The organism is Marinobacter sp. MBR-105, assembly GCF_053628895.1.
In genome coordinates this window covers 565,346-606,322 of sequence record NZ_JBRJHG010000001.1, presented here as the reverse complement: position 1 = coordinate 606,322, position 40,977 = coordinate 565,346, and the positions used below count along the sequence as shown (strand labels likewise).

The 40,977-nt window shown below is 55.9% G+C and carries 39 protein-coding genes (1 of these 39 running past the window's edge); 29 read left to right on the top strand and 10 right to left on the bottom strand.

Annotated features, from left to right (window positions below; translation table 11 throughout):
- The coding region (locus ACSSVV_RS02925) for an IS1380 family transposase (protein ID WP_454105533.1) at window positions 1-680 on the bottom strand (680 nt) is incomplete at its 3' end.
- Window positions 681-1,265: 585 nt separating this feature from the next.
- Here ACSSVV_RS02925 and ACSSVV_RS02920 point away from each other — a divergent pair.
- The 4 genes from ACSSVV_RS02920 to ACSSVV_RS02905 all read left to right on the top strand — a co-directional run bounded on the left by ACSSVV_RS02920 (window position 1,266) and on the right by ACSSVV_RS02905 (window position 5,005).
- Complete coding sequence (locus ACSSVV_RS02920) at window positions 1,266-2,651, top strand: InlB B-repeat-containing protein (RefSeq protein ID WP_454105532.1); 1,386 nt, start codon at window positions 1,266-1,268, stop codon at window positions 2,649-2,651.
- A 133-nt stretch (window positions 2,652-2,784) separates the two neighbouring features.
- A complete protein-coding gene (locus ACSSVV_RS02915; RefSeq protein ID WP_454105531.1) occupies window positions 2,785-3,114 on the top strand; it encodes a hypothetical protein in 330 nt (109 codons plus the stop codon).
- A gap of 14 nt (window positions 3,115-3,128) precedes the next feature.
- Window positions 3,129-3,896 (top strand): hypothetical protein, encoded by a 768-nt coding sequence (locus ACSSVV_RS02910; protein ID WP_454105530.1) that lies wholly within the window; start codon window positions 3,129-3,131, stop codon window positions 3,894-3,896.
- A complete protein-coding gene (locus ACSSVV_RS02905) occupies window positions 3,896-5,005 on the top strand; it encodes an ADP-ribosylglycohydrolase family protein (protein WP_454105529.1) in 1,110 nt (369 codons plus the stop codon). The genes ACSSVV_RS02910 and ACSSVV_RS02905 overlap by 1 nt, the downstream gene beginning before the upstream one ends.
- Before the next feature lie 16 nt (window positions 5,006-5,021).
- Here the strand turns inward: ACSSVV_RS02905 and ACSSVV_RS02900 are convergent, their stop codons facing one another.
- On the bottom strand, window positions 5,022-5,156 hold the full coding sequence (locus tag ACSSVV_RS02900; protein WP_454105528.1) for a hypothetical protein: 135 nt from the start codon (window positions 5,154-5,156) through the stop codon (window positions 5,022-5,024).
- Between the two features lie 33 nt (window positions 5,157-5,189).
- On the bottom strand, window positions 5,190-5,813 hold the full coding sequence (locus ACSSVV_RS02895; RefSeq protein WP_454105527.1) for a hypothetical protein: 624 nt from the start codon (window positions 5,811-5,813) through the stop codon (window positions 5,190-5,192).
- A gap of 349 nt (window positions 5,814-6,162) precedes the next feature.
- On the opposite strand from ACSSVV_RS02895, the gene ACSSVV_RS02890 reads away from it, so the two are divergent.
- The 9 genes from ACSSVV_RS02890 (at window position 6,163) to ACSSVV_RS02850 (ending at window position 11,295) form a co-directional block, all read left to right on the top strand.
- The gene (locus ACSSVV_RS02890) at window positions 6,163-6,402 is read left to right on the top strand and encodes a hypothetical protein (protein ID WP_454105526.1); all 240 of its coding nucleotides are present in this window, start codon (window positions 6,163-6,165) and stop codon (window positions 6,400-6,402) included.
- A complete protein-coding gene (locus ACSSVV_RS02885; protein ID WP_454105525.1) occupies window positions 6,402-6,779 on the top strand; it encodes an antitoxin Xre-like helix-turn-helix domain-containing protein in 378 nt (125 codons plus the stop codon). The genes ACSSVV_RS02890 and ACSSVV_RS02885 overlap by 1 nt, the downstream gene beginning before the upstream one ends.
- 10 nt (window positions 6,780-6,789) lie before the next feature.
- Entirely contained in the window at window positions 6,790-7,212 is a 423-nt protein-coding gene (locus tag ACSSVV_RS02880; protein WP_454105524.1) for a hypothetical protein, read from the top strand.
- A gap of 131 nt (window positions 7,213-7,343) precedes the next feature.
- Window positions 7,344-8,045 (top strand): metallophosphoesterase, encoded by a 702-nt coding sequence (locus ACSSVV_RS02875; protein WP_454105523.1) that lies wholly within the window; start codon window positions 7,344-7,346, stop codon window positions 8,043-8,045.
- On the top strand, window positions 8,038-8,295 hold the full coding sequence (locus ACSSVV_RS02870; protein WP_454105522.1) for a hypothetical protein: 258 nt from the start codon (window positions 8,038-8,040) through the stop codon (window positions 8,293-8,295). The genes ACSSVV_RS02875 and ACSSVV_RS02870 overlap by 8 nt, the downstream gene beginning before the upstream one ends.
- On the top strand, window positions 8,292-8,924 hold the full coding sequence (locus ACSSVV_RS02865; RefSeq protein WP_454105521.1) for a metallophosphatase domain-containing protein: 633 nt from the start codon (window positions 8,292-8,294) through the stop codon (window positions 8,922-8,924). Before ACSSVV_RS02870 ends, ACSSVV_RS02865 begins: the two co-directional genes overlap by 4 nt.
- Before the next feature lie 28 nt (window positions 8,925-8,952).
- The gene (locus ACSSVV_RS02860; RefSeq protein ID WP_454105520.1) at window positions 8,953-9,192 is read left to right on the top strand and encodes a hypothetical protein; all 240 of its coding nucleotides are present in this window, start codon (window positions 8,953-8,955) and stop codon (window positions 9,190-9,192) included.
- Window positions 9,193-9,196: 4 nt separating this feature from the next.
- Window positions 9,197-9,511 carry an antitoxin Xre/MbcA/ParS toxin-binding domain-containing protein gene (locus ACSSVV_RS02855; protein ID WP_454105519.1) on the top strand — a complete coding sequence of 105 codons (315 nt, stop codon included), beginning with the start codon at window positions 9,197-9,199 and terminating at the stop codon, window positions 9,509-9,511.
- Window positions 9,512-10,431: 920 nt separating this feature from the next.
- Complete coding sequence (locus tag ACSSVV_RS02850) at window positions 10,432-11,295, top strand: hypothetical protein (protein ID WP_454105518.1); 864 nt, start codon at window positions 10,432-10,434, stop codon at window positions 11,293-11,295.
- Here the strand turns inward: ACSSVV_RS02850 and ACSSVV_RS02845 are convergent.
- Window positions 11,283-16,751, bottom strand: coding sequence for a hypothetical protein (locus ACSSVV_RS02845; protein WP_454105517.1), 5,469 nt, complete (start codon window positions 16,749-16,751; stop codon window positions 11,283-11,285). The two genes, ACSSVV_RS02850 and ACSSVV_RS02845, sit on opposite strands and share 13 nt — an antisense overlap.
- Window positions 16,752-17,014: 263 nt before the next feature.
- Between ACSSVV_RS02845 and sstT the strand changes: the two genes are divergently transcribed.
- Together sstT and ACSSVV_RS02835 are read left to right on the top strand one after the other, a co-directional pair.
- Window positions 17,015-18,241: a serine/threonine transporter SstT gene (gene sstT, locus ACSSVV_RS02840; RefSeq protein WP_206851399.1), complete on the top strand. Its 1,227-nt coding sequence runs from the start codon at window positions 17,015-17,017 to the stop codon at window positions 18,239-18,241.
- Complete coding sequence (locus tag ACSSVV_RS02835; protein WP_454105516.1) at window positions 18,238-18,747, top strand: shikimate kinase; 510 nt, start codon at window positions 18,238-18,240, stop codon at window positions 18,745-18,747. Before sstT ends, ACSSVV_RS02835 begins: the two co-directional genes overlap by 4 nt.
- A 13-nt stretch (window positions 18,748-18,760) precedes the next feature.
- On the opposite strand, the gene ACSSVV_RS02830 is transcribed toward ACSSVV_RS02835, so the two are convergent.
- The gene (locus ACSSVV_RS02830) at window positions 18,761-19,765 is read right to left on the bottom strand and encodes a hypothetical protein (protein ID WP_454105515.1); all 1,005 of its coding nucleotides are present in this window, start codon (window positions 19,763-19,765) and stop codon (window positions 18,761-18,763) included.
- A gap of 247 nt (window positions 19,766-20,012) precedes the next feature.
- Between ACSSVV_RS02830 and ACSSVV_RS02825 the strand changes: the two genes are divergently transcribed.
- Together ACSSVV_RS02825 and ACSSVV_RS02820 are read left to right on the top strand one after the other, a co-directional pair.
- Window positions 20,013-21,719 (top strand): autotransporter assembly complex protein TamA, encoded by a 1,707-nt coding sequence (locus ACSSVV_RS02825; protein WP_454105514.1) that lies wholly within the window; start codon window positions 20,013-20,015, stop codon window positions 21,717-21,719.
- Window positions 21,716-25,483 (top strand): translocation/assembly module TamB domain-containing protein, encoded by a 3,768-nt coding sequence (locus ACSSVV_RS02820; RefSeq protein ID WP_454105513.1) that lies wholly within the window; start codon window positions 21,716-21,718, stop codon window positions 25,481-25,483. The genes ACSSVV_RS02825 and ACSSVV_RS02820 overlap by 4 nt, the downstream gene beginning before the upstream one ends.
- A gap of 9 nt (window positions 25,484-25,492) precedes the next feature.
- Here the strand turns inward: ACSSVV_RS02820 and ACSSVV_RS02815 are convergent, their stop codons facing one another.
- Genes ACSSVV_RS02815 through ACSSVV_RS02805 form a run of 3 tightly spaced genes read right to left on the bottom strand, consistent with a single transcriptional unit; the run spans window position 25,493 to window position 27,919 of the window.
- On the bottom strand, window positions 25,493-26,176 hold the full coding sequence (locus tag ACSSVV_RS02815) for an SIMPL domain-containing protein (protein ID WP_454105512.1): 684 nt from the start codon (window positions 26,174-26,176) through the stop codon (window positions 25,493-25,495).
- Between the two features lie 11 nt (window positions 26,177-26,187).
- Window positions 26,188-26,925, bottom strand: coding sequence for a gamma-glutamyl-gamma-aminobutyrate hydrolase family protein (locus ACSSVV_RS02810; RefSeq protein WP_454105511.1), 738 nt, complete (start codon window positions 26,923-26,925; stop codon window positions 26,188-26,190).
- Window positions 26,918-27,919 (bottom strand): amidoligase family protein, encoded by a 1,002-nt coding sequence (locus tag ACSSVV_RS02805; RefSeq protein ID WP_454105510.1) that lies wholly within the window; start codon window positions 27,917-27,919, stop codon window positions 26,918-26,920. Before ACSSVV_RS02805 ends, ACSSVV_RS02810 begins: the two co-directional genes overlap by 8 nt.
- 165 nt (window positions 27,920-28,084) lie before the next feature.
- On the opposite strand from ACSSVV_RS02805, the gene lexA reads away from it, so the two are divergent.
- Together lexA and ACSSVV_RS02795 are read left to right on the top strand one after the other, a co-directional pair.
- A complete protein-coding gene (lexA, locus tag ACSSVV_RS02800; RefSeq protein WP_454105540.1) occupies window positions 28,085-28,696 on the top strand; it encodes a transcriptional repressor LexA in 612 nt (203 codons plus the stop codon).
- Window positions 28,697-28,735: 39 nt separating this feature from the next.
- Window positions 28,736-29,230: a cell division inhibitor SulA gene (locus tag ACSSVV_RS02795; RefSeq protein ID WP_454105509.1), complete on the top strand. Its 495-nt coding sequence runs from the start codon at window positions 28,736-28,738 to the stop codon at window positions 29,228-29,230.
- 6 nt (window positions 29,231-29,236) lie between these two features.
- Here ACSSVV_RS02795 and ACSSVV_RS02790 read toward each other — a convergent pair whose 3' ends face one another.
- Complete coding sequence (locus tag ACSSVV_RS02790) at window positions 29,237-29,497, bottom strand: hypothetical protein (protein WP_454105508.1); 261 nt, start codon at window positions 29,495-29,497, stop codon at window positions 29,237-29,239.
- A gap of 58 nt (window positions 29,498-29,555) precedes the next feature.
- On the bottom strand, window positions 29,556-30,038 hold the full coding sequence (locus tag ACSSVV_RS02785; RefSeq protein ID WP_454105507.1) for a DUF6586 family protein: 483 nt from the start codon (window positions 30,036-30,038) through the stop codon (window positions 29,556-29,558).
- Between the two features lie 218 nt (window positions 30,039-30,256).
- Here ACSSVV_RS02785 and ACSSVV_RS02780 point away from each other — a divergent pair, with 218 nt between their 5' ends.
- The 10 genes from ACSSVV_RS02780 to fliI form a co-directional block, all read left to right on the top strand.
- The gene (locus ACSSVV_RS02780; protein WP_454105506.1) at window positions 30,257-31,615 is read left to right on the top strand and encodes a DUF1329 domain-containing protein; all 1,359 of its coding nucleotides are present in this window, start codon (window positions 30,257-30,259) and stop codon (window positions 31,613-31,615) included.
- A gap of 81 nt (window positions 31,616-31,696) precedes the next feature.
- Complete coding sequence (locus ACSSVV_RS02775; RefSeq protein ID WP_454105505.1) at window positions 31,697-32,026, top strand: SOS cell division inhibitor; 330 nt, start codon at window positions 31,697-31,699, stop codon at window positions 32,024-32,026.
- Window positions 32,027-32,096: 70 nt separating this feature from the next.
- Window positions 32,097-33,545, top strand: coding sequence for a sigma-54 dependent transcriptional regulator (locus tag ACSSVV_RS02770; RefSeq protein WP_226611068.1), 1,449 nt, complete (start codon window positions 32,097-32,099; stop codon window positions 33,543-33,545).
- A 213-nt stretch (window positions 33,546-33,758) separates the two neighbouring features.
- On the top strand, window positions 33,759-34,994 hold the full coding sequence (locus ACSSVV_RS02765) for a sensor histidine kinase (protein ID WP_454105504.1): 1,236 nt from the start codon (window positions 33,759-33,761) through the stop codon (window positions 34,992-34,994).
- A 23-nt stretch (window positions 34,995-35,017) separates the two neighbouring features.
- Window positions 35,018-36,463: a sigma-54-dependent transcriptional regulator gene (locus ACSSVV_RS02760; RefSeq protein WP_222197318.1), complete on the top strand. Its 1,446-nt coding sequence runs from the start codon at window positions 35,018-35,020 to the stop codon at window positions 36,461-36,463.
- A gap of 255 nt (window positions 36,464-36,718) precedes the next feature.
- Window positions 36,719-37,087 (top strand): flagellar hook-basal body complex protein FliE, encoded by a 369-nt coding sequence (gene fliE, locus ACSSVV_RS02755; protein ID WP_011785472.1) that lies wholly within the window; start codon window positions 36,719-36,721, stop codon window positions 37,085-37,087.
- A gap of 15 nt (window positions 37,088-37,102) precedes the next feature.
- Window positions 37,103-38,809, top strand: coding sequence for a flagellar basal-body MS-ring/collar protein FliF (gene fliF / locus ACSSVV_RS02750; protein ID WP_454105503.1), 1,707 nt, complete (start codon window positions 37,103-37,105; stop codon window positions 38,807-38,809).
- On the top strand, window positions 38,802-39,845 hold the full coding sequence (fliG, locus tag ACSSVV_RS02745; protein WP_011785470.1) for a flagellar motor switch protein FliG: 1,044 nt from the start codon (window positions 38,802-38,804) through the stop codon (window positions 39,843-39,845). Before fliF ends, fliG begins: the two co-directional genes overlap by 8 nt.
- A complete protein-coding gene (locus ACSSVV_RS02740; protein ID WP_454105502.1) occupies window positions 39,845-40,735 on the top strand; it encodes a flagellar assembly protein FliH in 891 nt (296 codons plus the stop codon). The genes fliG and ACSSVV_RS02740 overlap by 1 nt, the downstream gene beginning before the upstream one ends.
- Window positions 40,716-40,977: the 5' end (the start) of a flagellar protein export ATPase FliI gene (fliI, locus tag ACSSVV_RS02735; RefSeq protein ID WP_454105501.1), read on the top strand. The gene runs 1,130 nt beyond the window's last position; the window shows 262 of its 1,392 coding nt (coding positions 1-262); its start codon is at window positions 40,716-40,718; the stop codon falls past the right edge of the window. The genes ACSSVV_RS02740 and fliI overlap by 20 nt, the downstream gene beginning before the upstream one ends.

Sequence of the window (40,977 nt, the reverse complement as noted above, 5' to 3'; positions counted from 1 at the left end):
TCGCGCAGGAAATCGCGATTGGCACGGGCATCGTGTGCGCTGTCCAGGCGCAACAAAATGGGCTTATCCGTCAGTGATCGAGCCCGGGGTAACACCCGTTTGAGGGTATCGAGAAATCCCTTGTTGGCGTGCTGGCTGCCAGGGCGCAGCTCGCAACCCAGGCACCAGCCTTCCTGCCCAAGGTAGGCGGCCATCGGCGCATAGCCGTCATAACCCTTGTAGGTGTAGCTGACACCCTCTTTGCGGGTCTGGCTGTTGTCCATGGGAAAGACATCCATATCCAGCGCAACGTGGCCCATCGCCAGAGGTGACACCGGAGCTTCGACGGACTGAAGAAACTCGACGCTGGCATCGTCCAGCAGGGGTGTCAGGCCTTGAGCGTCTTCATCAAATCGCTGGCGCAACCGGGCCGACGATGGCGATTGCTTGATGCCCAGGGCAGACTTGAAAAATGGGTCCGTTCGAACCGGCTCGACCGCCTCGAAGTCACTCTTGCCCAGCGTGATCAGGCCAAGATAGGTCCGGATCAGTTCAATGTTCGGAATACCGTGCCGCTTGGCAATGGTGCGGGCGGTTTTGGTGAGCGATGTATGCTGGTTCAGGCAATGGCCCACCAGGGCCAGCCCGCCATTGGGTGTATAGACTTCGGTCCGGGATTGCTGGAGAGTAAAGGTACGCATGAGCCGAAAGCACTGACTGGGTGAATGGGTGTCAGATGCTATTATATCGCTCTAAGCCTTGTTATTGCAGGCTTTGGGCGTGAGTTCAGCTCGTTGAAGTCACGGATTCAGGGTATTGATAGGTTGCACCGGAGCCTGAGCGGTAATTGTGCTGAGTGCCTTGCTGATCACTGCTTGTACTTGGCGAACCTACATTGGTGCCAAGGCACTGCCCGTTAACGACTGGGCCAACGCATCGAGCGTGGGCAGGACCTGCAACAGACCATACGAGGGCCAGGGTCGCTATTGTAAGAATTCCATTTTTCATCAAATGCTCCATTGTGTGTGTATCTTGCTAAAGATGCTGATACTAATGAATTAGTGTAGCAAAGTTATGCAGGTTAGTGAGTCCTAGGTCGGAAGGTTGTGTCGGTTTTTTTTACAGGTCTAATGTTGAGAGGCTTTACGGGACTGTTATTTATGGTTTTTGGGGTTGGCCCGGGTTTTGCTTCCGGGCTTGGGGTGTGACGATTGCACACTAAACCGTAACCCCTGGGACGGTCTTCACAGTGAGATCGTATTGATAGCCAAGATAATGGAACTTCTATGCAGACATCGGCCAGATCAACCAAAAATAACCAGCACTCCTCAGGAGTTTTTTCCATTCGCTCCCTTAACTTACTGATTATTGGTTGTCTAATATCGTTAATCTCGGCATGCGGTGGAGGTGGCGGATCAGGGGATTCCGAGGGATCGAATTCTCCGGCGGTAGAAGCGACGTATGAGGTAGTTGTATTTGCTAACCCTTTTAATGCCGGGACGTTGACTGGCGGGGGCACTTACAGGGAGGGAGAAGTTGCTGCGATTACCGCGACACCTGCAGCGGGTTATGAGTTTGTAAGCTGGACAGATAGCAACGGCATTTTGGTTTCAGAACAGCCGGATTTCGAGATAATTGTCAGCCAAGGCAACAGGCTGACTGCGAACTACCAGCTCATCCCAACGATAACCGAGGTTGGTATGCCTTCTGACGGCATTGTGATTGGGTTTGAGGCCGTACGCATAGTTTCTGGAAGGATTTATGCCATTACAAAGGAGGCGACTGTTGGTGACGGACACGCGGGCCTATGGTTGTCAAATGATGATGGTATGAACTGGACGCAGGTTCTGACTGGTGAAGTAGCTTTTGTGAGCATCGCCTCCGGGGATCCGTATCTTGTTATGGCCGGTGGGGAGGATGTTTATCATCTGTCTACCGATGGTGGTGTTAACTGGTCTACCGGTGTTATCAGGGATCCGGTATTCGGCAATCCTATGTCATTCAGTGATGGCGCTGCATTCAATGCCAGTGAGGGTATTTTTCTGGCTACCTCCAGTGTGATGGGGCCCGGGCTTTATAGGTCGATCGACCAAGGTGGCAACTGGGATCGTGTGCTCTCAGAGATCTCGGCTGGGAGCGCTACGGATGCGTTGCTTGGCCATGTTCGGGTTTCACCGGAAGACCCCGCAGTGATCTATGCCTCGGCCCCTTTTGAAAACAATCTCTGGAAGTCTCTGGATCAAGGTTCTTCTTTTTTCTCGGTCAAAACTGGACTGTCTAATTCTGACTTTTTGTTCTCAGCGGGGTTGGCCCTGGATCCGGAGTCAGCTGACCGGCTATTTGTCCGCGATAACATCACCGTTAACGGTGGAGCAAACTGGTCCCAGGTAAGCAATCTTATGCCAACCAATAGTTTCTGGCTCGATGGTGATCTTATCCGCTTTAATGATTATGGTTTTGAGGGCTATGCGGAGATTTCAAGAGATTACGGCAGCACTTGGCGTAAGGTGATGATACTTGTGCAGACCGGAGGGGCAAGGTTCAGTGGGGTGAGCGGTGTATACCCAACTGACGAAGCCGTGTATGTCGAGCAAGGAACCGGATCGTCAGTATCTGATCGCATATTCAAAATTGATTTGGAAACGCTGAAAAAGCGCAGTGCGGAATCGTAATGTGATTCCAGGGCCATCACTCCAAGCAGGCTATTGGAATAAAGCGACATTTTTTGTCGGAAGGCTGATGTAGCGTCTAACTTCACTACTACTGCGAAGCTGACGCTTCTGTACTGTTTGATGAGGATTAGCCATGCCCAATTACGATGGAGATTTTGAACAAACCCGCCTCTCGATGATGGCTGAGCAGCATCGAGACATCGTTGGCTCAAAAGGTGAAGTAGTCTTTTGTGCAGATGATGAAAACCGGTTGAGCGGCACGTCATGGACCCTGGAGGATGAGATTTTCGATCAGATCTCAGGCTCTGGTTTCAAAATTCAGCTCATGGAGTTGCTCGATAGCTTCCTAGTTTACCGTGCCGAATGTGACCAATGCCCGCGTAATGAGGGCATCGTTCGGCTTGGCAACGGCGGAATGACTATTGAGTGGTTGCCAGATGGATCGACCCACCTCTCCAGCTAACGGGACGCTGAGCATTGAAAGAACTGATTAGTTACTATGAAAGAATACTCGCAGGAGTGAAGTCTGAGCATTTTGATCTGACACAAGACAAATACTCGGGTGTGTTTCTGCCGGTCCCTTTTGAGGAATATTGGGGAAGCCAGCCGAAGGTGATGCTGGTCGGGCGTGAAACGGCAGGCTGGAACACCAAAAACGGTAAAAACACCATTCGACGCGTAATCAAGGCTAATGAGCGTGGGGCTACGAAGGAGATCGTTACTGAGGCCGTGGAGCGATACTTTGATCATCTCGAACTCAGTGCCAGCAGTCGTGTTGTTACCAAGACGAGCAGCCGTTTCAAGCAATATTATTTCCGGTTGGCAAGAGAGCTGGATCTGGATCCCAAAGCTCTGGTGTACGCCAATCTCTTTGCCTGGGATTACGACGGTCGGTCACCGATAGACCGATCGGACGGTGAGCTTTCAGAGGTGGTCAGGCTCTCAAATCAGTTGCTTGCGGCGCAGATCAAACAGCTCAAACCGCACTTCATCATTTTTGCTGCCGGATACGATCAGATTGATCCGATCATTCGAAGCCTATTCAATGATCATTTCGACGGTTATGAAAACGTTGATCCGGTGATACCCAGGAAACTTTGGGAGTTCCACGGCGGCGGCAGTGTTTGTTTTCGCATTGCTCATCCGCGGGCCACGCATGGGCATGGTGAATACAGAGAGGAAGTTATAGCGAGAGTTAAACGCTACCTTGAGAATGCCTTACCAACGCAGGATGCCGCAAGATAATGGATCAATCGCAAAGGTCACCTCTTATCGACTCTGACGCCAGCCTGAGTGATCACTACACTGCTAGCCTCCTGGGCGGCGCCATAGGCGATGCCCTGGGTTCTGCTGTGGAATTCATGTCTCACGCCCAAATTCTGGATCGCTTCGGCCCGGGTGGCATTACAGACTATGCCGAAGCCTACGGTGGTAAAGGCAAGATTACCGACGACACGCAAATGACTCTGTTTACCGCAGAGGGTTTGCTGCGAGGGCAAATGCGGGGCGTAAGTAAAGGCATTGCAGGGTTCGACCACACGGTTGCCAATGCTTATCTACGCTGGCTGGCGACGCAGGGTTATGAGTGCCGAACGGTAACTGTAGAGAAAGACGGCTGGTTGTTTCAGCAGCCAGAGCTACACAGCCAGCGTGCCCCCGGCATGACGTGCCTGAGTGCACTGCGGGATTACCCAGGATTTCCGGAAATTGCCGGCAATGACAGCAAAGGTTGTGGCGGTGTGATGCGGGTGGCTCCGGTGGGGCTATTCTGGCGCTCTTTCAACGGCAGCTTTGGGTTAGAGAGGGTATTCGAAGATGGCTGCATGTGCGCGGGCCTGACCCACGGCCATCCGAGCGGTTATCTGACCGGTGGTGTGCTGGCAATTGTGATCTTTGAGCTATTGAACGAAAAAACTCTGCTGGATGCACTGGCTACCGCCAAGACATTCCTGGTGGCAGAGCGCGGTCATGAGGAGACATTGGCGGCCCTGGACAAGGCTGTCGAGCTCAGCCATTCCGACAAGCCACATCACACAGCTATCTGTGAACTGGGCGAAGGCTGGGTCGCAGAGGAAGCGCTGGCGATTTCTGTTTATTGCGCCCTGGTGGCGAAGAACTTCGAGCAGGGCATTGTGCTGGCGGTGAATCACGATGGGGATTCAGACTCTACCGGCGCCATTACCGGAAACGTTCTTGGGGCCATGCACGGCACCAATGTGATTCCGCAGCGGTGGCTGGAGCCGCTGGAGCTTCGGGGAGTTATAGAGGCTGTCGCTTCAGATTTGTGGACGTGCCAGGAGTGGCATTCTTATATGGAGGGCGATGGGCTTTGGGAGCGGTATCCTGGATACTAAAGCGCTGAGTCCCCCGTCAGCCCCTGAAGCCTTTAAACCTCCGGGTTGCCCAAGCTTCCAGAGCATCAGCATTCCAATACCCAACAACACCAATGGCCAGTAACGACAAGACAAAGCTTCCATAACCGATGAGGGCTGCTGTCATATTCATGGTGCCTCCGCATTATCTAGTGCTGGGTGTTCATCATATCTGCCCGGAGATATCTCTGGCGAGTATCTCAACTTCCGAGGGATCATGGCCTGAGGCGAGCCAATCCCTTGGGCTTAGGCAACGGTTGCCGAGCAGCAGATCGCCGTTTTCGGTCGTCATAAACCGGTTAAGGGTAAGCAGGTTAACACCCGGGCCAAGGTTCTGCAAAATGATCTGAAGGTGGGGGAGAGTGGTTTCCTCTATAAACTGCCAGCGAGGAAATAACAACACTCCGCTGGGAGACTTAAACGTGTAAAGCCCCGGGGGTGTCCTCGCAAGAAGGCCGCGAACCGCTTCTTTTGACTCGGAAAGACGTTGGGTTACCTCGTCCAGCGTAAGCGCTTGCTGAATGATGTCTCGCACCTCATTCTGGAGCAGCTGGATCTGGCGGCGGGTTATTTCTTGGCTGGTAAGGCCGTCAGTGTCTGTGAACCTCGCTCCGCCGGCTTTGAGAATGTCCCTTTCTTTTGGCGATAGGGGCTGGCACTTCTGACGAGTTTCGTTATTGGGCTGTGAGCTCGAAATGCTGTTCTGGATGTTTTGAGACAGCATGTAGGCCAGATAGTCTTGACTCACCTCGGTGGCAAGCTGATTACGAATTTCGTCGTCTGATTGCACGTCTCAAACCTTCCATTCGGATCAACAACACAAAGCCGGCGCTAAATTGGTAACCGGGGGGGCTCCGAACTCTGCACTGCATTGGTGCGAGTTCCCTTATGAAATTCTGGAGTCAGATAATATCGTAGTCTGGATTTTACGATAATTTACTCAATCACGGTTTATCACGCCGACCACCGCAATCTTCATTAACATTTTTACCAATTGTTTCCACTCACCATCAAGAGGCAACGGCATAAACTAACGTCAGGTTGTTGCGTAATTGCACTTTGACCCTGACTCGACCACGTGATCAAAGCGGGTTATGGTTTCTTGAACTGCCCCGCTAGTGACCATGGAGTACGTTACCATGACGATAAAACGCCCAACCGAAAAAGAGCTCCTAGAAGGCCTCAATCCCCAAACCGCCCATGCCGATGAGTTGGCAGAGCCGTTGCCTCAGGAGCTTACACCTCTGGAACGCCTCAAAGGTTCGGTTAAGCGCTATGATCGGCCGACCGACCCGGTTTGGGACGAGTATTTCGACTCTGAAGGCGTCGGTGACGACTTTATGGAAGATCGAGAGCAGCCCAAGAACGGACGAACATAATGACCCTCGATGACGAAAAAGCCATAGGGCATGTGGCTCTCAAAGGATTCTTTGGTATCTGCCGTGAGTGGGGCTGCACAGAGGAAGAAATGATGCAGATGCTTGGCGGTGTGTCCCAGAGCACGCTGACCAAGTATCAGGCGTTGCCTCACTTAAATCTCTCTCGGGATACCATGGAGCGGATCAGCTACATTCTGGGTATCTACAAATCCTTGAGAATCATGTACCCGACGGCTGAACGTGCTAATCGCCGAATTCGCCTGGAAACCAGTGAAGCTCCTTTTTCCGGGACGTCCGCCCTGGAATTTATGGCGCAAGGCTCCCTGAAGCATCTTATGGAAACTCGACGCTACTTTGATGCAAAGCGGGCAGGGTAGAACGATAACAATGCCGACTCCATACATTACCGGCCTGACGGCACTCTGTACTCTTCACCCGGGGCGCTTAAAACCTTTCTGGCACAACATGGGGGCACCCGATGTCTGGGCTATCGCCGGTCATAACCACCCGGATACCTCTTTGTTGTTCGGAGAACGAGAGATTGTAGATATATCGGAGTTTCTGGCGCTGTCAGGGCTACCGGTGACATTGTCTAGGTGCGCCAGCTACGAACGCGCCGTGTTTGACCTGCTTTACCATCACATTGAACAGAACAATCGGATAGTGCCCAACGTCCAGCCTACCGATATCAATGATGTGGTGGACTTTGACCGCATCATCGCCTGGGTTTGGGAGTGGGAGCGGTCTGGCCAGTTAAAACGTGGGGAAGCCATGCGGAACTGGTTGAGGGCAGAGCCCTGGAGTAGCTGAACTGTTCCAGTACTTTCTCCCTGAGATTTCCGGGCTCGTATCAACGCTGGTGTTTTTTGATCGGCATTGCTAGCCTATAACCATATGTTGTTGTTGGTAAAAGGCAATCTGCCTACATGTGGTATTTGTTGATGAGCATGCGACTGACCCCGCACCGCTTTTTTGCCGCCAATCCGACGGGAGTGGATTGGGTCTGTGGTGACCTTCACGGCGAGTTTAAGGCTCTGCAGGCCGCGTTGTCGGATGCTGGTTTCAACAAAGTGGTTGATCGCCTGTTTCTGCTGGGAGACACCATTGATCGCGGACCCGATTCGCGGGCACTTCTGGAGTGGGTGCTGACAACGGACTGGGTACACAGCGTGATGGGCAACCATGAGTTAATGTTTATCGCTGGCGCTGAAGATAGCCGAAGCCGATACAAGCATTGGGGAATGGGCGGTGACTGGGCCGCGACCCTGGACGAGGTTTCCTATAAGAGCCTGGCAACCCGCTGTCGTTACCAGATGCCACTCACCATCACGTTGGAATGCGAGAACGGCCAACTCGGGTTGGTGCATGCCCAAAGCCCATTCGACGACTGGTGCACCGTTCAGGACAGCCCCTTCTCAGAGCGCTTTGCCATTGAATGCACCTGGCCCTGGAACCGGGCGCAGGGGACGGATCACTCTATTTCGGGCATCTCGGCCGTGGTGTCAGGCCATATTGGGACCGACGAGATGGTTCAGAAGGGCAATCAGCTCTGGATTGATACTCTGGCAAAAACCGGTCGGGTGCCGTTGATGCCGGCGCACCACGTATTAGACCTGGTGGCAATGGTGCCGCGAAATGACTAACGGCAAACTGCTGATCGTAGATCTCGAGGCTACTTGCTGGGAATCCCGGTTAAGCCCGGAGGGCGTGCCGCAAAGCGTCCACAATATGGAAATTATTGAGTTCGGTTGCGCTGTGGCCTATCACAACCTGACCCTTGAGGGGCACCACCACCGCGGTGTGGACGATGCGCGCAACATGGTCCGATTACTTCCTTATATGGATTGGCGCCTGGAGCCAGAACTGTTAACGCCACAGGAGTGGACAGAATGAAGCTGGTCTGTATCTCAGACACCCACAGCATGCACCGTCGTATTCCGGAGATTCCCGATGGCGACGTGCTTGTTCATGCGGGCGATAGTCTGGGACAGGGCACACTGGAGAACATCGAAGAGCTCAATGACTGGCTCGGAACGCTGCCGCATCGCCATAAGATTGTGATTGCAGGCAACCACGACTGGGCCTTCCAGGAAACGCCGGAATTGGCACAGCAGGCATTGACGAATGCTATTTACCTGGAAGACAGTGGGATCGAGATCGAGGGCGTGCGGTTCTGGGGCTCACCTTGGACACCCACCTTTATGGATTGGGCGTTTATGCTGGATCGTGGTGAGCCTCTGCACCGTAAATGGCAACTTATTCCGGACAACGTTGATGTGCTGGTCACCCACGGACCACCGAAAGGCATTGGCGACGAGGCAAACCTCGGATTCAAATGCCAGAATGTCGGATGCGTTGATTTGCTTCACCGAATCCAGCAACTCTCACTCAAAGCGCACATCTTTGGCCATATTCACGAGGGCTACGGGGAATACAGGCGAGGAAGCACGAGACTGATCAATGCCAGCACCTGTACCGCTCGCTACGAACCCAGCAACGAGCCTGTCGTTGTGGAGATATGACAAGGTCATATTTGACCAAGGAGTTTGAATGACAGCGGAAGAACTGATTGAACATCTGAAGTTACTGCCGCCGGAAACGCCTGTCCTGGTTGAGGGTTACGAAACGGGGTTCGACGATATTGTCGAGCTCATCTCAGAACAGGTTGTCCGGTACCGACATGCTCAGGAGTGGGATGGTGAATACCAACCACTCGACAGGTTCTCCAGCCAAGAGACTGGGGCGATGCAAGCCACGGTGATACGCGGCCGAAAAGGAAATAGAAGGTAAGACGATGACAGAGCGCAAACGCTACAGCTTGAGTGATCTGATGGCCCAGTGTGACCTGAGTGCCCCAATGCCAGAGGCATTTCGAGAATGGGATCAGATGGTGCCAGTTGGTATGGAGCAGGAAATCACGCAGAAAGCGGCGGATGTTATTCTCCAGGCGATACGGGTTTTTGAATCCCCGGAGCTTGCATTCAAGTGGCTACAGAGCCCTGTTCCGGTGCTCGATGGTGAGAAACCTTTCGAGCTGCTGGGTACTGATGAGGGCTGTTCCTCAGTAGCTTCTGTGATCCAGAAAATTGCGTGGGGAGACTTCAGTTGATGCATGCTGTCGCCGGTCGCCATATTGCTATTGGATCCTCTCTGGCCGTCAAGGAAACCGTCTTTACCTGCCAGTGTGCTTCCTGACCACTCAATCAAGCCATCAACTGCAACTGCGGAAGATTGCCGTCCGTATTGATCGATTTTCTTACTGACTCTCAGAACGCCGAGGTGTCCGGCACATGATCGGCTTGAAAGTCACTTCAAGACTCGTTTTGGTGGTGTCAGTTTGAATCGGAGGACTCGGATAATTCGTGGATTTCCCGCCAGAGCCTGGCATGTGACCTGAGCACCAAACCGCCAATCAGTGCGGTCGGCGCGGCTAGGATCACCGAGAAGATCAAAAGCCATACGAAAAAGTTGTCCCACATGTTTGGCCTACTGTTCATTTCGGGGATTTGAGTTCAGGAATTCTATCATGGGGTCCGTCAAGAGCATTGCCCCGATGCAGTCTATTCTGCTGCTCCAATTGACCGGCGTCCACTCTCATCGTAGATGCGAAATTTGAGTGAGTAAGTCAATAAAACCTGCCTGATTTTCCGTCCGCTTGCTGAAAGGCGCGCAAAAAACACACCTTTTCGACGACCCCTCGCCTTTTTTCTCTGAAAAAATATGAATGCGTGATGCCCATGGTTTGCCTTGGCACGTCATGGGTGTCGCCTAAATGACCCGACATTGCCATTGTTTAGAGCTGCTCGCCCAATTCGAGCCTGGAGCGTGATAAAAGAATGGTTGAGTGGTAATCGACCGAGCTGGTGCAGGTAGGCAATAACCTCACCCGCAAAACCATGCGGCAGGCAACAAAAGTCCGGCTAACCGGACAAGATGCGGTGAGAACTTAGTCACGGAACAATGGCGGCGATATCGTTTGGGTCACTAGCGAAAAAACACAGATGGGAAAGCATGGGGAAACAAAATCTTATGGGTATTGATGAAGGCTCCGTTTCGTTCGACGGTACAATCGTCGTCTTACATCCAGCAAGCGCACCGCACGTCGTTAATTCCGGCGGAGTTCTTGAGTTTGAGGAAGAGTCCTCAATAGTCCTGCCTGCCCAGAAGCAGCTCAAGGACGCCGTGGTGTCAGCTCTTAACGATTTTCGGGATATGAGGAAAGTGACTTCGATTTTTGTCGAGTGGCGTCTTAGGATTGAACCAACGCACGATGTAGAATTTCCGGCAACCTACGTTGTGAGGCTCGTAGGGCCTGGGGCTACGGCTTCGGAGGTGGATGTATTCAGGGCTGCCGCTCGATGGGTATTTAGCGATTTGATCCCACAGAGGATATTGGGCGAACCGGAGGATGAGCCAATTCTTTCCGAAAAGGAGAAAGAGTTTCTTGGAACCCTTAGCCGAGGGATAGCAGCAAAATTTGCGAGCCGCTCGATCAAGCAAGGCGTCATGGTGAGGTTTGGCTTTGAAGATCTCAGTGGTGCAACGGTACAGGGTGTCATGCCGGCTTTGACGGTCGAGCAAAAAGCTCTTGGCACTGTGCGGGCAACTGGCAGGCCGTTAGGGTTCGACGAGCAAAAAAGTACGGTGACTCTGTGGGTGACACCTAGCTCCAGCGATGATGACACCCCGGAACTCGAGGGAAGAACTGAGATTTTGTGCCATGATCTGGAGTTCCTTCGTGTCTTCGCCAGAGCCTATGCGAATCGCAGTCTGGTGAAGTTTCAAGCGGTGAGCCAGCAAGATGCCAGAAAGCAAAAAACGGTATTGACTCTTCTTGAATTAGCTGAAGTGGCGGTGGACCCTGCGGAGAGCTTCGACCTTCAGTTAGGGTAGGTGGGTAACGGTTTCAGTGGTGCGGGTTTCGGGCAGTAGGCCGATGCAATGGCGATGAAGAGTAATACCAACTCCAGGCGATCATGGATTTGGGTAATCATAGGGCTGGTGAGTACTAATCCCGCGTAAGAGCGGGCCCTGGTGTAGCTTTTATCGTAATCCTCGTTGAAGGTGTCCAGTTGCAGCGAGGCGGCTGCCGGTACAAATTCACCTGCCAGAACCACTCTTTGAGCTCGGGGAGCATAATCCGGTTTGCTCTTTATGACGACTTTGTAGGAATTCTCGGGGATTTTGAAAGTGTCCACCAGAAGCCGCATTAGGTGAGCATCTTCGACCTCGTTCATCAGCAAGTGGCCATTTCTACCAACGAGATTTGATGCCTGGGCGAGAGATGGCAGTGGTCGGTCAGTGTCCAGTTCCTCACAGTTGTGCAGCTCGTCGCACATCTGCAGCAGTCTGGGCCAAACGGCAGCCGGGCGCGATTTCAGTAAATACTTCGGCAGTTTGGTGCCATACACGAATGTCTTCTTCATTTGTTCCGGATCATAGACTTTGAACCGCAGCCCCGCATTTATCCGGTCAACCAGAATTTCCACATCGGCAAGTTCTCCTGGTGGCAGGCGAAGCAACGGTTCGATTCCGCGAGCCGCGTACCCAAGCGCCATCAGCCTAAGAGCTTCCATCACTACAAGGGGCGTGAGTCTGGTTCGCGATGCAAAAATGGTGGGAGCCGCACTCTCCACTTCACTGTCGGATTTAACAGGCAAACGATCAATCTGGAGGGCCTTTGAAATAGTGCCGGCGTAGTGGGTGGTTACCGGAGTGAGCCTGTCTGCCCACTCTGTCATCATACGGTTATAGGAGCGAAATTGCGTTCGAGGCGAGTGGTGCCCGAGCGCCCGGGCGATCGCCATAGAGCCGCGTCTTGACGGCAGCCCGTGGTTGCCGAGCAGTATCTTTCGGAGGCTCTCCCTATCGACCGATTCAGTTAGTTTTTTAGCAAGCGGTGTGTCTATCTCAAACAAGGCACTGCTCAGCACATTACAAAATCCGTGACGGGCCTGGTGCAGGCTCATGCGGGAGTTTCCCGTCACCAATTTAAGCGTCCGGGCAATATCCGATGGAATGGAACCCGCAAATGGCGTGAGATTTCCTTCTATGTCGGCAAGAATCGGCTTATTGTCGGCGTTACCCAGCCTGGTCGTATATCGTGTCAGGATTGATGTAATCAATGACCGCTCGACAGCACTCAGCTGAAATACCAGCGGTACGGCCCGCCGACTATGGACGCTGCTTTTCAAGCCGCGTATGGAGTTGCTTTGAACCAATACCCAAGTCAGCCCAGCGGATTCGCACCAGTCCGATCGGAGTAAGCCGATAGCCTCCTGGGCCCTGAGCCCGAAGCGGAAACCTAACAGAAGTACAAAGGCGGCTTGCATACCCCGTTCGATCTCCTCGGTGTCAGGATGCAGGAGCAGTTGGAGGGCCTGGAGGTACTCGCTTTCTGAAAAGAGCCTGGGGCGAACCGAGCGTCGGGCACTGCCGAGATCAAGTTCGTCCCAGTCGGGAGAGGATACTCCGCGCTCACTCGCCCAGTCGAAGAACTCAATAAGGCGTGCCGAAAAATACGCCAGGTCTTTCAGTTTGTCAGCGCAGTGAGACAGCATTTTGGCGCAAAGCTCAGTGACGTCCTCCTCGGCCATCAACAGCAAATCCGCCTTGTAGGCGAAACCACGAAATGGGCCAGACAGTTCACCTAAGTATCGTTTGACAGACCCCGCCGCGTAGGCTTTGTGGGCATGGTTAGCTCGGCCTTTACCTTTTTGGATTCGGTGTGCGACCCAGTAGCCAAGTAGCAAAATGGCACTGCTGACAGCGTGAGCGTGGGCCCGGCAGTGCTGTTCGACCTGTTTGGCGATCTCTCGTGACTTGGCTTTCGTGTATCGGTTCAGAATGTCCTGAAGCCCTCCAAGAAAAGCTTTCGCCGAGTCGTAAAAAGGTTCGGGATAAGTACCAGAGGCTGATGCTGGAATCGGGGGTAAATTTTCAGTTTCTGGTAGGCTCTGCTCTGGAGCGGACTCCGGTGGCTGATATCGCTGACCTTCTGTCAGACGAAAATAATCGTACAAGCACAGGCTGGTAGGAGGGTTTCTATTGCTGAGAGCGCCTGCCACCATCCCCGGCAGGTCAATCAGATTGGCCTGCTCAATTAACCGGCTCAGTTCTTTTAAAAGGGTGCCCACCGACTGATCTTTTCGTTTATTGTCATCAAGATCTCTGGTTGCTGCCAGTATGTTGGCCAGTGATTGTAACGACTTCGGACAGCGCGCTGTGTCGAGATCCTTGCTGTCTTTGATTCCGAGCCCTTTCGCTAACAGTCGTCCGGTGGTGTGGTCGATCTGATGCCGTTGAACCGGTTGATTGTAATCACTGGGCTCCAGGAATTCGGAGTACTCCAGGTACACGCGTTGCTTGTGTTGTATTACCCGGAAGTTTTGCCCTTGAACCAGATCTTCCAGTAGTCTGAGATAGGATATGCGCTTTTCAATCGCAACGAATGCAGTGGCCAGCGCCAGACTATCGGACTTCGAAAGTCGAGCTTGCCGGATGGCCTGCTTCGTGTCCCGCGCCCATTGTGCAAGGTTCGGCATGGTTTGAAGTGCTCTGGAGCAAGTGTCCCGGACCAGTGAGCGTTCGGTGCCTAGCCTCAATGTTCTATGTCGTATGAATTGTCTTGTATGGGGGCGGTGTTCCTCCAGCCATTGGACCAACACTTCCATCCGAACAGCCGCCTGAGGGTGGGGCATCCCGTTTTCGCGGGAGATCATTCTTTTTGCCAGACGATCAATTTGGCTTTGATTGAGTTCGCACTCATCGCTGACTGGGCTGGCATCTAGTGCCAAGTCCAGCTCCTTCCGGGCTGCAGAACGCGCCAGATCACGGGCTTTGAGCCGTTCCGAGTGTCGCCGTGCCTGACCAAAGCATTCAGGCTCCCGGTAAGTATCAGCGGGTTGTTTGGCTTCGAAGGCTGTGATGCCGAAGTTGGTCTTGGGCAGTCGCACTATAAAGCCTAGCCGGTCAAAGCAGTCGTCCAGGGCTTCCTTATACCGTTCACGGTCCTCTCGCCAACACCTTGCTGAATGATCACTGTAGGAGGTTGTTCCCCGCTCCCCATGGCCCATCCAGCCGTCTATGACTTCGGGGTGAACGTTCATTCGAGCTAACTGCTGGGCAAACCTGTGCCGGAACAGGTTCTTCGGAAGAGGCCACGAGAAGAGTTCCGCCCCTGGGACGGCTAAATCGTTTAATGGATGCCAGGCACCATTGCTATCGAGCAGGAAGAACAGGGGCAGGGTGTCGGAGTTTCCTTCCAGAACCTGCTGGATGCGATGTGAAAGGTCGTTGTATTGATCTGGAAGGCTCGCCCTGAACCGACGAAGGTGCTCAAGATAGTCCGCCAATAGCCTGTTTGCGCCACCTGCAAGCGGAACCATTCGTCCGCAGTGAAGGCCGTCGTCGGATTTATCGTTGATAAAGACGGCCGGGGGGTGATCACAGAAGTGGGCGATCGACTCGAAAGGCTCTGACAGGTTACGGCAACCGGTTGCGGCGTTCAGTGCCGCGACAGTGTATTGGACGAGATGGTTGTGGAAAGTGATGGGGTCGCCTTGCGAGCTTTCCAGCAGTGTTTGGGTGGCTTCCCGAATGCCATCGACCAAAATGGATTCGAGTGGCGCAAGGAGACTCCCGAGGAGATTGATCCGCTCATCGCCTAATGCGGGGTTTTGCAACGGAAGCCCAAATCCGTTTTGGACCTGAGCGATGCTCCAGTTGGCGTATCCACAAGCTGCTGGTAACGCCGCTCGAGGGTGGGCCGAAAGTAAGCGCGCCAATGAATGATCGCCCGACTGATCGAAAACACTTTGGGACTGTGCGTTAGCGAGTTTGGCGCTGGTGAGTCTCGGGAAATGCCGTTTTGCGTGTTGCCTGAACCAGGTCGTTAGGGCGTGTGGGCTGGCCCGTGCCCATAGTTGCCGCAGAGTGGCGATGTCCGGGAAAACATGAGTAGCCTCTCGGAGAACGCTCTGTATCTGCTCTGGCAGCGTGACGCGGAGATTGTCTTGGAACGGTTCGATCAGAGGTTGGGCGTCGGCATCCGGAAGCCAAGAGCTGTGTCGCCTTGGTCGTTCCCGGTGGGCCGTTACTAGGTCTTGGGAAATGCTCCATTCATCACGTAAGTCATCCGTTATTTCAATTTCCTGTATGAACTCCAGGGAGCGTTCAAGATGAACGGCCAGCCAGACTAACGCGGCCCCCAGTTTGTCTTCAGGGCGGTCATCAGCCAGAGTGCAGTTAATCCACTGATCGAGTTGATGGGCCTCTGGGGGAAGTGGTTTTTCCCAGGACCAGGGAAGATAGTTTGACAGTTCTGCCGTCTGCATCAGTATGCTTCGACCCGAGAGTTTCTGCTGTTCTGGTGTTTCTTCCGGGTCGACGCCGAACAGCAGCAGTTGATGCAGGGCTTCTTCATCGGCAGAGTCTATTTCGCTGTCTGAATAGGCAAGAAGTTGAGGCCCGCCTGCCGAGCTGCTCAGATCCAATGCGCCCTCTGTTGCTTGGAGTAGGTTCGTAAAGGAAGTCTGAAAAACGGTCTCTGTTTTTTGAACTCTGGTGGGGTTGAGTTGGCCCTCTGCAACCCGTTGGATGGCCTTAAGAAGCAGCAGCTCTTTACGGGTTTCTGGCCCTGAGTATCTGGCGATTAACTGAGATGCAGCGTGTCGGATGGCTAGGTTGAATTGGGAGTAGGAGTAGTGGTCTGACGGGCAGGCTTTCAATGACACTTCAAGAATGGTGTCAATAAGTGCCCATTTGCTGTTCTCTCCGGGGAGGCAGAGTGTGCTGGCGACCTGCTGAATCTGGTTGTCATGTGGGCAGTTATGCTCAGCGGTTCTTTCCAGTGCCTGTACGATCAGCCATATTTTCAGAGTTCTTCGTAAACGGTCGAGCAGGTTGTTGTCGGAAGGGGGCTGAGGCTGGATAATTAGTTCGAGTAGAAAATGCTCGTTTTTCAGATCTGCTCCTGCCGACCTCAGAATAGTCTTCGTGTTGCCTCTCGATACACCCTGGTGAAGTCCGGAATAGTTATTGGCAACGTCTTTATCTTGGCTGAACGAGAGAAGAAACCTGTTTAGGTGACTTATGTAGGGATTGTCAGCCCACTGATTCAGAGTGGCTTTTGAGTCCGGGTTAGAGAGTTCGCGATACAGGTTTCCGACGATCGTGAAGTTTTCAGTGAAGCCAAAGGTGAGCGCTATGGCGTTGAAGATGTCGGAGACGTTGTTTTGTTCAGCCCAGGAACGGATGGCTTGAAGGTGAGGGCCTGGATGCCTTAAGGTCAAGTTATCGTTGTCTGATTGATCAGCCCCGTGCCATTTCTGCTTGTCGTTACTTGGCATTATGGTACTTAGTCTCCACTCTCCCTTTTACCCAAAATTCTAGATCACACATCAATTTAAGACAAATATCACTATTTCTGCCCAAAAAAAGTGGGTCTAAATCATCAGTCTCATAACCATCCAGCTCCCGCTACCAAAAAAGAAAAAAGGCAGGTCAGTTCCCTTCACTGATCTGCCTTTTTTGCTTTCCGGGCGGCAGATTATTCCCATGGCCATTATTGCCGGGTGATGCCCCTTTCTGACCAAGCAAAAGGAGCCCAAAGATGTCTTCCCGGCGACTTGGCGTTGTACGCCCCCTGCTGCAGATGGGGTTGATACCCCAGATTACCATCGGAATCATTGCCGGCGTTTTGCTGGCCGTGGTCTGGCCTGATACTGCCCAATCGGTTTCTCTGCTTGGCCAACTCTTTATATCCGCCCTGAAAGCGGTTGCGCCGATTCTGGTGTTTGCGCTGGTGACGGCAGCCATTGCCAATCACCAGCAGGGACAGCCAACCCACATTCGTGGGGTGTTGCTGCTCTATGTGATCGGTACGCTGGTGGCGGCGGTGGTAGCCGTGATCGCCAGCTTTGTCTTCCCCACGGAACTCACGCTGGAGCTTCCGGAAGTCAGCGGCAACCCGCCTGGCGGGGTCGTCGAGATCCTGCGCAATCTTCTGCTGAGCGCGGTGACGAATCCGGTCAGCGCCCTGATGGAGGGGAACTTCATTGCTATTCTGGCCTGGGCCGTTGGTCTGGGATTAATGCTGCGCCAGGGCCGTGACGCCACCCGGCAAGTGGTGAACGACCTGTCCGATGCAATTTCCGGCATTGTCCGGGCCGTTATCCGGTTTGCGCCCCTGGGAATCTTCGGGCTGGTTGCCAATACCCTGGCAGATGCCGGCATCGGCGCGCTGCTGGAATACGGCCGCCTTCTGGCGGTCATCGTTGGCTGTATGCTGTTTGTGGCTCTGGTGACCAATCCGTTGATTGTCTTCCTCCACACCCGCCAGAATCCTTACCCCCTGGTATTCGCCTGTTTAAGGGGCAGTGCCATCACCGCCTTTTTTACCCGCAGTTCCGCTGCCAATATCCCGGTTAACCTTAACCTGTGTGACCGGCTGGGGCTGGACCCGGATACTTACGCTATTTCCATCCCGCTTGGTGCCACTATCAATATGGCCGGTGCCGCCATCACCATCTCCGTGATTACCCTGGCGGCTGCGAATACCCTGGGTATTCCGGTGGATTTCCCGACCGCACTGCTGCTTTGTGTGGTTTCGTCTATTGCGGCCTGCGGGGTTTCCGGCGTGGCTGGGGGTTCACTGCTGCTTATTCCGCTGGCGACCAGTCTGTTTGGTATCTCCACGGAAGTGGCCATGCAGGTGGTTGCCATTGGTTTTGTCATCAGCGTGGTTCAGGATTCCACCGAAACCGCATTGAACTCATCAACCGATGTTCTGTTCACCGCGGCGGCCTGCCGTTCGGCAGAGGCTCGTGAAGCAGCATGACCATCGGGCGCAGAAATCTGGTGTTTATCGGCATGCCTGGCAGCGGCAAAAGCACCGTCGGGGTGCTGGTGGCGAAACGTCTGGGCCTGGGGTTTATCGATACCGATCTGCTGATACAGGAGCAGGCCGGGCGAACGCTGCAGGAGATCGTTGATCAGGACGGTTATCTGGCCCTTCGCCGGATTGAAGAGCAGGTACTGCTGGCACTTGAGGTTGAAGGTCAGGTCATCAGCACCGGTGGTAGTGCGGTGTACAGTGAGGCCGCGATGACACACCTGAGGCAGAAGGGGACCGTAGTGTTTCTCGATATTTCTCTGGATGAGGTACGCAGACGTATCGGCAATTTCAGTCTCCGCGGTATCTCCCGTCGGCCCGACCAGTCTCTGGAAGCGTTATTTGAAGAGCGTTTCGCCCTTTATACCCGCTACGCGGACCTGACCATCAAGGGCCAGGGGTTGAACCAGGAACAGGTCTGTCAGGCGGTCATCGATGGGTTGCCACAGTAACGAGCAATTCCTGTCAGGGCAGATTCTCGCGCCAGTGTTTGACCCGGACCTGGTCCTTGATGGCGTCGACCACCTCCAATATCAGGTTGATTAGCGCTTCGTTTTCGGCCTCTTCCTGTTGTTGGCCAGGTTCGGGCAGGAACACGTTGACGATATCTTCAATAAACGCATGGTTAGAAGTGGAGGCCAGGTCTTCGAGAATCTGGTGAATCACATTGGCGACAATATCGCCCACCGCATTCTCCAGCGTATCCTGGATGGTTGGCCCCACCACTGGCAGGTAATTCAACCGGGATAGCTCCAGATTCTGCTTCAAGGCCTGGTCTACCCGGTTTTCCAGGTAGGCCCTCAATGCGCCGCGATTTGGTACGTAACCCTCCTTGGCTGCCACTGCCACCCGTTCTGAAATCCAGTCTGACAGCATTTCCCGCCGCGGATAAAGAATATCCTGCTGGATACGCTCAAACAGAGGCGAGCCCCGCCGAACTTCTTCCTGAACACCGCTGAGTACTTTCAGGACAATCCGGTCAGAAAGCTCCTCCATGAAAGCTTCGTAGTAGAAATTAACGAACCGGAACAGCCGGGTGTTGGTGAAATCGATGATCTTGTACTGATGCAGCCGGTAGATAATAGAGATCACCCGAAGGATTCTCAGAAACCGGAGGCTGCCAACCGGAATGCAGCCCACCAGATCGTACCAGTGGATGAACGGATAGAAGTACCAGCGGTCATAGACTTTTGCCCTGATTGAATAACCCCAGCGCAGTACAAATTCGCTCAGGAAAATGGCCACGAAGATCAGGTCGTAGAAGATGAAGCGTTCATGAATGGGGTGGTAGGCAGATTGCAGTGCCGGCGCGTAGTCTTTTAGGAGATTCTGCACAGCCACAAAGTTGTAGATGAAATCCCAGATGATGAACGAAAGGTTGATGATCAACAGGCCAAGCATCAGAAAGTCGATCAGGAACCAGATCAACTGATGACTGGATTTCAGGTTTTCGCGGTTTACATGAAGCATCCGTAGGACCTGTCTATGGCTCTATAAGTGTCTGACAGGTTAGCCTATTTCTGGAACAGGTACGAGGCTGACGGTAGCAACAGCAATGGCGTTATGCTGCTAATCTTAATACGGCGGGCATGGATAGCGCCCCGGTCTTGCGGGTAAACTCTCGCCCCTGTGACAGGGAACACTCACTTTATCTGGTCAGGGCAGCCATCCTTTGATGCGGTTATTCGGGACTCACATTCAAGCAGCGATCAGGCCGGTGATATGGTTGCTGTTATTGCAGGCGAGCTCGGGATTTGCCAACCAGGTCCGGGTAGAGGTTGAGGGGGATTACGACCAATTGCAGGAGAACGCGGAAATCCTGCTGGGTGAGGTACAGGACAGAACCGCCGATGGATTGCGGCTTTACGCCTCCAGCGCCGTCGCCCAGGTGGAAGAAGCGGTCCGGGCCCTCGGATACTACAATCCGACCATACGCTGGCAAGTGAATGAACAGGATGAAGCGCCAGCGGAGCTGGTGCTGACCATCGTTCCCGGCGAGCCCGTGCGCGTGCGATCCCGGCAGGTCGATATCCAGGGGCCCGGGGCCGACGATCCGGACCTGGTGCAAGACCTTCCGGAGCGCCCCCGGGAGGGTGACATTCTGAATCATGGTGAATACGACGGATTACGGCAGGCGATACAGAACCGGGCAGGGCGCCTGGGCTATTTTGATGGTGAGTATGAGACCCGAAAGCTGGAAGTTGATCCGGACGCCAACAGCGCAGATATTCTGCTCACCTATCGCACCGGTGAACGTTATCAGCTGGGCGAAGTCAGGTTTCTGGAAGGCCATGGTTTTGAGGAGCAGTTGCTGAGGCAATTTGTGACCACAGAGCCGGGCGAGCCGTTTCATGCCGACAAGGTGGCGCGGCTTAACCGGGATCTGTCCAACAGTGGGTATTTTTCTGGCGTCGACATTGATGCCTCTCCTTCCCAGGCCGAGGATCGTGTTATTCCAGTGACGATCGGTCTGACCCCAAGGCCTCCCAGATCGGTCTCTGCGGGCGTCGGGTTCTCGACCGATGTGGGGCCGCGTTTCCGCGGCAACTGGCGTGAGCACTATATTAACTCCATGGGGCACAAGAGAGGGGCAGATACCGAGCTCTCTGAGCTGCGTCAGAGTGTCAGTGGCTGGTACGAATTGCCTCTTGACCCGCCCATGACCGATTCCATCCGTCTGGGCACCGGGTATCAGCGGGAACATGTGGAAGACGTTGAGTCCGAACGCCTGACCTTCGGTCAGCAATGGAACCATCAACTGGACAACGGTTGGATGCAGGTGTTGTCGATGCGCTGGGAAGGCGAGCGCTTTCGCATTGGTGACGGTGAGCGAGGGACCTCCAGCCTGCTTCTGCCGGGTGTGAGCTATTCAAAGCTGCAGGCGGATTCGCCACTGGATCCGTCCCGGGGCTTCCGTTTACAGCTGGATGTCACCGGGGCCCACCGGGCGGTGCTTTCAGATGCGGATATTCTGCATGTCAATCTGCTTGCCAAGGGTTTGTACACCCTGGCTGACAACCATCGTTTTCTTGCCCGGTTCAGCTTTGGCGGTGTTGCCACCAACAATTTTTCCGATGTGCCGCCCTCTCTCCGGTTCTTTGCCGGCGGTGACCAGAGCGTACGAGGGTATGGTTATGAGACGCTTTCACCGGAGGACAGCGATGGTGTGGCCGTTGGCGGTCGATATCTCATTGTGGGGAGTGCTGAGTACCAGTATGAGTTTGCCAGGAACTGGCGTGTGGCCGCCTTTGTGGATGAGGGTAATGCCGTGAACGATGTCTTTGATCCGCTGGCGACCGGTGTTGGGGTGGGGATTCGTTGGGTCAGCCCCGTGGGGCCGCTTCGCCTGGATGTTGCCAGGGGTTTGAATGAGGAGCTTGGCGGTGGCTGGCGGATTCACTTTTCCATGGGGCCGGAACTGTGAACGAGGCGCAATCCAGAAATACACAGGCCCCGGATGCCGAACCGGAAACCCGAAAATCCCGGCATTGGTGGTTCTGGCCGCTGGTGATTGTGCTGATACTGCTGCTGGTGCCCCTGTTGCTGGTGGTTGCAGTTCTGCTGGCCCTGCGCAGTGAGACGGGAACCGCCTGGGTCATTGAACAGGTACCAGGCCTGCGGACGGAAGCTGCCGAGGGCTCGATGCTGGGGCAGTGGCAGGCCGATGGCCTGGTCTGGCAGGGCTATGGTGTTGGCGTGAAGGTGAGCGAACCGGAAATTGACTGGTCACCGTCGTGCCTTTTTGAGCTGACAGTGTGTCTGGACACGCTCAAGGCGGCCAGTATAGCGGTTACTGTGCAGGAATCCCCCGACCAGGCTGATCAGCCACGAGGTGATATCCAGTTGCCTTCCGTCAATCTGCCCCTGGGTGTGAATATCGGTGAAGTCCGGCTCGGGGCACTAACGGTAAATGACAACCTGGTCTGGAATCGGGTCGAGCTGGATTCCCGGGCGTCGGGTGCCACCCTGAACATTGACCACCTTCTGTATGAACGCGGTGATATTCTGGTGACCGCCAATGGCCGAGCCGAGATGCGTCGTGACTGGCCATTGAATCTTTCAGTCAACGTTACCTTGCCACCACCGAGCGGAGACGACTGGCAGATTGCCCTGGATCTGTCCGGCAGCGCCCGGGATCTTCGTGTGGCAGGCGCCAGCAGCGGCTACCTCGATGCCCGCCTTGAGGGGGAGATGGATCCGCTTGATGCCGATTTGCCGGCTACCCTGAAGCTTCAGTCGCCGGAATTTCGGCCGCACAGCGCCGTGCCTGAAACCCTGACGCTGGACCAATGGCGGCTGGAACTCGATGGTAGCCTGGCTCGGGGCTTCGATACCCGAACCCGGGCGATGCTCCCGGCGTCCACCGGGCCAGTGGAGGCGTCAGTTCAGGGTCTGGTGACCCTCCAAGGTGCTTCCGGCGTCGAGGTTACGATGATCGCGCGGGATCGGGAGGGCAATTCCGATGGCCGCTTCGGTGCGAACGGCAAGGTATCCTGGCGTGACGGTATTGATGCCAGCGCAGACATAACCCTGGAGGAGTTTCCCTGGTACGGCCTGATTCCGGGCCTGGAGCCGCCACCGGTTGTGCTGAAACGTCTGGATGGCCAGGTTCAGTATGGTAATGATCGTTATCAGGCAGCGCTGGATGCTTCAGTGGCGGGGCCCCTGGGTGAAGCCGAACTGACATCCCGGCTGATAGGGGATCTGCAATCGGTGAGCCTTAGCCAGCTGGACATGACCACCGGTGCCGGCGCGCTTTCCGGACAGGCAGAACTGGTGTTTTCCGGGCCGCTGAGCTGGGAGGCGCAGTTTGAGCTCGATCGATTCAATCCGGGCTTTTGGGTGCCGCAACTGGAAGCACGTTTGAATGGAACGGTGGCTACCCGAGGCCAGTTGCGGGAGGGGGCGTTGCCCGAATTATTCGCAGATCTGGATCTCAGCGGCCAATGGCGGCAGCAGCCGGCACAGGCAAAAGGAACCTTGTCCACTCAGGGGCGAGACTGGGTTGTGCAAAACTTCAACCTGTCAGTCGGGGATAACCGGATTGAGGGCAGTGGACGGTATGGCGAATCTCTGGCGGGCGACCTGCGCTTTGATCTTGCCGCACCGCAACAACTGTTGGCTGGTCTGGGTGGGGAGGCTGCCGGACGGCTTCGGCTGGCTGGCTCGCCGGAAGCTCCGGAAGCTGAGCTCTCACTGACGGCGGGCAATCTGGCCTGGCAGGATCAATTCCTGGTTAGCGAGGCGCAGCTTGAGGCGGGACTTGATAGTGACGGGGTGCTGGACCTTGATCTGTCGGGCACTGAGCTGCGTCTCGCTGGCCAGGAACTCGACAAGGTTGTAGCGTCCCTCAGCGGCACCCGGGAGCGCCACACCCTGGCTTTGCAAGTCGATCATCCTGAAGCTTCGGTTGAGCTGGAATTCGCAGGCGGGCTGGGAGAGAAACTACCGGATTGGCTCGGACAGCTGACCCGGGGCCGGATTTCCGTACCAGAGCCAGGGCAGATCTGGCAGCTGGATACGAGAGCGGATCTCACCTACGTGGCCGGGGCTCTTGAACTTGGTAGTCACTGCTGGCGCTGGCAGCAAAGCTCGGTCTGTGCGGCTGACCAGAGACTGTGGCCAGACTCCCGCATTGCTTATGAAGTGCGAGGTTTCCCGGCCAGTGCTTTGGCACCGTTGTTTCCAGAGACTTTTCGGTGGCAATCGACTATAGACGCCGACATTGCCGTAACTCTCACGGATGCGGGTCCCGATGGCACTATCCGGATTGATGCCGGCGCTGGCGAGTTCGGGGTTCTGGTGCTGGACGACTGGCAGCCCATCACTCATGACCAGCTAGTGGTTGAGGCTAATCTTAAACCGGATGAGGCCAATGTCAGCCTCGATTTCAGCGGCCCGGAACTTGGCCAGTTTGACCTGGATCTTGCTGTGGATCCCCTGGCCAGTGACCGCACGGTTGATGGTGAATTCCGGCTCCAGGCCCTTAATCTTGCCTTCCTCTCGGCATTTACCGGTATTGAAGACATTCAGGGGCGGGTTAATGGCAGTGGTCGTTTGAACGGTCCCTTGATGAAGCCTGACGTCACCGGCGAGCTGGTGCTTAGTGAGGGGCGAGTGTTTGATCCTGGCCTTCCCCTGCCACTGGAGGAATTGCTGGTAGTGCTTGAGTTCCGGGGGCAGTCGGCCGATATCAGCGGGCGCTGGAAAAGCAATGATCGAAGTAAGGGCGAGGTCTCCGGGAGCTTGGAGTGGGCACAGTCGCCGCAGGTCGCGATCAACCTGAAAGGCGAACGGCTACCGGTGACGCTGGAACCTTACGCCCGGTTGGAGGTGGCGCCGGATCTGGATATTGCCTTCAAATCTGGAGAGCTGTCGGTCTCCGGCCGCGTTGAGGTGCCCAGAGGCGAAATCGAAGTCCAGAGCGTCCCCCCATCGGCGGTGTCGGTTTCCGAGGATGAAGTCATCGTGGGTGTCGAACGGGAAGAACCTGCCATTCGGTCCATGTTGATGGATGTGACGGTGGTGGTCGGTGAGGATGAGGTGTCGTTTGCCGCGTTTGGTGTCACCGGCAACCTCGAAGGCACGTTGCGCATTGGCAACAATATGGATACGCGGGGTGCGCTGCAGTTAGTGAATGGTCGCTATGAAGCCTTTGGCCAGGAACTGGACCTGCGCCGGGCACGGATTCTCTTTGTAGGTGCGCTGACCCGACCGTATTTGGACATTGAGGCAGTCTGTGAAGTTGATACGGTGGTCGCCGGGATCCGGTTGTCCGGCCCAGTAGATGAGCCGGAAACGGAAGTGTTCTCGGAACCGTCGATGCCGCAGAGTGATGCCTTGTCGTACGTTATTCTTGGTCGTCCGCCCCGGGGCCAGGGGGATGAGGGGCAGATGAGCCGGGCTGCGTTGTCACTGGGTCTTACCCAGGCCAGCAAGATCACACAAGGTATTGGAAACGAGCTGGGTATCCGTAACCTGACATTGGAGGCGGAGGGTTCAGGGGAGCAGGCCTCCGTGGTGGCGAGCGGCTATATCACAGACGAACTAAGCCTGCGTTATGGTGTTGGCATATTTGAGCCTATCACCACAGTGGCCCTGCGTTACGACCTGGGCCGCTACTTCTATCTGGAGGCCGCCAGTGGCTTGGCGGCTTCGCTGGATATTTTCTATACAAGGAACTTCTGAGCGGCAGGTTCAGTCCAGCTCGAAAGTGGCACTGACGGTGGCCTGGATTTCCCTGGGGCCCACGCTTGAAACCGCATCACCGGCCATTTTCGATTCCGCTCGCATCATCGGTACCGGACGATGGCCGCCGTTCACATTCAGACTGACCACCTCGCCACAACGTTGCTCGAGTTGCTTGGCGACGAACTCGCAGCGGCTTCTGGCATCGGCTATGGCCCGTGCCAGAGCCTCCCGTTCAAGCCCTTGTTCATCTGAATGGAAAAACTGGTGGCCGCCAAGGTGGTATTGCAGTCCCAGCTTGTTTGCCTCGCCGATCAACGGATTCAACAGATCCAGATCGGCGATCGAGAAGCTGACGGTCTGGCTTGCCACCGAAACCTGCTTCGGATCCTGGCCTTGCTCACGCGTAGGCATCATGCGTGTATAAACACTGAGGTCGGCATCAGAATAGTCGTCCAGCTCGTTACGATAGTCCGCAATGGCCTGGCGCCATTTGGCCATGGTTTGAGACACCTGTTCAGAGGCCTTTGCCGCGTCCGGGTGCTCGGCGGTGACGGTGAACTGCAATCTGGCGCTGTCCGGCTCATAGCGAACAATGCCTTCGCCATTCAGGCTCACTTCTCCGGCACTGGCTGCGGCCGGCATCACCGCGAGGGCGGCGGCGAGCGCAAGTGGAAGTCGGTGTTTGATCATGGTCATTCTCCTTATGAGAGGGTCTCCGGGCTTTCCCGGTTGTCCAGTCGTTCCAGTTTCCGGGCACGGGCGGCATGCACAAAATGGCTGAAGATGCGCCGGTGCCCGGTGTGGTAAAGCAGGTATTCGGGGTGCCATTGCACGCCCATCAACCATTGCCGGCCGGTATTCTCGATGGCCTGCACAAACAGGTCGTTATCTACGGCCGTTACTCTGAGATTTTGCCCGAGACGCTTTATGGCCTGACTGTGAATGCGGTTGGCGCCAATCACATGGCTATACATCAGGCCACCCAACCGGCTATCCCGTACCAGACGAACCGTTTGAAGGGGCAACAGCAAAGGCCGATGTCGGGTATGGACTCGGAGCGGAGTGACATTCTGGCACAGCGATCCGCCGTGAAAGACGTTGATAAACTGTGCGCCGCGGCAGATACCGAGCACCGGAATATTGATCACTTCGGCTTGCTGCAGAAGCTCGGTGTCGGTGGCATCCCGTTTCAGATCGTACCGGGCCGTTACCTGGGGTTGTTGGCCATAGCGACCGGGGTGGACATGGGTGCCGCCAGACAGCACCAGCCCGTCCAGCAGTTCGACATTGGTTCGGTCGCCCGGGCGTATGTAATGGGTTCTGGCGCCGTGCAGGCGCAGGCCCAGGCTGATCAGCCGGTGGGCCATGCTTCGCCGGGCCGGGCCACTAATACCGATGGTCAGGCCGGGAATGTCGGTTTCGTTTTCCCGGTCAGACATAACTGTGCTGATGCAGCCAGTCATCGGTGGTCTCACGCCAGGAGTGGGTGAGATTGTGGAAACTGAACTTCCGGGCCTTGTGGAATTCCCGCCGAAGTTCCTCAAGATCCCGCTTGTTGTTGGCAAGTTGCTCCAGCACGACCCAATCGTTCCAGACCGTGGAGAAGTGCCAGTTCGGGTTGTCGATATCGCAGTCGGGCAGCCGGTAGTGCAGGGTGGGACGACTCTTTATTCTGGGATCCCGCACGTATTCGGTTAGCAATGATTTGTTCAGATGGGCGAACAGCGGCAGAAGATCCAGTGCCTTGTTCCGGGTCGGGTTATAGTGCAGGTAGTCCCTCATCAGCGCCTCCAGATCGGGACGGTAATCATCCGCCATCAGCTTATCCGTGTAACGGCTGCTCCAGGGCTCGATGTAGGTGGTGAACTTTCGGCTGATATCCAGTTGGTGCCGGGATTTGAGCCAGTCATACAGCAGCGCGAAGGCTTGCAGGTAGCGAATCAGGGTGTCTGGCTCAAGGTCGGGCAGTTCCGGATTCAGCTGTAGCCCGAACGCAAAGTAAATGGCCTCGCGGCTACCCTCTGCACCCAGATCTCGAAGTTCGTCTACCAGGTTCTCTATCATGTCCAGTGCTGACATTGCCAGTGGCGGCCCTACAATTTCCAGCGGCACGATCTTTTCCGCTGCAAAATCAATGACATCCATGGCGTGGTTGCCGAGTTCCCGAATGGATTCCGGGAGCCTTTCATCGGCGAGGTCCAGATCTTTGATGGGATCAGAGTCCAGTTCGATGGTGAAAGCCCCGGCATCGGTGTCCAGTCGGGTGACATAACGGGACGTCAGCTCAGGCTCACCCCCAAGCAGGCGGGCAGTGTGTGCGACCAGGGCCTCGTAGGTCAGGCCGGACAGTTCAATCTCAACCCCGACTTTTCGTTCCTGGCCTTCCCGATTTGTCTTGCGTTCCGGCATCTTGCAGCGATCGTGTGCGGTCATGGTTGCTACTGGCTTCCCTGTGTCTGTTTTCCGTCACCATAACATACAGGCTGGCGCTCTCCCGTTACAGGACGGAAACGAAGCGGAGGGGCTTTACACTGGATAAAACACTGTATATAGTCATTTCACTGTATAAAAAAACAGGATCGAAATTCCGGAGCCCGACTGATGAAACTGACTGCAAGACAATCCCAGGTGCTGGACATCATACGACGTTACGTGGATGAGACCGGCTACCCGCCCACCAGGGCCGAAATTGCCGCAGAGCTGGGATTCCGTTCCGCCAATGCGGCAGAGGAACATCTGAGGGCGCTGGCAAGGAAAGGCGCCATTGAGATGGTGCCGGGAGCGAGCCGGGGCATCCGCTTACCGGAGGTGGAAGAAGATCTGGGGCTTCCGGTCATCGGGCAGGTTGCTGCCGGTAGTCCGATCCTGGCGCAGGAGCATATTGAAGATCACTGCACGCTGCAGCCGGGTTTCTTCTCTCCTTCAGCAGATTATCTGTTGCGAGTGCGGGGGATGAGCATGAAAGACATCGGGATTCTGGATGGTGATCTGCTGGCGGTGCACAGCACCCAGGATGTCCACAATGGTCAGATTGTTGTCGCTCGTGTTGGTGAGGAAGTCACGGTCAAACGCTTCCGCAGGGAAGGCAACAAAGTCTGGTTGATTGCAGAGAATGAAGAGTTTGCTCCGATTGAGGTCGATCTCACGGAGCAGGAATTGTTTATTGAAGGTCTCGGGGTGGGCGTTATCCGCCGCTCAGATCTTCACTGAGTACCGTATTCAGCAGCGCATGGCGCAGGTAGGTGAGTAATGGAACAGTTGAGCTTCACTCAGAACATGGCATTTCAGCCGGCAGCTGTTGTTCCGGCTGGCGCGGTTTCCTCTGGCGCGCGGGCGCCGGCGGCCAGGGCGGCAACGTCCGGTTCGGAGCGGCGTTCAGCTTCTGGCTTCGGTGGCAATGTTACCGAGATCATCCTTCCGGAGGAGCAGGTAGAAAATTTCCAGCTCCTGCTGCCAATGCTCACACAATTGAACCAGGAGAAACGCTGGCTGGCGTGGATTGATCCGCCCCAGTCCCTGGTGGCCAAGTGGCAGAAAATGCACGGCATTGTTGCCAGTGAAATTCTGGTGTTGAGGTCAACGGCCGAGTTCCCGGCGCAGGAACTCGCTGAGCGGGCGCTGGGCGCGGGTACCTGCCATGCCGTTGTACTCTGGACTCACAAACTGAGTCGTGCGGCGCTTGAAACGTTGCAACAGGCATCAGCCAAGGGCAACAGTCACGGTGTGGTGTTGCGCCAGAGATAAAAGTGCTCAGTGCAGGGTGTAGTGGGGCTGATTGTCGGCGAAGTCGCTGTCGTCCTCTTCCCAGTCGATGTCGTGGCTGATGTTGCCAGCGGCTTCTATGCCCGCGGCAATCATGGCCTTGGCGACGTTCATGTCCCGGTCGTCCAGCATCTCCCGGGCTTCGTCGGAGAACGAAATGCGCACCAGTGGAGCAGCGTCATCATCAATACGGCGAAGCGCATAGTCGCCGTCGGCGAGTTGTACAATTTCAAAAAACGAAGGTGACATTCATTCAACCTATATCTGCTGTCAGCGTATGTTAATGGGTTGGGTTCCGCCAGGCGGATTACCACTCGCTGTGTTGCTCGTCTATTTCTCTGGCTAAACCAGTCATGGCAGCCAGTATCTTGTTCAGGGCCTGAACGGACCGATCCGGCCCCAAGTCTGCCGAGACCGCAATAATGTTTTCTTCCGTTACGGTTTTCCGCGTTTTGGGCGGCTCCGCAGCCGCAGCCTCCAGTTGGTTCAGGTGCTGCCACCAGCTGCCCGTCGTCTCAGATAGTTCCCTCAGCTTTTCGGCTTCCGCAATCGGATAGGGAAACAGGGCCTCCAGCTCGTCAATGGAGGCAGGCCTGTCGACTTTGTTCTGGTGGCATCGGGCAATCATTACCAGCAGGAGCTCGCGAGCCCGCAGCAGCAACTCAATGGCGCCTTGCAGCTGAGCTTCCTGTTCGGGCACAGTCGCCGCGGCATCGTGCTCAACCCGGGCCAGTAACGTTTTGGCCAGAAACAGCTTTTGTGAAACCAGGGAATGCCATTGCGATGCCATGAGGAAACCTGCGAACAGAAAGCCAGAGAAAAAAGGCCAGTAAAGCTTAAGGAGTCTACCATTTTTGCCTGTTTATTTCTCGCTCTGTCCGTTTTGCAGCAATGCCGTTTCACAAGAAACTACAAACAACCACTTGAAACGGTCGTTTGAAACTGGCAAAAAGAGCGCCAAATTGGGTGAGTATTAACCGCTCAAGTGACCCACGCTGGAGGTTGAGGATGCGAAACCGATTAATTGCTGCCATCGCAGTTGCTGTTATGGGGGCGTCCAGTCCGCTGCTGGCAAAAGTAACACAAGCTGAAGCCGCGCGTCTTAACAATGAGTTGACGCCGGTTGGTGCCGAGCGCGCGGGCAACGCGGCGGGCACCATTCCAGCCTGGGATGGCGGGCTTGCCACGCCACCGGCGAATTGGCGCGAGGGGTCTGTAGAAATCAATCCGTTCCCTGGCGATGACGCCCTGTATGTGGTGACGGGGGATAACTTGGATCTTTACCGGGATAAGTTGTCGGACGGCCACATCCGGATGCTGGAGCAATATGGTCCGGCATTTTTCATGCCGGTGTATGAAACCCGTCGGACAGCGGCGTTTCCCGAACATGTATACGAGAAGTTTCGCCAGAATGCTCTGACCGCCGAGCTGCTGGATAATGGAAACGGGGTAAGAGACACCATCATGACCAGTCCGTTCCCCATTCCACAGAATGGTCTGGAAGCGATCTGGAACCACATTCTCCGGTATCGTGGTGAGGAAGTGTCCTTCCGTAGTGCTTCAGCCACCCCTCAGGAAGACGGTTCCTTCAACCCGGTGGTCAATCATTATGATTATTTCCTCGCGTACAGTCAGGTAGGTGCGGATCTTGCCGATATCGACAACAAGATCTTCTACCTGAAAACCGAGACGATCGCCCCAACCACGCTGGCGGGCACCATCACCCTGGTGCACGAGACTCTGGATCAGGTTCGTTCACCTCGCCTTGCATGGCGTTATGACGCCGGCTCCCGACGCCTGCGCCGTTCTCCGAACCTGGCCTACGAGACAGACCTGCCGAATTCGTCCTCTCTGCGTTCGGTAGACCAGAAAGATATGTATAACGGCGCTCCTAACCAGTATGACTGGGAACTCAAAGGTAAACGGGAGTTGCTGGTTCCCTACAACGGATACAAGCTTCACGATTCCAGTGTTCGCCCTGAGGACGTCATCCGCCCGAACCACATCAACCAGACACTCGCCCGCTATGAGCTGCACCGGGTCTGGGTGGTAGAGGCCAAGCGCCGTACCGGTATCGGTCACATTTACGAGCGCCGTGTGTTCTACATTGACGAGGACAGCTGGCAGATTCTGGTCTCCGAGGAATACAACGAGAAAGGCGAGCTCTGGCGCGTTTCGGAGGCTCACAATATCAGCTACTACAGCGAGCCGGTCTTCTGGACCACCATGGAAATGACGTATGATCTGAAGGCTAACCGTTATTACATTGATGGTCTGGACAACGGTTACCCCGCCTATAATTTTGCGCCGGGGTATCGTGGTAACGAGTTTACCGCCTCTGCGGCCCGTCGCGCTGCTCGGCGTTAATCGTCCGGTTGCGGGGCGCCATCGCTGTTCGATGGTGCCCTTCCGTTGGCCAGCCTGTCCTGCAAACCCTGGAGATTGCTGATGGCCAACCCTGAAACCCTCCTTTCCGATCTGGATCAGCTCCAACACGAATTGAAGCAGGCCCTGGACAACCAGGACTGGGAACAGTTGAGCCAGCTCAATACCCGGGTTCGGCCAACGGTGGAGCCGTTGATGGCTGAGCTCGAACAGGGCCGAATCGACGCCACATTGGTACGTGAGCGACTGGAAGCGCTGAATCGTTTTGTGGCCGAGGCCGATGCCGCCGCTGTGAAGGCCCGCGACGAGGCGAAAGCCTCACTGAAGGGGGTCAGCCAGAACCGTAACGCCGCCAAAACCTATCAGAGCGTCTCCTCGAATCGTCAAAGATAGCGTCATAAAATTGACTCGGGCCGACATACGGTCTTAAATACCGCACAAATCCATGAAGAGATTCCTGTGAATGTCCAAAAATAACAAAGTGCTGGTGCTGAGTGAGGATGAAGCCAGACGGCGAGATCTGGTCACCATTCTGGAGTTTGTCGGTGAAGAGCAGGTGATTTCCGGCGACGAGGCTTTGGCGCTTTTGGCGAGTGACGATGATCAGGCCTGGGATAGTGTTTCGGTAGCGGTCGTCAACGGCACCGAATCCGGCGCCTGTTCCACCATAGATCAGGTGTGCCGGGCCATGACCGGTGTACCAGTGTTGCTGGTTGGCGACCCTGAGCTCAAGGGTATGTCAGAGGACGATGCGGCACGAGTGATTGCGCGGATGGAATGGCCGCTGAACTACACCAAGTTCGTGGATTCCCTGTACCGCGCACAGATCTATCGGGACCAGTTCAGCCGCAACCAGCAGCGCGGCCAGCAGCGTGGTGTGCAGCTGTTCCGCAGCCTTGTGGGAACCAGTCGTAAAGTCCAGCAAGTGCGCCAGTTGATGGAGCAGGTGGCCGACAAGGATGTGAGCGTGCTGATTACCGGAGAGTCCGGTACTGGGAAGGAAGTGGTTGCTCGCAATCTGCATTACCATTCTTCCCGCCGCGATAAGCCCTTCGTGCCGGTGAACTGTGGTGCTATTCCGGCAGAGCTGCTGGAAAGCGAGCTCTTTGGCCATGAGAAAGGCGCGTTTACCGGTGCCATTACGGCGAGGGTAGGGCGCTTTGAGATGGCGGAAGGCGGCACCTTGTTCCTGGATGAAATTGGTGATATGCCCCTGAACATGCAGGTGAAGATACTGCGGGTACTGCAGGAACGCACCTTTGAAAAAGTGGGCAGTAACCGCACCCAGACCGCTGACGTACGGGTGATTGCGGCGACCCACAAGCATCTTGAGGACATGATTGAATCCGGTGATTTCCGGGAGGATCTGTACTACCGGCTGAACGTGTTCCCCATCGAAATGCCGGCACTCCGGGAGCGAGTCGAAGACATTCCACTGCTGATCAACGAGCTGATTTCCCGGATGGAAAAAGAGAAGCGTGGTTCATTGCGGATGAACTCGGCGGCCATCATGAGCCTGTGTCGTCATGATTGGCCGGGCAATGTCCGTGAGCTGGCGAACCTGGTGGAGCGTCTTGCCATCATGCATCCCTATGGCGTGATCGGAGTGCAGGAATTGCCGAAGAAGTTCCGCTATGTGGATGATTACGATGAGAATCGCCCGGTAGAGGATTCCGGTATGCCCTCATCCATACCAGGGCTGGTGGGACTGGATGCGCCGGCGTTGCTGCCGGTGAATGGCATCGATCTGAAGGACTATCTCTCCAATCTTGAAAAGCAGTTAATTCAGCAGGCTCTTGATGAAGCCAGCGGTGTGGTTGCCCGCGCTGCCGAGAAGCTGCGGATACGGCGCACCACCCTGGTGGAGAAAGTGCGAAAGTATGGTCTGAGGGACGACTCAGAAGAAGCCTGATGGCACCGGGGTGACCGGTAAAAGGTGGCGTCAAAGGTTTGTAACCTGCGACGCCATTGTTGTTTCTGGCCGACGGTAATTCGTCACCCCGGGTATCGTTGGTTTCGTTACTATCTGAAAATAAACAATAAATATTAATTGGCACGCTGTTAGCTTTAACCCTTCCGAACAAAAGTATTGATGGCCCCGCCGGGCCTGTCAGGGGGAAAGGTTATGAGCCACGCACATGTCGTTATGGAGTCCCGCCACCAGCCGGATGCCAACGCTGCGGCTGATGTCAACGACAAGGTGACAGCACTGTTTCCACAGCAGGACGATGAGGCTGTAGATTCTGCGCTGGAACTGTTCAATCGCATGTCTCGCCAGATTACCGATTCCTATCGCACACTCGAGTCTCGGGTGAATCAGCTGTCCGGTGAGCTGTCTTATGAATCGCGACAGCGCCAGCAGGAGCTGGAGCAGAAAGAGCAGCTGGCAGATCGTCTGTCTACCTTGCTCAATGCCCTGCCTGCGGGTGTGGTGGTGCTGGACAAACATGGCACTGTCAGTCAGAGCAACCCGGCCGCCATTGCCTTGCTGGGCGAGCCGCTTGAGGGCGAGCGCTGGATTGACGTTATCCGCCGCTGTTTCGCGCCCCGTAACGATGATGGCCATGAGGTGTCCCTGAAGGATGGTCGCCGGGTCAGCATTGAGATCCGTACCATGGAGAATCAGCCGGGTCAGTTGATCCTGCTGACCGATCTGACTGAAACGCGCCAGCTCCAGTCGCAACTGGCTCATGCCCAGCGCCTCTCTGCTATGGGCAAGATGGTTGCGTCCCTGGCCCACCAGATTCGCACACCGCTGTCTGCTGCCATTCTCTATGGTGGCCATCTGAGCCAGCCGGATCTCGATGAGGAGCTACGTCAACGTTGCGCTTCCCGGCTGATGTCCCGCCTGACCCATCTGGAACAGCAGGTTCGTGACATGTTGATCTTCGCCCGCGGTGAAACCCGACTGGCGGAAGAGCTGGATTCGTCGCGTCTGGTGGAAGCGCTGGAGTCTGCTGTGGATGGGCTCAAGCTTGCGCCAGGTGTGCAGGTGGCCCTGGACAACCAGGTGCAGACGCCTTGCCGGCTGATGTGCAATCGCGATGCCCTGGTCGGCGCCTGTACCAATCTTGTGAATAACAGTCTGGAGGCGGGGGCCGCCGACGTTTCAATCGTTGTTTCGGCCACCTCCGACCGCCTGGAGATCCGGGTTTCCGATAATGGGCCCGGGTTCGAGCCTGGCGAGGCAGGTCGGATTATGGAAGCCTTCTACACCACCAAGTCCCATGGCACCGGCCTCGGGCTGGCCGTGGTGCAGGCTGTGGTCAAGGCCCATCAGGGCGAGTTTTCGATTTCATCCCCCGGACAGCAAGGTGCCGACGCGATAGTTCGGCTGCCGATTCTGACAGCCCGGTTTTAAAGAACAGGTTGGAGGTACATAGCATGGCAAAGGCCCAGATTCTGATTGTGGAAGATGACCACGACCTGCGCGAAGCTTTGGTGACGACGCTGGAACTGGCGAAATTCCAGGTGCGGGAAGCGGCCAGCGCTGAAGATGCGCTGGCAAGCCTGGCCCGGGCGCCGGTCGATATGGTGGTCAGCGATGTCAATATGCCCGGCATGTCCGGCCATGAGTTGTTGGCGGAAGTTCAGCGCTTGTATCCGGGGCTGCCCATGATGCTGATTACCGCGTACGGCCAGATCAGCCACGCGGTATCTGCCATGCAATCCGGTGCCATCGATTATCTGGTCAAGCCGTTTGAGCCTCAGGTTCTGGTGGAAGCGGTCAGTCGGGTCGTGGGCGGAAGCCGCCAAAAGGCTGGCGATGAGCCGGTGGCTGAGGATCCGGTCAGCAAACGCATGTTCCAGTTGGCCGCGAAAGTGGCGGCCAGTGATTCCACAGTGATGATTTCCGGTGAGAGTGGTACCGGTAAAGAAGTGTTGGCCCGCTATATCCATCAGCAGTCACCCCGAGCGGATGAGCCGTTTGTCGCGATCAACTGTGCAGCTATTCCGGAGAATATGCTGGAAGCCATTCTGTTCGGTCACGAGAAAGGTGCATTCACGGGTGCCGTTGCAGCCTCCCCAGGTAAATTCGAGCAGGCCAATGGCGGAACCATCCTGTTGGACGAGATTTCCGAAATGGATCTTGGTTTGCAGTCCAAGCTGCTCCGAGTGTTGCAGGAGCGGGAAGTGGAGCGCGTCGGTGGTCGCAAGACCATTCAGCTGGATGTTCGTGTGCTGGCGACCACAAACCGTGATCTGGCGGACTACGTGCGCGAGGGCAAGTTCCGCGAAGACCTTTATTATCGATTGACGGTGTTCCCGATGCGGTGGCAGCCCCTGCGGGAGCGGCCGCTGGATATTCTGCCCCTGGCCCGTTCACTGTTGAAAAAGCATTGCCGCAAGATGAAGCTGACCGGCATCACCCTGGCCGAGGATGCCCGTAAGGCACTGATGGCTCATGCCTGGCCGGGTAATGTCCGGGAACTGGACAATGCCATTCAGCGGGCGCTGGTGTTGCATCAGGGTAATGTAATCCACGCCGGCGATCTTTGTCTGGAGCTTGGGATTACCGGTGCCGCTGATTTTGGTGCTCCCGCCGAGCCGGCCATTTCCGCCAGGTCCATGGAGGTTCCTGCGGCTGACGTGCCAGACCCCGAGGCCGGGCTGGAAGCGGATTCAGCGGCTGATGAGGCGATTGGCTCACTCGGAGATGATCTGCGCCAACAGGAGTTCCGTATTATTATCCAGACCCTCAAGAAAGAGCGTGGCAGGCGCAACCGGGCAGCGGAGCAGTTGGGCATCAGCCCGCGAACGCTTCGTTACAAACTGGCCCAGATGCGAGATGCCGGTATCGATCTTGATGCGGAGCTGGCCATGGCCTGAGTCAGGGCCTTTGTTGTCGACCTTATATTCCTTCGGGCACCCTTCGGGGTGCCGTTTTTTTACCCGCCTGCCTGGTCTTCTTTTTCGGTCTGGTTTCACTCCTGTCAATTCTTTGTCACGTAGACGCCTTCCACTGTGAAATGCTTTATTAACCCGTTGAAATAAATGGTTTAATTTTTTCTGGCCTGTTGCTTGCTTCCAGCTCATTTGAGTCAGCAACAAGTACAGGCCCGACGGGGCCGCCGGGAGAGTGTGATGGTTCAACGTGCCGACATAAACAATGTTCTGTCTGAGATCCGGAATCTGCGTACCCAGATGATGCAGAACCAGAGGATTGAACAGGATCAGTCCGTACGTGGCCGCATCGATGGCCCACGACAGGTTCAGGAAACCCAGGAAGTTCCCAGCTTCAGCGATATGCTGGGCAAGGCCGTCAACAATGTACACGAGGTCCAGAGTCAGGCCAGTGAACTCAGGACGGCCTACGAAATGGGCGATCCGAACGTGGACATTACCCGGGTAATGATTGCTGCCCAGAAATCTTCCGTGTCTTTCGAGGCGCTGACCCAGGTGCGTAACCGGGTTGTGCGGGCCTACGAAGACATTATGAATATGCCGATCTGATAACGGAGCAACAGCATGGCAAGCGTACCCGCGGAAACCGCCGCCTCTGACCTGCCGGCTACCCAGGAGAGTGATACTCCCGAGAGCCGTAGCAATCTTTTGCTCGGGTTTAACCGATTGAATCTGCTCCGCCAGGTCGGGCTTATGGTGGGGCTGGCCGCCAGCGTGGCGCTGGGTGTGGCTGTGGTGCTCTGGGCCCAGGAGCCCAATTACCAGCCGGTGGTGGGGGATCTGTCTGCCTACAATCCGCAGGACGTGACCACCATCCTCGACAGCAACGGTATCGATTACAAGATGGACCCCCGCACCGGAGCGCTGCTGGTGCCGTCTGAGCAGGTATACAACGCGCGCCTGAAACTCGCCGCAGAGGGCGTGACCGACCAGAAAACCATGGGCTATGAGTTGCTGGACCAGGAACGTGGTCTGGGGACATCCCAGTTTATGGAAACCATCAGCTACCGGCGCGGACTGGAGGGCGAACTGGCCCGGACCATCGCCGCCATGCGCGGTGTTCGAAATGCCCGGGTGCACCTGGCCATTCCCGAGCGTTCGGTGTTTATCCGGGATGCTCGTGAACCGACCGCCTCGGTGTTCCTTGAGGTGTTTGCGGGCCGTCGTCCTGAGCCGGAACAGATTCGGGCCATCGTCAACCTGGTGGCCGGCAGCATCCCGATGATGAACCGGGATCAGGTGACTGTGGTTGACCAGAACGGCAATCTGTTGACGGGCGATGAGGTTCAGGCCGAAACAGACCGGATGAAAGACCAGTATGAATACACGTCCAGGGTTGAAGAGCGGCTGACCCGCCGTGTCGCCTCATTGATTGGCCCGATTGTCGGGGAAGGGCGTTACCGCGCGGAAGTCACCGCAGACCTCGACTTCTCTGCGGTCGAGCGTGCCGAGGAGTTATACAATCCGGAGCAACAGGCGGTGCGCAGTGAGCGCGAGTTGTCTGAGCAGCGTGTGGCGGGAGCCCAGGGTGGCATTCCCGGTGCGCTGGCCAATCAGCCGCCAGGGGCTGCGACGGTTCCGGAGCAGGCCACTGCCGCCCCAGGGGAAGATGGCGCTCCTGCAGCTCCGCCGGTGAATGTCCGGAGTGAATCCACCCGGAACTATGAACTGGATCGTACCGTCAGCTACACCCGTCAGGAGCTGGGTGCGGTTAAGCGGGTGACCGTGGCCCTTGCCGTGGATGACATGAAAGTGGTCGACCCTGAAACCGGCGAGGTGAGCTATCAACCCTGGCCAGAGGCCGAACTGCAACGGCTGAGCATGCTGGTGCGTGATGCGGTTGGCTATTCCGCGTCCCGCGGAGACAGCGTTACCGTCATGAATACGGCGTTTGCCCCGGAGGAAGCGGTGGAGTTTGAAGCTCCGGGCTTCTGGGAGCAGCCCTGGTTCTGGGATTTGATGAAGCAGGTATTGGCAGGACTGGTCATTCTGATTCTGGTTCTTGGCTTGCTGCGCCCCACCCTGAAGACGCTGTCCGGTGGCGGCCGCCGCGAGCGTGGTGAAGGCGGAGAAGAGGGGGAGTATGGTGGCCTTGCTGGTATCGAAGGCGGGCAGGCACTACGCGATGCCATGTCGTCTCAGGATGACTTGCTTTTGCCGGGCGCCACAGACAGCTATGATAGGCAGCTGAATGCACTCAAAGGCCTGATTGCGGAAGATCCCGCCAGGGTTGCACAGGTTATGCGCCAGTGGGTGAACGTCGATGACTGAAGAAAACGGCCAGTTGCAGGGGGATGCCCCGAAAAAGCCGCAGCGCAAGATTCCGCGAGTGGAGCAGGCAGCGATCCTGCTGATGTCTCTGGGTGAAGCGGACGCTGCTGAGGTGCTCAAGCACATGGGGCCGAAAGAGGTTCAGCGGGTTGGCGTCGCCATGGCGCAGATGAAAGACGTCAGCAAGGACGACGTCACCTACGTGCTTAACCAGTTTGTGGACGCTGTCGGCGGCCAGACCGGTTTGGGGGTTGGTAATGACGACTATATCCGGGCGATGCTCACCCAGGCGCTGGGTGATGACAAGGCCGCGAGCCTGATTGACCGAATCCTGATTGGCGGCAATACCACCGGCCTGGATACTCTTAAGTGGATGGAGCCCCGGGCTGTGGGAGATATTATCCGTTACGAGCATCCCCAGATTCAGGCTATTGTTATCTCCTACCTAGACCCGGACCAGGCCGCTGAAATTCTTGGCACACTTGATGAAAAAGTGCGACTGGATGTGATGATGCGGGTGGCATCGCTGGAAAGCATTCAGCCACAGGCCCTGCAGGAACTGAACGACATCCTTGAGAAGCAGTTCTCTGGTGGCGCGGCCTCCCAGACCAGTCGGATTGGTGGCGTGAAGCGAGCGGCCGATATCATGAACTTCATGGATCGGGGGATTGAGGGCTCGTTGATGGATTCCATCAAAGACATGGATCCGGATCTGGCGTCCACCATTGAAGACCTCATGTTCGTGTTTGATAACCTCAAGGATATTGATGATCGGGGTATTCAGGCGCTGCTTCGAGAGGTCTCCTCGGAGGTGCTGGTGGTGGCGCTCAAAGGTGCCGACGAAGCCGTCAAGGAGAAGATCTTCAAGAACATGTCCAAGCGTGCTGCGGAGTTGCTGCAGGATGATCTGGAAGCCAAGGGGCCGGTCAAGGTCAGCGAAGTCGAAGCGGCCCAGAAAGACATTATCACCGTTGCTCGCCGTATGGCTGAAGCCGGCGAGATTTCGCTGGGTGGTAGTGGCGAAGAAATGATGTGATGAAAGATTCCGATCAGGACAGCAAGCGCATACCGAAAGAACAGATGACCGCCTGGGAACGGTGGGAATTGCCCCTGCTTGATGAGCGCGGAAACCAGGTTGTCGAGGAAGAGGAAGTCAAGCCGCTGACCGCGGCCGACCTGGAAGAGATTCGCCAGGCTGCCCGCGAGGACGGTTTTCAGGAGGGCCGGCAGGCTGGTTACGCGGAAGGCTTTGAGCAGGGTCGCGCAGACGGGCACAAAGATGGCTACGCCGCAGGCGAGGCGGAGGGTCGGAGCGAGGGTGAGCAGCAGGCAGCGGAGCAGACGCGTCAGGAAGTTGCCTCCCGGATGGAACGGCTGGAGCATCTGATGGGTGAGCTGTTGTTGCCCATCGAACGCCATGAAGACGAGCTGGAAGCGGTGCTGGTCAACCTCACTACCGTATTGGCCCGGGCGGTGGTCTTCCGTGAGCTCAGCATTGATTCCTCCCAGATTCGCCAGGTGGTGCGTCGGGCTCTGTCGTCACTGCCCTCTACCGCCGACAATCTACGCATTCATATTCACCCCGACGATATCGAGCCGGTACGGGAAGTCACAGAGCGCCTGGAATCACCGGCGGTCCTCATTGAGGATGACTCTCTCATGCCTGGTGGCTGTAAAGTGGAATCGCGCCATAGTCTGGTGGATTACACCGTGGAGAAGCGCTTCCAGCGGGTGGTTCAGGGTATGCTGGAAGAACAGCTGGCGGAGCCTGCCGGTCCGGATCATGAGGAGCTGGCACCCAGTATGGGGGAGCTGACCGATTTTCACCGGGATGTGCTGAGTGATTCGGGCATGACATCACCACCAGAATCCGAGTCTGACGAATTCAACGACCAGGGCCAGGACGATGACATCACGCCTGGCTGAACGGTTACGGCAGCTTCAGGGGGCCATCAGCGACGAGCCTGCGCCAGAATTGTCTGGCCGGCTCACCCGCATGGTGGGTCTCACGCTGGAGTGCGTGGGTTGCCCGATGGTGGTGGGGGACCGTTGTCTGATTCAGGGTGATAGCGCCACCAGTGTTGAAGCGGAAGTGGTGGGGTTTGAGGAAGATAAGGTTTACCTGATGCCGCTGACCGCCATCGAAGGTCTCAAGCCCGGAGCCCGGG

Excerpts from the sequence above, each read along its gene's own strand:
- ACSSVV_RS02880 (WP_454105524.1), top strand. The coding sequence starts at position 6,790 with ATGCCGACTCCATACATTACCGGCCTGACGGCACTCTGTACTCTTCAC.
- ACSSVV_RS02845 (WP_454105517.1), bottom strand. The coding sequence starts at position 16,751 with ATGCCAAGTAACGACAAGCAGAAATGGCACGGGGCTGATCAATCAGAC.
- fliG (WP_011785470.1), top strand. The coding sequence starts at position 38,802 with ATGACTGAAGAAAACGGCCAGTTGCAGGGGGATGCCCCGAAAAAGCCG.
- ACSSVV_RS02805 (WP_454105510.1), bottom strand. The coding sequence starts at position 27,919 with ATGACCGCACACGATCGCTGCAAGATGCCGGAACGCAAGACAAATCGG.
- ACSSVV_RS02870 (WP_454105522.1), top strand. The coding sequence starts at position 8,038 with ATGACTAACGGCAAACTGCTGATCGTAGATCTCGAGGCTACTTGCTGG.
- ACSSVV_RS02915 (WP_454105531.1), top strand. The coding sequence starts at position 2,785 with ATGCCCAATTACGATGGAGATTTTGAACAAACCCGCCTCTCGATGATG.
- ACSSVV_RS02860 (WP_454105520.1), top strand. The coding sequence starts at position 8,953 with ATGACAGCGGAAGAACTGATTGAACATCTGAAGTTACTGCCGCCGGAA.
- ACSSVV_RS02890 (WP_454105526.1), top strand. The coding sequence starts at position 6,163 with ATGACGATAAAACGCCCAACCGAAAAAGAGCTCCTAGAAGGCCTCAAT.
- fliE (WP_011785472.1), top strand. The coding sequence starts at position 36,719 with ATGGTTCAACGTGCCGACATAAACAATGTTCTGTCTGAGATCCGGAAT.
- ACSSVV_RS02855 (WP_454105519.1), top strand. The coding sequence starts at position 9,197 with ATGACAGAGCGCAAACGCTACAGCTTGAGTGATCTGATGGCCCAGTGT.
- ACSSVV_RS02760 (WP_222197318.1), top strand. The coding sequence starts at position 35,018 with ATGGCAAAGGCCCAGATTCTGATTGTGGAAGATGACCACGACCTGCGC.
- ACSSVV_RS02775 (WP_454105505.1), top strand. The coding sequence starts at position 31,697 with ATGGCCAACCCTGAAACCCTCCTTTCCGATCTGGATCAGCTCCAACAC.
- ACSSVV_RS02835 (WP_454105516.1), top strand. The coding sequence starts at position 18,238 with ATGACCATCGGGCGCAGAAATCTGGTGTTTATCGGCATGCCTGGCAGC.
- ACSSVV_RS02795 (WP_454105509.1), top strand. The coding sequence starts at position 28,736 with ATGGAACAGTTGAGCTTCACTCAGAACATGGCATTTCAGCCGGCAGCT.
- ACSSVV_RS02790 (WP_454105508.1), bottom strand. The coding sequence starts at position 29,497 with ATGTCACCTTCGTTTTTTGAAATTGTACAACTCGCCGACGGCGACTAT.
- ACSSVV_RS02830 (WP_454105515.1), bottom strand. The coding sequence starts at position 19,765 with ATGCTTCATGTAAACCGCGAAAACCTGAAATCCAGTCATCAGTTGATC.
- ACSSVV_RS02850 (WP_454105518.1), top strand. The coding sequence starts at position 10,432 with ATGGGTATTGATGAAGGCTCCGTTTCGTTCGACGGTACAATCGTCGTC.
- ACSSVV_RS02740 (WP_454105502.1), top strand. The coding sequence starts at position 39,845 with ATGAAAGATTCCGATCAGGACAGCAAGCGCATACCGAAAGAACAGATG.
- sstT (WP_206851399.1), top strand. The coding sequence starts at position 17,015 with ATGTCTTCCCGGCGACTTGGCGTTGTACGCCCCCTGCTGCAGATGGGG.
- ACSSVV_RS02785 (WP_454105507.1), bottom strand. The coding sequence starts at position 30,038 with ATGGCATCGCAATGGCATTCCCTGGTTTCACAAAAGCTGTTTCTGGCC.
- ACSSVV_RS02765 (WP_454105504.1), top strand. The coding sequence starts at position 33,759 with ATGAGCCACGCACATGTCGTTATGGAGTCCCGCCACCAGCCGGATGCC.
- ACSSVV_RS02905 (WP_454105529.1), top strand. The coding sequence starts at position 3,896 with ATGGATCAATCGCAAAGGTCACCTCTTATCGACTCTGACGCCAGCCTG.
- ACSSVV_RS02920 (WP_454105532.1), top strand. The coding sequence starts at position 1,266 with ATGCAGACATCGGCCAGATCAACCAAAAATAACCAGCACTCCTCAGGA.
- ACSSVV_RS02875 (WP_454105523.1), top strand. The coding sequence starts at position 7,344 with ATGAGCATGCGACTGACCCCGCACCGCTTTTTTGCCGCCAATCCGACG.
- ACSSVV_RS02780 (WP_454105506.1), top strand. The coding sequence starts at position 30,257 with ATGCGAAACCGATTAATTGCTGCCATCGCAGTTGCTGTTATGGGGGCG.
- ACSSVV_RS02770 (WP_226611068.1), top strand. The coding sequence starts at position 32,097 with ATGTCCAAAAATAACAAAGTGCTGGTGCTGAGTGAGGATGAAGCCAGA.
- ACSSVV_RS02810 (WP_454105511.1), bottom strand. The coding sequence starts at position 26,925 with ATGTCTGACCGGGAAAACGAAACCGACATTCCCGGCCTGACCATCGGT.
- ACSSVV_RS02865 (WP_454105521.1), top strand. The coding sequence starts at position 8,292 with ATGAAGCTGGTCTGTATCTCAGACACCCACAGCATGCACCGTCGTATT.
- ACSSVV_RS02885 (WP_454105525.1), top strand. The coding sequence starts at position 6,402 with ATGACCCTCGATGACGAAAAAGCCATAGGGCATGTGGCTCTCAAAGGA.
- fliF (WP_454105503.1), top strand. The coding sequence starts at position 37,103 with ATGGCAAGCGTACCCGCGGAAACCGCCGCCTCTGACCTGCCGGCTACC.
- ACSSVV_RS02815 (WP_454105512.1), bottom strand. The coding sequence starts at position 26,176 with ATGATCAAACACCGACTTCCACTTGCGCTCGCCGCCGCCCTCGCGGTG.
- ACSSVV_RS02900 (WP_454105528.1), bottom strand. The coding sequence starts at position 5,156 with ATGAATATGACAGCAGCCCTCATCGGTTATGGAAGCTTTGTCTTGTCG.